Origin of the sequence: Alcanivorax sediminis, from assembly GCF_009601165.1 — a bacterium.
GTDB classification, from domain to species: Bacteria; Pseudomonadota; Gammaproteobacteria; order Pseudomonadales; family Alcanivoracaceae; genus Alcanivorax; species Alcanivorax sediminis.
This window is the reverse complement of the sequence record NZ_WIRE01000002.1, coordinates 1-57,671: the sequence shown is the minus strand read 5'-3', so window position 1 is coordinate 57,671 and position 57,671 is coordinate 1. Positions and strand designations below refer to the sequence as shown.

General features: G+C 57.8%; 49 protein-coding genes (1 of these 49 running past the window's edge). 21 read left to right on the top strand and 28 right to left on the bottom strand.

The genetic code is table 11. From position 1 onward, the window contains the following. The 3 genes from GFN93_RS14730 to GFN93_RS14720 all read right to left on the bottom strand — a co-directional run. A protein-coding gene (locus GFN93_RS14730) for a hypothetical protein (RefSeq protein WP_153502085.1) crosses the window boundary here: on the bottom strand, positions 1-123 show its beginning. It extends 753 nt beyond the left edge of the window; the window shows 123 of its 876 coding nt (coding positions 1-123); its start codon is at positions 121-123; the stop codon falls past the left edge of the window. Between the two features lie 67 nt (positions 124-190). Then, the gene (locus GFN93_RS14725) at positions 191-739 is read right to left on the bottom strand and encodes a hypothetical protein (protein WP_153502084.1); all 549 of its coding nucleotides are present in this window, start codon (positions 737-739) and stop codon (positions 191-193) included. A 172-nt stretch (positions 740-911) separates the two neighbouring features. After that, a complete protein-coding gene (locus GFN93_RS14720) occupies positions 912-1,499 on the bottom strand; it encodes a superoxide dismutase (protein WP_153502083.1) in 588 nt (195 codons plus the stop codon). A gap of 305 nt (positions 1,500-1,804) precedes the next feature. Between GFN93_RS14720 and GFN93_RS14715 the strand changes: the two genes are divergently transcribed. Both GFN93_RS14715 and GFN93_RS14710 read left to right on the top strand, forming a co-directional pair. Next, positions 1,805-2,986, top strand: coding sequence for an acetyl-CoA C-acyltransferase (locus GFN93_RS14715; RefSeq protein ID WP_153502082.1), 1,182 nt, complete (start codon positions 1,805-1,807; stop codon positions 2,984-2,986). A gap of 266 nt (positions 2,987-3,252) precedes the next feature. Then, entirely contained in the window at positions 3,253-5,064 is a 1,812-nt protein-coding gene (locus tag GFN93_RS14710; RefSeq protein ID WP_153502081.1) for a beta-ketoacyl synthase, read from the top strand. Between the two features lie 83 nt (positions 5,065-5,147). Here the strand turns inward: GFN93_RS14710 and GFN93_RS14705 are convergent, their stop codons facing one another. After that, entirely contained in the window at positions 5,148-7,772 is a 2,625-nt protein-coding gene (locus tag GFN93_RS14705; protein ID WP_153502080.1) for a DUF6351 family protein, read from the bottom strand. 200 nt (positions 7,773-7,972) lie between these two features. Here GFN93_RS14705 and GFN93_RS14700 point away from each other — a divergent pair, with 200 nt between their 5' ends. After that, positions 7,973-9,397, top strand: coding sequence for a phospholipase D-like domain-containing protein (locus tag GFN93_RS14700; protein WP_153502079.1), 1,425 nt, complete (start codon positions 7,973-7,975; stop codon positions 9,395-9,397). A gap of 89 nt (positions 9,398-9,486) precedes the next feature. Here GFN93_RS14700 and GFN93_RS14695 read toward each other — a convergent pair whose 3' ends face one another. The 5 genes from GFN93_RS14695 to GFN93_RS14675 form a co-directional block, all read right to left on the bottom strand. Continuing rightward, positions 9,487-9,840 (bottom strand): hypothetical protein, encoded by a 354-nt coding sequence (locus GFN93_RS14695; protein WP_328594743.1) that lies wholly within the window; start codon positions 9,838-9,840, stop codon positions 9,487-9,489. 12 nt (positions 9,841-9,852) lie between these two features. Then, on the bottom strand, positions 9,853-12,030 hold the full coding sequence (locus tag GFN93_RS14690) for a putative bifunctional diguanylate cyclase/phosphodiesterase (RefSeq protein ID WP_235902088.1): 2,178 nt from the start codon (positions 12,028-12,030) through the stop codon (positions 9,853-9,855). A 245-nt stretch (positions 12,031-12,275) separates the two neighbouring features. Then, positions 12,276-12,656 (bottom strand): MmcQ/YjbR family DNA-binding protein, encoded by a 381-nt coding sequence (locus GFN93_RS14685; RefSeq protein ID WP_153502077.1) that lies wholly within the window; start codon positions 12,654-12,656, stop codon positions 12,276-12,278. 232 nt (positions 12,657-12,888) lie between these two features. Beyond that, positions 12,889-14,469 carry a peptide chain release factor 3 gene (gene prfC / locus GFN93_RS14680; protein ID WP_153502076.1) on the bottom strand — a complete coding sequence of 527 codons (1,581 nt, stop codon included), beginning with the start codon at positions 14,467-14,469 and terminating at the stop codon, positions 12,889-12,891. A 75-nt stretch (positions 14,470-14,544) separates the two neighbouring features. Next, positions 14,545-14,880 (bottom strand): DUF2834 domain-containing protein, encoded by a 336-nt coding sequence (locus tag GFN93_RS14675; RefSeq protein ID WP_153502075.1) that lies wholly within the window; start codon positions 14,878-14,880, stop codon positions 14,545-14,547. Between the two features lie 159 nt (positions 14,881-15,039). Here GFN93_RS14675 and GFN93_RS14670 point away from each other — a divergent pair, with 159 nt between their 5' ends. After that, on the top strand, positions 15,040-15,456 hold the full coding sequence (locus GFN93_RS14670) for a hypothetical protein (protein WP_153502074.1): 417 nt from the start codon (positions 15,040-15,042) through the stop codon (positions 15,454-15,456). Positions 15,457-15,557: 101 nt separating this feature from the next. Here GFN93_RS14670 and rimI read toward each other — a convergent pair whose 3' ends face one another. The 8 genes from rimI to GFN93_RS14630 all read right to left on the bottom strand — a co-directional run bounded on the left by rimI (position 15,558) and on the right by GFN93_RS14630 (position 24,241). After that, a complete protein-coding gene (rimI, locus tag GFN93_RS14665; protein ID WP_328594795.1) occupies positions 15,558-16,040 on the bottom strand; it encodes a ribosomal protein S18-alanine N-acetyltransferase in 483 nt (160 codons plus the stop codon). Continuing rightward, complete coding sequence (locus tag GFN93_RS14660) at positions 16,033-16,821, bottom strand: hypothetical protein (RefSeq protein ID WP_153502073.1); 789 nt, start codon at positions 16,819-16,821, stop codon at positions 16,033-16,035. The genes rimI and GFN93_RS14660 overlap by 8 nt, the downstream gene beginning before the upstream one ends. A gap of 94 nt (positions 16,822-16,915) precedes the next feature. Beyond that, positions 16,916-18,466: a 2-isopropylmalate synthase gene (locus tag GFN93_RS14655; protein WP_153502072.1), complete on the bottom strand. Its 1,551-nt coding sequence runs from the start codon at positions 18,464-18,466 to the stop codon at positions 16,916-16,918. Positions 18,467-18,537: 71 nt separating this feature from the next. Continuing rightward, the gene (locus GFN93_RS14650) at positions 18,538-20,262 is read right to left on the bottom strand and encodes a DUF3592 domain-containing protein (RefSeq protein ID WP_153502071.1); all 1,725 of its coding nucleotides are present in this window, start codon (positions 20,260-20,262) and stop codon (positions 18,538-18,540) included. Continuing rightward, positions 20,234-20,836, bottom strand: coding sequence for a rhombosortase (gene rrtA, locus GFN93_RS14645; RefSeq protein WP_153502070.1), 603 nt, complete (start codon positions 20,834-20,836; stop codon positions 20,234-20,236). Before rrtA ends, GFN93_RS14650 begins: the two co-directional genes overlap by 29 nt. A gap of 259 nt (positions 20,837-21,095) precedes the next feature. Further along, positions 21,096-22,739 carry a chaperonin GroEL gene (gene groL / locus GFN93_RS14640; protein ID WP_153502069.1) on the bottom strand — a complete coding sequence of 548 codons (1,644 nt, stop codon included), beginning with the start codon at positions 22,737-22,739 and terminating at the stop codon, positions 21,096-21,098. A 91-nt stretch (positions 22,740-22,830) separates the two neighbouring features. Continuing rightward, the gene (gene groES, locus GFN93_RS14635) at positions 22,831-23,121 is read right to left on the bottom strand and encodes a co-chaperone GroES (RefSeq protein WP_153502068.1); all 291 of its coding nucleotides are present in this window, start codon (positions 23,119-23,121) and stop codon (positions 22,831-22,833) included. A gap of 442 nt (positions 23,122-23,563) precedes the next feature. Further along, a complete protein-coding gene (locus GFN93_RS14630) occupies positions 23,564-24,241 on the bottom strand; it encodes a HugZ family pyridoxamine 5'-phosphate oxidase (protein WP_153502067.1) in 678 nt (225 codons plus the stop codon). Positions 24,242-24,378: 137 nt separating this feature from the next. Between GFN93_RS14630 and GFN93_RS14625 the strand changes: the two genes are divergently transcribed. The 9 genes from GFN93_RS14625 (at position 24,379) to GFN93_RS14585 (ending at position 34,329) form a co-directional block, all read left to right on the top strand. Further along, positions 24,379-25,140: an SDR family oxidoreductase gene (locus GFN93_RS14625; RefSeq protein ID WP_153502066.1), complete on the top strand. Its 762-nt coding sequence runs from the start codon at positions 24,379-24,381 to the stop codon at positions 25,138-25,140. A gap of 171 nt (positions 25,141-25,311) precedes the next feature. Further along, positions 25,312-25,620: an MGMT family protein gene (locus GFN93_RS14620; protein ID WP_153502065.1), complete on the top strand. Its 309-nt coding sequence runs from the start codon at positions 25,312-25,314 to the stop codon at positions 25,618-25,620. Between the two features lie 74 nt (positions 25,621-25,694). Further along, complete coding sequence (locus GFN93_RS14615) at positions 25,695-27,239, top strand: AmpG family muropeptide MFS transporter (protein WP_153502064.1); 1,545 nt, start codon at positions 25,695-25,697, stop codon at positions 27,237-27,239. Between the two features lie 82 nt (positions 27,240-27,321). After that, entirely contained in the window at positions 27,322-28,272 is a 951-nt protein-coding gene (locus GFN93_RS14610; RefSeq protein WP_153502063.1) for a GGDEF domain-containing response regulator, read from the top strand. A gap of 94 nt (positions 28,273-28,366) precedes the next feature. Then, entirely contained in the window at positions 28,367-29,242 is an 876-nt protein-coding gene (locus GFN93_RS14605) for a ketopantoate reductase family protein (RefSeq protein ID WP_153502062.1), read from the top strand. A 204-nt stretch (positions 29,243-29,446) separates the two neighbouring features. Further along, the gene (locus GFN93_RS14600) at positions 29,447-31,351 is read left to right on the top strand and encodes a TonB-dependent receptor plug domain-containing protein (protein WP_153502061.1); all 1,905 of its coding nucleotides are present in this window, start codon (positions 29,447-29,449) and stop codon (positions 31,349-31,351) included. Positions 31,352-31,575: 224 nt separating this feature from the next. Next, entirely contained in the window at positions 31,576-32,133 is a 558-nt protein-coding gene (locus tag GFN93_RS14595) for a cob(I)yrinic acid a,c-diamide adenosyltransferase (RefSeq protein ID WP_153502060.1), read from the top strand. A gap of 175 nt (positions 32,134-32,308) precedes the next feature. After that, positions 32,309-33,661, top strand: coding sequence for an ATP-binding protein (locus GFN93_RS14590; RefSeq protein ID WP_153502059.1), 1,353 nt, complete (start codon positions 32,309-32,311; stop codon positions 33,659-33,661). Further along, complete coding sequence (locus GFN93_RS14585) at positions 33,658-34,329, top strand: response regulator (protein WP_153502058.1); 672 nt, start codon at positions 33,658-33,660, stop codon at positions 34,327-34,329. The genes GFN93_RS14590 and GFN93_RS14585 overlap by 4 nt, the downstream gene beginning before the upstream one ends. Positions 34,330-34,336: 7 nt before the next feature. On the opposite strand, the gene GFN93_RS14580 is transcribed toward GFN93_RS14585, so the two are convergent. Further along, positions 34,337-34,621, bottom strand: coding sequence for a hypothetical protein (locus tag GFN93_RS14580; RefSeq protein ID WP_153502057.1), 285 nt, complete (start codon positions 34,619-34,621; stop codon positions 34,337-34,339). Here GFN93_RS14580 and GFN93_RS14575 point away from each other — a divergent pair. Next, positions 34,602-34,934: a Spy/CpxP family protein refolding chaperone gene (locus GFN93_RS14575; RefSeq protein ID WP_153502056.1), complete on the top strand. Its 333-nt coding sequence runs from the start codon at positions 34,602-34,604 to the stop codon at positions 34,932-34,934. The two genes, GFN93_RS14580 and GFN93_RS14575, sit on opposite strands and share 20 nt — an antisense overlap. Before the next feature lie 68 nt (positions 34,935-35,002). Here the strand turns inward: GFN93_RS14575 and aceF are convergent, their stop codons facing one another. The 5 genes from aceF to GFN93_RS14550 form a co-directional block, all read right to left on the bottom strand. Continuing rightward, positions 35,003-36,622 carry a dihydrolipoyllysine-residue acetyltransferase gene (gene aceF, locus GFN93_RS14570; RefSeq protein ID WP_328594740.1) on the bottom strand — a complete coding sequence of 540 codons (1,620 nt, stop codon included), beginning with the start codon at positions 36,620-36,622 and terminating at the stop codon, positions 35,003-35,005. A 37-nt stretch (positions 36,623-36,659) separates the two neighbouring features. After that, a complete protein-coding gene (aceE, locus tag GFN93_RS14565) occupies positions 36,660-39,332 on the bottom strand; it encodes a pyruvate dehydrogenase (acetyl-transferring), homodimeric type (protein ID WP_153502055.1) in 2,673 nt (890 codons plus the stop codon). Positions 39,333-39,728: 396 nt separating this feature from the next. Then, positions 39,729-40,562 (bottom strand): regulatory signaling modulator protein AmpE, encoded by an 834-nt coding sequence (gene ampE / locus GFN93_RS14560; protein ID WP_153502054.1) that lies wholly within the window; start codon positions 40,560-40,562, stop codon positions 39,729-39,731. Next, positions 40,559-41,125 carry a 1,6-anhydro-N-acetylmuramyl-L-alanine amidase AmpD gene (gene ampD, locus GFN93_RS14555; protein ID WP_328594739.1) on the bottom strand — a complete coding sequence of 189 codons (567 nt, stop codon included), beginning with the start codon at positions 41,123-41,125 and terminating at the stop codon, positions 40,559-40,561. Before ampD ends, ampE begins: the two co-directional genes overlap by 4 nt. 46 nt (positions 41,126-41,171) lie before the next feature. Beyond that, positions 41,172-43,421 (bottom strand): DUF1631 domain-containing protein, encoded by a 2,250-nt coding sequence (locus tag GFN93_RS14550; RefSeq protein WP_153502053.1) that lies wholly within the window; start codon positions 43,419-43,421, stop codon positions 41,172-41,174. Between the two features lie 209 nt (positions 43,422-43,630). Here GFN93_RS14550 and GFN93_RS14545 point away from each other — a divergent pair, with 209 nt between their 5' ends. Together GFN93_RS14545 and nadC are read left to right on the top strand one after the other, a co-directional pair. Beyond that, the gene (locus tag GFN93_RS14545; protein WP_153502052.1) at positions 43,631-44,971 is read left to right on the top strand and encodes an alanine/glycine:cation symporter family protein; all 1,341 of its coding nucleotides are present in this window, start codon (positions 43,631-43,633) and stop codon (positions 44,969-44,971) included. A gap of 99 nt (positions 44,972-45,070) precedes the next feature. Continuing rightward, positions 45,071-45,910, top strand: coding sequence for a carboxylating nicotinate-nucleotide diphosphorylase (gene nadC, locus GFN93_RS14540; RefSeq protein ID WP_153502051.1), 840 nt, complete (start codon positions 45,071-45,073; stop codon positions 45,908-45,910). A 44-nt stretch (positions 45,911-45,954) separates the two neighbouring features. Here the strand turns inward: nadC and tfpZ are convergent, their stop codons facing one another. Both tfpZ and GFN93_RS14530 read right to left on the bottom strand, forming a co-directional pair. Continuing rightward, positions 45,955-46,731 (bottom strand): TfpX/TfpZ family type IV pilin accessory protein, encoded by a 777-nt coding sequence (tfpZ, locus tag GFN93_RS14535; RefSeq protein WP_153502050.1) that lies wholly within the window; start codon positions 46,729-46,731, stop codon positions 45,955-45,957. 70 nt (positions 46,732-46,801) lie between these two features. Continuing rightward, positions 46,802-47,311 (bottom strand): pilin, encoded by a 510-nt coding sequence (locus tag GFN93_RS14530; protein ID WP_153502049.1) that lies wholly within the window; start codon positions 47,309-47,311, stop codon positions 46,802-46,804. Between the two features lie 405 nt (positions 47,312-47,716). Between GFN93_RS14530 and pilB the strand changes: the two genes are divergently transcribed. The 5 genes from pilB to GFN93_RS14505 all read left to right on the top strand — a co-directional run bounded on the left by pilB (position 47,717) and on the right by GFN93_RS14505 (position 52,474). Beyond that, the gene (pilB, locus tag GFN93_RS14525; RefSeq protein WP_153502048.1) at positions 47,717-49,423 is read left to right on the top strand and encodes a type IV-A pilus assembly ATPase PilB; all 1,707 of its coding nucleotides are present in this window, start codon (positions 47,717-47,719) and stop codon (positions 49,421-49,423) included. A gap of 2 nt (positions 49,424-49,425) precedes the next feature. After that, on the top strand, positions 49,426-50,649 hold the full coding sequence (locus GFN93_RS14520; protein WP_153502047.1) for a type II secretion system F family protein: 1,224 nt from the start codon (positions 49,426-49,428) through the stop codon (positions 50,647-50,649). A gap of 7 nt (positions 50,650-50,656) precedes the next feature. Next, on the top strand, positions 50,657-51,520 hold the full coding sequence (locus GFN93_RS14515; RefSeq protein WP_153502046.1) for a prepilin peptidase: 864 nt from the start codon (positions 50,657-50,659) through the stop codon (positions 51,518-51,520). Between the two features lie 90 nt (positions 51,521-51,610). Then, on the top strand, positions 51,611-52,213 hold the full coding sequence (coaE, locus tag GFN93_RS14510; RefSeq protein ID WP_153502045.1) for a dephospho-CoA kinase: 603 nt from the start codon (positions 51,611-51,613) through the stop codon (positions 52,211-52,213). Between the two features lie 75 nt (positions 52,214-52,288). Continuing rightward, positions 52,289-52,474, top strand: coding sequence for a DNA gyrase inhibitor YacG (locus GFN93_RS14505; RefSeq protein WP_153502044.1), 186 nt, complete (start codon positions 52,289-52,291; stop codon positions 52,472-52,474). Between the two features lie 227 nt (positions 52,475-52,701). Here the strand turns inward: GFN93_RS14505 and GFN93_RS14500 are convergent, their stop codons facing one another. The 3 genes from GFN93_RS14500 to secA all read right to left on the bottom strand — a co-directional run. Next, positions 52,702-53,655: a Nudix family hydrolase gene (locus GFN93_RS14500; protein WP_153502043.1), complete on the bottom strand. Its 954-nt coding sequence runs from the start codon at positions 53,653-53,655 to the stop codon at positions 52,702-52,704. Positions 53,656-53,882: 227 nt separating this feature from the next. Continuing rightward, positions 53,883-55,085 (bottom strand): bifunctional glutamate N-acetyltransferase/amino-acid acetyltransferase ArgJ, encoded by a 1,203-nt coding sequence (gene argJ / locus GFN93_RS14495; protein ID WP_153502042.1) that lies wholly within the window; start codon positions 55,083-55,085, stop codon positions 53,883-53,885. Positions 55,086-55,211: 126 nt separating this feature from the next. Further along, a partial coding sequence (secA, locus tag GFN93_RS14490; RefSeq protein WP_153502041.1) for a preprotein translocase subunit SecA occupies positions 55,212-57,671 on the bottom strand: 2,460 nt, incomplete at its 5' end.

Genomic DNA, 57,671 nt, shown 5'->3' with positions numbered 1-57,671 from the left:
TGCCGGTTTGGCCGGTGCCGGTTTCCGTGCTCCTGCCTGAGCGCCCCGGGGGGGTGTTTTGCGGTGATCATCCACCGACACTTCGTCCAGATCCCCCAGATTGACTTCACGATCTCTTGTCATTACTGCAGCCTTACCTGTGTGCAAACGCCAATACTACCGGAAATCACAATGCCAAGACCGTGATTTCCTACTCCTGTTCGCCCTTCTCCGGCGCGAACAGTGGTTGCTCGGTGGCATAGTAGATCGGCTCACCGACCTCATGTTTGCCTTCGGCATTCTTGATGAACGGGAGGAAAATCACCCAGGGGCGTACAGCCCGATGATCCACTTGTGCCCAGACACCGACCACCTTTTCTCCGGCATCGTTGGTGATTGTGTGCAACCGATATAGGGAAAGCATCTCCACGTCGGGCTGCTCTTCACCGATCTGGCGTAATTTCATGAACAGCGCCTTGGCCCAGTCCTCTTCTGACGGCGCCTTGTCGCGATCCCCAGAATAGCCCACGGCCTTTACTTCGCCATCCACGGTGAACAAGCCGAACGGATACAGACCGCCGGACTTGGCAACGGCCTCCAGAGCCTGCCGGATGCCCGCCTGGGCCAGCACATCCATGTTCTTCTGTTCTTCTGTTTTTTCTGACTGACTGTCTGCCTGTTCCTGGGCCTTGGGGACTTCAGCCAGAACCGGCTGAAAAACACCCGCAAGCAGCACCAGAATCATTGCCGGGAACCGCATATCTCACCTTTATTGTTGTGTTCTGCCTGTCCTGTGGACAACCAGATGGGCATTTATATCCCGAACGGCACGCTACCAGAGTTACCAGAATGCCGCCATAACACCACAAAAAAGGCCGCAAAGCGGCCTTTTTTGTGGTCTGAACGGCTTCCCTCAAGCAGGGAGGACGCTCTTACGCTGCAAAGTTGGCAGCAGCGAAATCCCAGTTGATCAGGTTCCAGATGGATTCCAGATACTTGGGACGGGCATTGCGGTAGTCCACGTAGTAGGCGTGCTCCCACACATCTACGGTGAACAGCGGGGTCTGGCCCTTGCCGTGTGCAATCGGGGTATCCGCATCGTCAGTGTTGACGATTTCCAGGGAGCCGTCGCTGTTCTTCACCAGCCAGGTCCAGCCGGAACCGAAGTTGCCGGTCGCCTTGGCGTTAAACTGGTTCTTGAACTCTTCGAAGGAACCGAAGGCGCTATCGATGGCTGCCGCCAGGTCACCGGAAGGCGCACCGGCACCGTTCGGGGTCAGGCTGTTCCAATAGAAGGTGTGGTTCCATACCTGAGCTGCCTGGTTGAACAGACCGCCTTCAGCGCTGGCAATGATCTCTTCCAGAGACTTGCTCTCGTTCTCGGTGCCTGCGGTCAGTTCGTTCAGCTTGGTCACGTAGGCGTTGTGGTGCTTGCCGTGGTGGAATTCCAGGGTTTCCGCAGAAATATGCGGTTCCAGAGCGTTCTTTTCGTACGGAAGCGGCGGTAGTTCGAAAGCCATAGTCATTTCCCCTGACATTGTTTGCCCTGCTGCTTGGGCAGCAGGTAAGAATTTCTCCGTCGAGAGCGCATGGCAACGCTTGACGGTTCACGATGATAACAAGCTCCCGGTAATAATCTCCACTGTCCTCAGGCTTTCAGCACAATAGCAGTACGCTATGAAAAAGCCTGAGTGTGACCGGCAGGTCCAAGTGACATGGGGCACCCTACCCTTGTTTCAAGTACAATGCGCCCCAATTTTATGATTCACGTTTTCATGATTGTCATGATTGTCATGAAGTCAGTTAACTTCGGCAGGAGAAAAACATGTCTGATGATGCCATCGTCATTGTAAACGGCGCCCGTACCGCCATGGGCGGCTTTCAGGGTTCACTGTCTGGCGCTACCGCCCCTGAGCTGGGCGCAGCGTCCATCCGTGAAGCGGTGGCCCGTGCCGGCCTGAAGCCGGAAGACGTGCAGGAAGTCATCATGGGCTGTGTACTGCCCGCCGGCCTCAAGCAGGGCCCTGCCCGCCAGGCCATGCGCAAGGCTGGCCTGCCCGACAACGTGGGCGCCACCACCATCAACAAGCTGTGTGGCTCAGGCATGAAAGCCACCATGTTTGCCTATGATTCCATCAAGGCTGGCACCAACGACATCGTGGTGTCCGGCGGCATGGAATCCATGACCAACGCGCCCTACGTATTGGACAAGGCCCGTGGCGGCATGCGCATGGGCCACGGTCAGGTGTATGACCACATGTTCCTGGACGGCCTGGAAGATGCCGAAACCGGTCGTCTGATGGGCTCCTTCGCCCAGGAAGTGGCTGACAAGCGCAGCATCACTCGCGAAGACATGGACAATTACGCCATCGAGTCCCTGAAGCGCGCCCAGGCGGCCATCGAAAATGGCTGGTTCAAGGACGAAATCGTTCCTGTCACCGTGAAAACCCGCAAGGGCGAGGTGGTGGTTGATACCGACGAGCAGCCCGGTAACGCCAACATCGACAAGATCCCGACCCTGCGTCCCGCCTTTGCCAAAGATGGTACCGTGACAGCCGCCAACGCCAGCTCCATCTCCGATGGTGCCTCTGCCCTGGTACTGGCCCGTGAATCCGTAGCCAGCGAGCGTGGCCTGCAGCCTTTGGCGCGCATCCTGGCGCACGCCACCAACAGCCTGCACCCGGGCGAGTTCACCCTGGCGCCCATCGGTGCCACTGAAGCGGTACTGAAGAAAGTGGGCTGGAGCGTGGACGACGTGGATCTGTTCGAGATCAACGAAGCCTTCGCCATGGTTGCCATGATGCCGATGATTGATCTGGGAATTCCCCACGAGAAGGTGAACATTCACGGCGGCGCCTGTGCCCTGGGTCACCCAGTGGGCTCCACCGGTTCACGCATCATCCTCACCCTGATCCACGCGCTGAAGCGCACTGGCGGCAAGCGCGGTGTGGCCAGCCTGTGTATCGGTGGCGGCGAAGCCACTGCTGTGGCCATCGAGCTGGTGTAACTCACCAGACGCTGGACGCTAGATGCCAGACGAAAACGGGGCCTTCGGGCCCCGTTTTTTGTGGGCGCTCTTCCCTGCTGCCTGCCCGGCAAAAGCGCCTTCTTATCGACACGCCCTCTCAAGCCCCCGAAACATCTGCTTTCACTTTCAAACTCTGTTGCACTTTATCCGCTGAATTGGACGTAAGGCGTATACGAAAAGCCGCCGCTCCCCTGTACTCTGACCGGCTAGTCACCGATTTGGGTTGAACCACTCCCGGGAGCACCATGACAGCATTACCCGTTATCACCGCCATGGGCGGCATCAATGCAGCAGGCCGTAGTGCCCTGCATTTCGGTTTTCAGCGTCTGATTTTCGACGCTCTCCCGGAGCTTCAGCGTCAGACCACCCTGCGTGCCCTCGCGCAATTGACTGGCCGGGCGGAAGACTCCCTTCTCGACGGCACCCTGATTCGTGCTCTGCCTGCAGAGCACCGCCTGCATGCCGCCATCAGTGGCACCAGCGACATTCCCGTCACCCTGGAAATGCGCAACATGGACCTGCCTGAACCGCTACCCGCGGGCTGGCAGGTCACCCCCATCGACAAGCGTCGCAGCCGCGTCACCCTGCCCGCCGGGCTGGGCATCAATGTGCCGCTGGACGCGCCGCGCCGGGTCAGTGCCGCCGGTCAATTGCCGGACGGATTCGACCCGGGCGAACTGTATGCCTCGCGCAACCATCCCCGCGCTCTGCAGATGGCCATCTTTGCCATCAGTGATGCGCTGGGCGACCTGGGCATGGACTGGGCCCAGGTCGCCCGCAAGGTGCGGCCGGACCAGGTTGCGGTTTACGCCAGCAATGCCATGTCCCAACTGGATGATCATGGTTTGGGCGGCGTCATGCGCTTCCCGCCCAATGGGCACCGCATCACCTCCAAGCAGGTACCGCTGGGGCTGGGCGAGATGACGGCCGACTTCCTCAACGCCTATGTGCTGCATTCCGTGGGCACCACCGGCGGCATGCTGGGGGCCTGCGCTACCTTCCTCTACAACCTGGAGAAAGGGGTTCAGGCCATTCGCAGCGGCAAGGTTCGGGTGGCCATTGTCGGCACCAGTGAAGCGCCATTGATTGCGGAAGTCATGGAGGGCTACCGGGCCATGGGCGCCCTGGCGGAAGATCAGGAACTGGCGGCGCTGGACGACAGCCCACACCCGGATGTACGTCGCGCCTGCCGCCCATTTTCAGATAACTGCGGGTTTACCATGGCCGAGTCGGCCCAGTTCACCATCCTCATGGATGATGCTCTGGCACTGGAGTTGGGTGCGGATATTCTCGGCGCGGTACCGGATGTATTCATTCACGCTGACGGAGCCAAGAAGTCCATCTCGGCCCCTGGCGTGGGCAACTACCTGACCATGGGCAAGGCGGCGGCCCTGACCCGGCAGTTGATCGGCGCCAAAGGCTTGCAGCAGCACAGCTTTGTTCATGCCCATGGCACCGGCACCCCGCAGAACCGGGTGACCGAGTCCATCATTCTCAATCGTGTCGCGCAGGCCTTTGGCATTGAGGCCTGGCCAGTGGTCGGCATCAAGTCCTATGTGGGGCACTCCCTTGGCAGCGCCGGGGGGGATCAGCTGGCGGCCACGCTGGGCAGCTTTGCCCAGAGCACTCTGCCGGGGATCCGCACCATTGATCACATCGCCGACGATGTGCACCGCGACAACCTGAATATCTGTCTGCAGCACCAACAGCACGATGACTTGCAGGCCAGCCTGATCAATTCAAAGGGGTTTGGTGGCAACAATGCGACCGCCGTAGCACTGTCCGCCAGCATTACCGAAGCCATGCTGCGTCAGCGCCATGGCGGAAAAGCCATGACGGCCTGGCAACAGGCCCGCGAAACCACTCTGGCCAGCAAAGCTCGCTTCGCCGATCACTGCATCAGTGAACCACCCAAACCGGTGTATCGTTTCAATGAAGGAGTGCTGGGTGACGAGCATGTGGTCCTGAGCGGGAAGTCCGTGAGCCTCAACGGCGGCACAGAGATGCCCTTCGACGATGACACTACCTTGAACGAATTCCAGCTCAATCGGGATTGACACAAACGCGTTGCAAGACCCCATGCCTGCCTGACGATCGTTTCCCGGTGATCGTCGGGCGAGCATGGTTTTTCTGCACAGGGCTACTGCACGCCCACTTCGAACGCCGGCGATGCCCACCCCTGTCGTGACTGGCGGGCATCCGTGCTGATGACATCTCCACCGTAGATCACGGTTTCGTCATCGCCATATTGCAACCAGGTCTCGGTAGCGGCAACGCCCTGCCCCGGTTGACTGTAGTCGCAGACACCCTGCGGGAAGATCTCCGCCACCTGCGCGGCAAAGGCCTCTGCATCCAGCGCCAGCGGATAGTCCGCCGGGTCCACCGGCTTCAGCTGGCACTTGTTGGTGAGGGTACGAATATCGTCCCCGGCCACCGTTCTTGGCGTGCCAAAGCGGGTCTGGATCAATAGCTGTTGCAGCTCCACCAACGGATCAGTGAGCGGGGACAGCAAATCGCCCACCGTACCCAGCAGATCACCAACCAGCGGCAACTCTGACACCACCGGCAACTCACTCACATCCAGACCACAGGCTTGGCCCGTGACCGCGTCTACCACGATACCGGCTTCCGCCGGAGGGGGCGGCAGCAACGACAGGTCCAGCCCGGGAATGATCGGGTCCGGATACAACAGATTGCCGGTGAGCGGCACGATGGGGCCGGACGGATCAAAGATGGAAGACACGGACAGGCATCGATCACGGGCATACAACGGCTTGTGCGCAATTACCTTCTCTTGCACGCTCAAATCACTGCTGTCTGCTTCCATTTCAGACAACCAAAGGTCCATGGCCAGCAACGCTTCCGTGGTGTAAACCGTGTCGCCAATCAGGGGAATCGGCCCGTACCAGATCACATGGTTGTCGGCGTGCCCCTGAGTCGCTTCCAGTCGCGCGCGCATCTGCCAGGAGTGGTAGGCATCGTGGGCAATACCTGGGTCTGGTCCGCGCAGGTCAATGATCGGCACATTGGCCAGATGCTCTGCCGTGTTGATGGCACCGGTGCGGTAAGCGTTCTTCAGGGCCTGGGTATCTGCCACCGTGCGCTCGGCCTGGTAGTCAATGTCTACCGACAAGCCACCGATTTCACGGTTCACCTTGAGGAACTGGTCACCAGTAATCAGGCCGCTTTGCAGGGATTGGAGCCCGTACTGCACGCCCACATTATCCAGCGGAATGCCACCAAAGCCTTCGCCCAGTAGTTGTTCGTTGGGGCTCCATACTTCCACCGCGCGCGGCCCGAACTGGCTCTTCATGTAATCCAGCAGGCCACATCGCAAGCCATCCGGGCGCTCCTGTGCATCATATACCGGCACCCCTTCAGCCAGGCCCGGACAGCTCTCCTGGTCCGGGTAGGCGGAGGGGAAGAAGGCCAGATCTGAAATCAGCGGATTAAGTGGCAGGTGCCCGTAGAATGCAGACCACTGCACCACCGGGATCACTTCGGCGCTGAGCAAGCTGGCGAAAACCTCCTGGAACCCCTCTTCATCCATGGCCAGCTGATTACCGAAATAGTGGCTCAGCAAATTGTAGTCGGCGAACTGGGTAGCCGTGGTCCACACGTCCGGGTAGGAGCACTGCACAATCATGCCCTGATAAATCCCCGGATAGGCGTTAGCCACGTGCTGTTGGGTAATGGAGCCCCCCGAGCAACCGGTGCCAATGGTGTAACGAATCTCCCCGTACTGCTCGACGATACGCTCCTTGGCCATCATCAGGGATTCCGCGGCTGTGACCAGATTGGCGTTGTGTCCCAGGTTGGCCTGGGCGGTGGAAAGCGTCATGAAGCCCCGGCCCAGCGCGGTGGTAATGCTGTCACCAATCAGCAGACCAGCAGTGCCTGTGCCACCGCCAGAGAGGTCGCCCACCGGTGGGTTACCCATGCCATAACTCACACCCACATTGCCGCCATGATGGATCAGCAACTTGTGGTTCCACTGCGGCTGGGGATTGAAGGTGTCCCAGGGCTGGTCAGGTTGATACAGCGTCATGATCAGGTAGCGATCACGATTCTGCACCCCCTCCTCAAGGCGAATAATGAACGGGACGTCCACCCCTTGGTCCGTCGTCACCCGGGCGATCTCTTCGTCAGCGGGCGGGTTGGCAGGGTCATAGGGCAGCACGCTGTCGGGCAACCCCGGGTTTTGCGGATCGAAGCTGGTGATCAGGGTTTGTAGCTTGTCGGCGGGCACATACTTGAAGGAGTACTCGGCCGGCTGATTGCATTGCTCATCCACCGCGGCTGCATTAGTGCAGTTCCACGGCTGGATCTGCGGCCCGGAGATCACCGGCCCACCATTGGGATGATTGATGATCTCGCGATCCAGTACCGTCCCGTTGCCAAGAAAAGCACGCAGCGTGTTGCGGCCCAGCGCCAGCCCGTTCACCAGCGCCCTTCGCGTGCCAGCCTCGGTGGCCACCAGATCCATCTCCAGGGGCTGGCCATTGAGGGACAGTCGGGCCTCCTTCAGCTGCTCAGGATCCGCCGCCACGATTTCCACCAGGGCATCACCATCGCTGATCAGATCCGCGCGGTTGGACAATACGCGGATTTCCCCTTCACCCTGACGGGGAACTTCAGGGATATTGGGTACAGGTTTGGAGGGGCCCGCATTATCAGCTACTGGCGCCGGAGAGGAAGAGCCTCCCCCACCACAAGCCGCCAGAACGGCGCCGAGCGTGAGAACGCTCAAAGTACGTAAAGTCATTGCAGGCTCCCTGGCAATCAACAGATTGCATCGTTGTTGTTTTGATACCTGCAGCGATTTTCATTGTCGGAAGACCATGAGACAGTTGGCTCCCCGTTGTGGCTTGGTTACGCGAGCCCACAGTTTGTTGTACTTTCGTACCACATAGAAATGCCGAATCACCGAATCGGCTAGCAAGCCTTAACTGATAAACTACAGCCATGACCCGACTGAAACTCACTCTCCTCCTGTTGCTGGCTGTCATTCTCGCCACTGCGCTCTGGCATCGCTATAAACCGCTACCCAAGGGCCTTGCTGTCCACTCCCCCGCCTACCCCGCGACGAACCTGGCGTTACTGGTAGACGACACCTGGGAAACTGCCGAGGGCACAAGAGGTATTCGACAAACAATTTTCAACGAAGTCTTTCGTTTGATCGACCAGGCACAACAGCAGGTTGTGGTGGACATGTTTCTGTTCAATGACTTTCTGGGGGCGGGAAGTGAGGTCTATCGCCCGCTGGCAGAACAGCTCACCAACGCCCTGATAGCCAAGCGCACCCAGTCCCCCCCGGTATCAGTGGTGCTGATCACCGACCCCATTAATACCCTTTATGGTGGACTGGAGAGCAGGCATCTGACGCAGCTACGCCAGGCTGGCGTCACCGTTGTCACCACTCCATTACCGGCCCTTCGCGACTCCAACCCTGGCTGGTCCGGCTTTTGGCGACTGTGCTGTTCGTGGGCGGGGAACAACGCCGAGGGCGGCTGGCTCCCCAACCCCATGGGCCCAGGCAAAGTGACCCTGCGCAGCTATCTCACACTGCTCAACTTCAAGGCCAATCATCGCAAGACACTGGTCGTGGATGAGGGTAATCAATGGACCGGCTTGGTGACCAGTGCCAACCCCCACGATGGCAGCAGTGCCCACAGCAATATTGGCTTGCGCTTCAGCGGGCCGGCGGCAGAGGCACTGCTGGACTCCGAGCTGGCCGTATTGAATATGGCAGAAGAGAAACGCCCGTCATTACCCCTACTGGAATCACCGCAGGAAGCGGATGATGAGTCGTCGTTGGAGATCCTGACGGAGGCAGGCATACGGGATGCGCTGCTGGATACCGTTAACCGGGGCATGACAGGTGACCAGCTTTACGTGTCGGTATTCTACCTTTCCCACCGTCCTCTGATTCAGGCGATCAAAAGAGCCCGGCAGCGAGGCGTGAGCGTTAAGGTATTGCTGGACCCCAATAAAGATGCCTTTGGGCGAGAAAAGAATGGGGTCCCCAATCGTCAGGTCGGCAGTGAATTTCACGACAACGACATCGACGTTCGCTGGTGCAACACCCAAGGTGAGCAGTGCCATACCAAGATGCTGATGATGACCCACGGCAACCAATCTGAGCTGATTCTCGGCTCAGCCAACTTTACTCGCCGGAATCTGGACAACCTGAACCTGGAAACCAGTGTGCGACTGATGGCACCCGCTAACCATCCGGTGATGCAGGAGGCAGCTGAAACATTTCTGCACCGCTGGGAAAACCGCAGAGGGGAAAAACACAGTCTGGATTACCCGGCCTATGCGGATGACTCCGCCTGGAAAAAAGCACTGTATCGGGCAATGGAGTTCAGTGGCTGGAGTAGTTTTTAGCTACGAGCTATGGGTTTCGAGTTGCGAAAAGCCAAACCTTTACCGATTAGCGGAACCGGGTATTTTTGACTTTCGCTTCTCGCCACTCGCTACTGCTCTGCTTGCGGCACTTCCTTTGGCGGACGATGCTGGTACCAGTACCCTGCGCCAACCCCGCCATTGATCAGCCACGCCGCAGCAATCAGTCCTCCGGTCAGGGGCCAATGCCAGCCCTCCGCCAACAGATCAGAACCCGGGATCGCCAGGAGGAACAGCACCGTTTCCAACACCGCTAACAATAGCGGCGCAATGATTCGGGCCAGGTAATGCAGCTCAATACCAAGCCAGCGCAGCAGCGCTGCTGACATGCTCAAACCAAGCCAGACCACGATCAAACCACCAATGATCACTGCCATCTTGTCCACTCCCTCAACGTCATCGGCATGGTAGGCAGCTCTGGCCACAAAGGCCAGTGCTCAAGCGCGTTCCTGATCTGGCGAGAAGCTGAATATCTGTTCACGCAGGGCCATAAACTCTGATACCTCCACGGGACGGGAGAAAACATAGCCCTGCGCCCTGTCACAGTTCAGTCCCTGCAGGGCCTGCACGGTTTGCCAGTCTTCCGGCCCCTCTGCCACCACTGTCAGTTTGAGTTCGTGGCAAAGCGCGATGACCGCACTAACGATGGCGTGGTGTGCCTCCTGTGTCAGCATGTCATAAACAAAGCTGCGATCAATTTTCACCTCACTGATGGCAAACTGGCGCAGGTGAGACATGGAAGAGTAACCCATGCCGAAATCGTCAATACTGCACGTCACTCCCATTGAAGCCAGCTGAGCAATCACCATGCTGACCCGCTCTGGCTCACTGATCATGGACGTTTCGGTCATTTCCAGACGCAGATCGCGGGCGTCACCACCAAAGGAGGCCAAGGCCCAATCCACCTTCGCGCACAGATCCGTTTCCAGCAGATCCACGGCGGATATATTTACGCTCAGACAAGTAGGCATTCCCTGACGGCGGAAGTCCGCCGCAAGGCGCACCGCTTCGAACAGCACAAACTCTGTCAGGGTTACCACCAGGCCGGCCTGCTCCAGCAACGGCACGAAATGGGCAGGGGAAAGCTCGCCCAACTCCGGGTGACGCCAGCGTACCAGCACCTCTGCTCCGACCACCCGGCCAGTGATCAGCTCCACCTGCGGCTGCAGCATCACCCGCAACCCCTCACGCCCGGAGCGACGAAAATCCCGGATGATGAAGAGGTTTTGTGGATCGGGGTCCATACTTTGCTTGTATTCCATCCAGCTACGCCCGGAGCGGCTGGCAAAGGCCATGGCCGTTTCCGCCTGTCGCAGCATCTCTCCCACATCTCCCCCCGTGGGCGGGCAGTGTGCCAGCCCGATGGTGAAGCGGGGTTCCAGCTCAAGTCCATCAAAGACCAAGGCGTTCTGGTCCAGCAAGCCATCCACCAGCGCGGTCTTGTCCTGGGCCAGCAGCGCAAACACTCCCCGGCCCATGTAGCAGAGGGCAGCAAACCCTTTGCGCTTTAAACGCCTGGCCACCTCAGAAACCAACATCTCACCCGTGCCGAAGCCCAGCGAGCAGATAAAGTCATCAATCTCCGCCAGCTTTGCCACCATCAGCACATGTGAAGACCCCTTGCGCTCCGCTCTCAGCAGATGTGCCCGCACCCGGGAGACAAACTCAGGGCGGGTTGGCAGGCCGGTCAGGCGATCGTGATACTCCCAGTGGAGCATTTCCTTTTCCGCATGAGACTTACGCACACGCGCATTTTCAAGCTGCCAGGAAAGCCGTCGCACCACGGCCCGCAATCGCCAGGAGTAGGCGTAGATCATCAATAACAGCAAGCCCACCAGGGCCGCGCCGAGGATCAGCCAACCCGCGTACTGCTGCCAGTATCCGGGCCGGTTCCACTCAATCTCCTCGCGCCATCGATGATAGATGTCATAGTACTGGCCAGTGGAGACCACCAGCCCCAGCTGCTGCTGCAGCCAGGAATGCAGCTCAGGCTGCTGACGTGACACGGCAAACACGTAGGGGCGGGGCCAGAGCGGTGGGCCAAGCACTTGTATGGGCAAGGACTCACGACTGATTGTACGGTTGCTCACCGGCTGCGGCAGCAGGGCAACATCTGCCTGCTGGTCGATAACAGCCTGAAGTGCTGCGCGGTAGTCCTCACGAATCACGGGCACCACATCGATGTTGTTGGCCAGCAAGGTATCAGCGGCATAGCCGCCATCCTCCAGAGCAACACGACGTCCCTGCAAGGCCGCCAGATCAGGAATGCCATCGCTCCCTTGCAGGCCATAAATGCCATGGGTGACAAAATAGAATGGGGTCGTAAAGAGAAAGTCCTGCGCTCTGGCCGGGGATGCAAACATGGCTACCACATCTACCTCACCGCTGCGCAGTCCTGCCAATGCCGCCGGCCAGTCCATCTGCAAATTGCGCGCTTCTCGCCCGCCCTGTGCCGCCATGGCCCTTCCCAGATCCACAACAAACCCCTTGGCATGGCCGTTTTCGTCAAGCCACTCAAAAGGAGGATAGTTATCGTCTCCAGCAAAACTGAGAGGTGCACTCCGGCCCTCCTGTGCTCCGCAATCCCCACACAGCAGGAGCACAAGGGCCAGCATTACCCCATTAAGGGGCTTCTTTCTTATATTTCTTTCCGCCACTTCGTGTCTCCGCCAACCCTGGCCTGACGCTATCTCGCGGTAAACAGGAGCCTGCTAACCAACTCCCACAGGCAACGTCACCAGACAAAGGGCGCCAACCCGCCGGAAACGATGCGCTTTCTTGTATATGGGTTATACCTCCGTGACCGTCAAGTCAAGAAAGCACTCATCATTACTGGAGAAGATAGCCTGGGGGATGGGGTTCAAGAAGCCACGATGCTGCGCCCGTGCCGAAGCAACATTCCTTCGCGCACAGCCCTGGGCAGCCCACGAACAACCAGCGCATAGGAATGATCAATCATGCGCTGCAGTTCGCCCTCAGGGACACTGCCATTCAGGCAGACCGTATTCCAGTGCTTCTTGTTCATGTGATAGCCGGGTTGAACAGCAGGGAAGATATCCCGAAGGGCAAGCGCTTGATCCGGGTCGCATTTGAGGTTCATGCGCCCCTCCCCGCCCGTCTCTGACAGGGTGGCAAACATCTTCCCCTTCACTTTGAACACGGCCACATCGGGGCCAAAGGGGAAGTCTTCAATGGCTTCGGGTTTACCGAGCAGATAGGCACGAGCGGTATCGACATCCATGTCTACCTCCAATACGAATGCATGCCCAAGGCACGAGTTTCGAGTTTCGAGTTTCGAGTTTCGAGTTTCGAGTTTCGAGTTTCGAGTTTCGAAGAGCAAAACCGACACCCGTCACAGGGACAAGGTGTTTTTGATTTTCGCTCCTCGAAACGCGTAACTCGCAACTGACATCACCGCCATGCGAGTGGGCGTCTGGCAGGACCGATTTTCACTATTAACTATTAACTGCCGGTCAGATTTCCCGCGTCTCCCGGAACTGAATATCCGGATGACGTTCCTGTGCCAGCTGCAGGTTGACCCGGGTGGGCGCCAGGTAGGTCAGGTGTCCGGCCCCGTCACGGGCCAGATTATCGTGGGCCTTGCGCTCAAAGGCGGCCATCTCACGATCATCCTTTGCCTCGACCCAGCGAGCCGTGGCAACACTCACCGGTTCGTAGCGACAGTCCACACCGTACTCGCCTTTGAGTCGCGCGGCGACCACATCAAACTGCAGGGTACCCACCGCACCCAGAATCACATCGTTGTTGCGCAGCGGGAAGAACACCTGGGTAGCGCCCTCTTCCGCCAGCTGAGTCAGCCCCTTGTGCAGCTGCTTGCTTTTAAGCGGGTCATTAAGCACCACGCGCTGGAACAGTTCCGGGGCGAAGTGGGGAATGCCGGTAAAGTTCAGCTCTTCCCCTTCCGTAAAGGTGTCACCAATCTGGATGGTGCCGTGATTGTGCAAACCGATGATGTCACCGGAAAACGCCTCTTCCACATTGTCACGCTCACCGGCCAGGAAGGTCAGGGCATCGGCAATGCGCACATCCTTGCCCGTGCGCACCTGCTTGAGCTTGATACCCTTCTGGTACTTGCCGGAACAGATGCGCATAAAGGCCACCCGGTCGCGATGCTTGGGATCCATGTTGGCCTGGATCTTGAACACGAAGCCGGTCATCTTGGGCTCGTTCGCCGCCACAATACGTGACGTGGCATCACGGGGCTGCGGTGCTGGTGCCCACTCCACCAGACCATCCAGCATGTGGTCCACACCGAAGTTACCCAGTGCGGTACCGAAGAACACCGGCGTCAACTTGCCAGCCAGGAAACGCTCAAGATCGAACTCATGGCTGGCGCCCTGCACCAGCTCCAGGGTGTCACGCAGCTCCTGTGCGTAGTCCGCCCCTACGGCTTCATCCAGTTCAGGGTTATTGAGCCCCTTGATCTCACGGACGTCTTGTACCGTATGGCCTTGACCGGTCTTGTAGAGCACGGTGGTATCACGCAACAGGTTGTAGACCCCCTTGAAGGTCTTGCCCATACCAATGGGCCACGTAATCGGGGCACATTCGATATTGAGCACGTCCTCGATTTCATCGAGCACCTCAATACCATCACGGACATCCCGGTCGAGCTTGTTGATGAACGTCAGAATGGGGGTATCACGCAGCCGACAGACCTCCATCAGCTTGACGGTCCGCTCCTCTACCCCTTTGGCCGCATCAATCACCATCAACGCGGAGTCCACTGCAGTGAGAGTACGGTAGGTATCTTCAGAGAAATCAGCGTGGCCGGGGGTGTCCAACAGGTTGACGGTGGCGCCCTTGTAAGGGAACTGCATCACCGAGGTGGTCACCGAGATGCCCCGCTCCTTCTCCATCTCCATCCAGTCAGAGGTGGCGTGCTTGCCGGACTTCTTGCCTTTCACAGTACCTGCGCTCTGGATCAGGTTTCCGTACAGCAGCAGTTTTTCGGTAATGGTGGTCTTACCGGCATCCGGGTGCGAAATAATCGCAAAAGTGCGGCGCTTGGCCACCTGATCTTGCAGACTCATGAAACAGCTACTCTGACTGGAGATTTCGAGGGCGCGAGTATACCAGTGTTGGCGGTGGCTTTGACCCCTCCCCGGTCAGACCAGCCCGGAGCCCTTGAGCTGGCGCTGGCGCATCAACAGATACAGGGCAAAACCCACCGCAACACCGGGGAACAGCCCCAGCAACAGGGCCAACCAGCCGCCACGGATGCGATACTGCTGGCGCTCGAACATCACCCAAATGGCCAGGATCACCCAACACAGGATCACGTCGGTGGAATAACCAGCCGCATAGGGGTTGGCAAAGCCTGCGGCAAAGGCGCCGAGGATGTCCGGGTTCTCCAGCAACGGTGGCCCGGCCAGCACAGCCAGAGCAACACAGAAAATGAGTGCCACCAGCACCAGTAAGCGGCGAAACAAGGATTCAGACATGCCGGTCTCCATCGGTCATTCCATTGAGAGCCCTATGGTTGGAAATTTGCAGGGGAGTGTCCAGCTTTTACGCACCATTAACAAAGGATGCCAAAACGGCATTGGGCGCATCTGTTCACGGTGATAGAGTGAAAGCTCTTTTACCGACGGATATCTCCCATGGTCCAGTTTGCTCGCATTACCTCCCTCCTTATCATCAGCCTGTTCATGGTGGCCTGCAGCCAGGCCCCGGGGGAAAGGGATGCCCGCAAGGTGCTTCAGGCAGAACTGGAGAATGCGCATCTGGCCGAGCTGCTGAACATCAACAGCGTGGAAAAACTCAATGGTTATCAGGACAACGATGGGCGCTACACCATCGAAGTAAGCTACCAGCTCAAAGCCACCGCCTCGCTCTCCGACTACGCGGCACAGGTCAAAGGGGACGAGAACCTGTCCGGCATGGATCGCTTCGCCATGATCATGACGCTGAGTGCCCTGCGGGTGGAATATGGCAACTTCGACAAGGGTGACACGTTTGATGAGCAGCGCGTACTGACTTTCCGGGACTCTGAACAGGGCTGGATGCCGGTGGAATAGATAGTCGCGAGTCGCGAAAGGCAAAAAATAGCACTGTTCTGTTTTCGAAACTCGCTACTCGCTACTCGCTACTCGATACTCGTAACTCGTAACTCGAAACTCTATTTATGCCCGCCGGACAGCAGGCACTGCATCAATACCGCATTCTCGTGCCCATCGCCCTTGCGATAATAATTCTTTCGCACGCCACACACTTCAAAACCTAGCTGCCGGTACAGTGTCTGGGCACCGGCATTGCTTTCCCGCACTTCCAGATACATCACCGTCATGGCGTCCTGGCGGGCGTCATCCATGGCTTTTACCAACATCATCCGGGCAATGCCGCGGCGCTGCCGGGCGGGCGCGACAGCCACGTTGAGCACATGGGTTTCATCCAGAATGCGGGAGAGAATCAGGAAGGCAACGGGTTCATCATCATGACCAACGACAACCTGGCACAGGTAGTTGGCATTGTTGAGGCAGTCACGGAAGTGGCTGGTGCTCCAGGGGGTAAGCTGGGCCGCATCTTCAATGGCCTGCACCGCGTCCAGGTCTTCCAGTTCCATGGCCCGAATGGATTCAGGCCCGAACACGGTCTCAGACACCGTCAAAGCCGTGTTCCTGCATGGCCTGCCAGCTGGCTTTCTTGTGAGTTGCCGGGTCTGCCAGCATCTCACTCAGCGCGCTGATCACCAGCGCGCGTTGCCCTCCGATGTCAAAACTCTGGTAGCGAGGCTGATTGAATAGCGCCTCATTGAGGGACTCCGGCAGGGCCAGCAACACCCGCTCGCCACCGGTCTGGTCACACAATCCAGCGATAAAGGCAGAGAGCGCCTGAGCCGCCTCTTGCGCTTGCATGGGCTGATCGGTCAGCGGACAGAAGAAACGCCGTGGCCGCCCCGGACGCCCTTGAAACACGGCCAGCAGGCTGGCCATGAGCGGCGCTTCGAAACGCCCCAGTCCCGGGGCCTGGGTATCTTCCTGGGCACACAACAGCCAGGTGCCATTACCCTGATGTGCTTCCAGCGTAAAGGTCACGCTGTTACCGTTCGCCGCCACTGACTCAGGGGGTTGGGGGGCAGGTTGCATACCCGTTTCAGCTGAAGTTTCGACCGGTTCAGTCCGTTGCACAGGCGCCGGTTTCGGTGCCTCCAGGCTGTCCTTGAGAGAAACCGCAGGCGAACTGCCCTCAGCGCGAGTTTGTTCCGCAGCCGGGACAGAACCGACAGGCTCCCCGGCACTCACATGAGCCTGCGCAACGGGAGGATCCTGCTCCTCTTCCCAGTCCAGCCATGGCGAAGGAGCGGCTCCGGGCAAGGGCGCACGGGCAACCCAGGGCGTCAGGCCCAAAGCCTTGAGGTAACTTTGCCGACTGGCTTCATTCATCAGCCGCTCCGCAGCAGCCAGCGGGCATCACGCCACATGCCTGCGCGCCATTCTCGATTCTGTGCTGCCGGGCTGTCACCAACATCCATGGTCATCAGACTCCGTCAGCCGCCTGCGGATGGGCCTTTTCCAGGCCCGCCGCAAAGTGGTTCAAGGCATTCAGATAAGCCTTGGCGGAGGCGGTAATGATATCAGTATCCGCACCGTGACCATTGACGATACGCCCCCCTTTCTCCAGCCGAACCGTCACTTCGCCCTGGCTGTCAGTGCCCGCCGTGATCGCGTTCACCGAGTACAGCAGCAGCGTGCTGTTGCTGGTTGCCATGGATTCAATCGCCTTGAAGGCCGCGTCCACAGGACCAGCACCGGTCGCTTTTGCTTCCTGCTCCTTGCCATCAATGGTCAGCACAATGCGCGCTTCCGGAGTTTCACCGGTGCGTGCAGTGGCTTCCAGCAATACCAGCTTGAAACGCTCGTCTTCAGCCGCCTTCTTGGTATCGCTGACCAATGCCTGCAGGTCTTCATCAAACACTTCGTGCTTCTTGTCCGCCAGATCCTTGAAGCGCTGGAAGGCCTCGTTCATGGCCGCTTCAGAGGCGAAAGTAACGCCGAGTTCATCCAGACGGGCGCGGAAAGCGGCACGGCCGGAGTGCTTGCCCAGCACCATGCGGTTGGTATGCCAGCCCACATCTTCGGCGGACATGATCTCGTAGGTTTCGCGATGCTTGAGCACCCCGTCCTGATGAATGCCGGACTCATGGGCAAAGGCATTGGCACCCACGATGGCCTTGTTGGGCTGCACCGGGAATCCGGTGATCTGCGACACCATTTTGGATGTCGGCACGATTTCCAGCGCGTTGATACCGGTGTCCACATTGAACAGATCCTGACGGGTGCGAACCGCCATGACGATCTCTTCCAGAGAGGCATTGCCCGCCCGTTCACCCAGACCATTGATGGTACATTCCACCTGACGGGCACCAGACTGCACCGCTGCCAGGGAGTTGGCCACCGCCAACCCCAGGTCGTTGTGACAGTGCACAGAAAAGACGGCCTTGTCCGCATTGGGAATGCGGGTCAGCAACTGGGCGATGGTGTCGCCAAACTGCTCGGGAATGGCGTAACCCACGGTGTCAGGAATATTGATGGTCCGCGCACCGGCATCAATCACGGCCTCGATGATGCGACACAGAAAGTCGATCTCGGAGCGGCCGGCATCCTCACAGGAAAACTCCACATCCCCCATGTGATTACGGGCGTGCTTCACTGCCGCCACGGCGTGCTCAATGACCTGATCCGGCTCCAGGCGCAGCTTGTGCTGCATATGGATGGGGCTGGTGGCAATAAAGGTATGGATTCGTCCGGATTCCGCTCCCGCCAGGGCTTCTGCGGCCCGGTCGATATCACCCGCCTTGGCCCGGGCCAGAGAACAGATGGTGGATTCCCTGATCGTATCGGCGATGGCCTTTACCGAGAGGAAATCGCCCTGGCTGGCGATAGCAAAGCCGGCTTCGATGACATCCACCTTCATACGCTCAAGGGCCTTGGCGATGCGCAGTTTTTCGTCCTGGTCCATGGTCGCACCGGGGCTCTGCTCACCATCACGAAGGGTGGTATCAAAAATAATCAGGCGTTCTTTGCTCATTGGTGTCTCTCGCAATATCTGGGCCATCCGGCCGGGGCGCACATCATGTCCGCCAAAGGGTTGTGGAAATTCTACACCAGTCGCAGGGCTCGCAGCACGGCCTCACGCAATGCTTCGCCCACTTCACGGCCCTTGATGCCTTCTGCCAGGCGCAGGGTTTTACCCTCCGCCTCCACCTGCAGGGTCATATACTCGGTCTGCCGGCCATTGCTGGTGCTGCTCATTCCTGATTTCAGCACCAACTGCTCCGCCCTCAGCAGTCGCCCTTCCCTGCGATAGAGAGGAATCCCAAGCCAACGGCGCACCACCCGGATCTCACTGCCGCGGATCCACACCTGCAGCCCGCGGGCCAGGGTGTAGACGGAGCTGAAGACAATCAAGTAACCAATCAGTCCGAAAATACTCCCCATGAAATAGAGCATCACCCCTTCGGAAGCGGCAGCGATAAACAAGCCGGTACCGACACCGGCGAAGATGCCCCCAAACAGCAGCATCCCCAGTTTCATGCCCAGATTCCTGCCGGGGCGACTCTCCAGATACAGTCCTTGCCCGGTCTGCTCGACGCGAATTTGTTCACTGGCCGATTCCACGGCTTGCAACTCTCGCTCGCGACGATCCGCCATCGAATGGGACTCGGGCAATTGGTAACGGCTGGCGCCACTGCCAGCCACCACCGGGATCTCCCAGCTGCGCTTCAACTCCCGTCCTTCCAACTGCCCTTCCAGCGACACCCGCCAGCGGATCCAGTCTTGCCGACCGGAGAGACTTCGCTCACGTTCGCGTGTGGCAGGCTGATCCGCCGGCGCATCGAAGCAGAACTGGATATCCGTGCCCGCCTGACGCGGTACACAGTAGGCGCGCTGCTCCGTTTGCCAGAGAATACTTTCGCGGGTCTTGCGGTCCTTTCCTGAGCCGCTGTAGTAAAAGCGAACACAACTGAGCCAAACGCTCAGCGATGCGTCGTCTGGCACAGGCCTGCCCAGATGGATCTGCCCGCCGACTTGACCACCCGCCTGCCCTGGCTCCGGGTCCATCTTGAGCGGGGTCGGCCCGAAGAACCGGTAGTTCTGGCGCATTTTCCAACCCGCAAAAGCGATCCCCGCGCCCACCAGCGGAAACAGCAGCACCAACAGGATGGCAAAGTCACCCCGACTGACTTCTTTCCAGATCTCCAGATAGGCAGGCGATGGCAACAGGATAAAAATGGCGCCAAAGCCCACCAAAAACCAATGGCCTGACTTCTCCTGACTGGAATAAAAGCCGGTCTCGGAAACCAGCGCCGCGTCTTTACTGCCACGTCGCATCAACAACATGACACCACCGCCCACCAGGGCAAACACGCCACCAAAGGTGAAACCGAAGATCACCGAGCCCCAGCGAAAGGTGCGGTCCAGATAAGCCTCATGGGGCGCATCCGGATTCACCCAGGCGCTCACCGTACGGTTGTTTCTACGGGCTGTATCAATACGACCATAGAGCTGCTGCCAGTAGTCGCCGAAGTTGTCGGAACCACTGTACTGACTCACCTGGCTACTCGTGTAATCCACACCACGATATCGATAGCGGTAGGTGCCGCTCACGCTATAAGTGGTGGAACCATCTGAGCGATGGGAATGGAGGTTGCTGCTGAGCACCGTGGCCGGCACGCGATCCCAGCTACCGGAATCGATATATTTGGCAATCGGGATCACCGCCACAAACAACATGACAGCCAGACCGGCCGCCAGAAAAATACCACCAAACAGGTAACCGCCAATCCCGCCTTTCTTATTCTGTTTGCTCTCGTTGACCGACAAACCATTCTCCCCCTTTGATAAATCCCCAAAGGGCCACACCACTAATGGCCCCGTAAAGATGGGCATTTACATATACACGCCCGTTAATCCAGTTTTGCAGATAGTCCACGTCATAGCCGGGCAAGTGTTCACTGATCATGCGCCCTACAATCACCGCCAGCACCACCGAGTGCAGCACCGGGTTGCCCCGCCATCCCAGCAGCAGGCATAGAATCAGCAGGCCATGCAGAATCCCGGACAGCCCCACATAGTGCATCAACTGGCCATCGATAAAATACAGCGCAAGCCCAGACGTGAGTCCGCAGAAAATCAGCCATGCCCAGAAACGAAATCGATCGAGTAGATCTTCAAAAAAATAACCGCACAGCACCAAACCGGACAAATTGAGTAGCAGATGCCAGCTATTGAGGTGGACCAGGTGGCAAGTAAAAACCCGCCACACCTGCCCCGCTTCGATAGCCGCCCGATCAAACGCCAGCCACGGGTTCAAAAACTGATGCTCAATACCCAGCACCGCCAGCACCACAGCAAAGGCAATAAATTGGGGACGCAGTTTTTTGTCTCTGGGTTGCATGGGGAGTCCGATACGAATGAGTCGGTCATTATGGGGAGGGAGTACCCGGACAGGCAACCAGGACAGTTCAAAGTTGCAAGTGCAAAGCTAAAAAGCATGGGGCCAGCAACAACACTGCTCCTCTTCGCTCCCACAGCTCCTTTCTTGTAGGGCCTCTAGCGTGTTGCATGTTGCGTGATGCGTCCAGCAGCCGCGGAGCGGCCAACAAAAAAGCCCCGCACAAGGCGGGGCTTTTCGAAGGGTCGAATGACCGGCTGATTTACATCATGCCGCCCATACCGCCCATGCCACCCATGCCGCCCATATCTGGAGCGCCACCGGCGTTTTCTTCCGGCTTGTCAGCCACCATGGCTTCGGTGGTGATCATCAGGCCGGCGATGGAAGCCGCAGCCTGCAGCGCAGTACGGGTTACCTTGGCGGGATCCAGGATACCCATTTCCAGCATGTCGCCGTACTCACCAGTGGCCGCGTTGTAACCGTAGTTACCGGAACCGTTGCGAACTTCCTGCACGATAACAGACGCTTCAGCGCCCGCGTTGAAGGCGATCTGGCGCAGCGGCGCCTGCAGGGCGCGGATCGCGATGGCGATACCCGCGTTCTGCTCTTCGTTGTCACCCTGCAGGTCACCCATGTTGGCCAGCGCACGAACCAGCGCCACACCACCACCCGGTACCACACCCTCTTCTACCGCAGCACGGGTTGCGTGCAGGGCATCGTCGACGCGGGCTTTCTTCTCTTTCATTTCCACTTCGGTGGCAGCACCGATCTTGATTACGGCAACACCGCCAGCCAGCTTGGCCACACGCTCTTGCAGCTTCTCTTTGTCGTAATCAGAAGAGGAGTTTTCAATTTCACGACGAATCTGCTCAACGCGGCCGTCGATATCAGCCTGCTGGCCAGCGCCATCAACAATGGTGGTATTTTCCTTGTCGATGTTCACTTTCTTGGCCGTACCCAGGTCTTCCAGGGATACGTTTTCCAGGCTCAGACCCACTTCTTCACTGATCACGGTACCACCGGTCAGGATAGCGATATCCTGCAGCATGGCCTTGCGACGATCACCAAAGCCCGGCGCCTTCACCGCAGCACACTTGATAATGCCACGCATGTTGTTCACGACCAGAGTGGCAAGCGCTTCGCCTTCGATGTCTTCAGCGATGATCAGCAGAGGCTTGCCCTGCTTGGCCACGTTCTCGAGAACCGGCAGCAGTTCGCGAATGTTGGAGATCTTCTTGTCCACCAGCAGGATGTAGGGAGATTCCAGCTCAACCTGCATCTTTTCCTGGTTGTTGATGAAGTAAGGGCTCAGGTAGCCACGATCGAACTGCATCCCTTCAACCACTTCCAGCTCGTTCTGCAGGGACTGGCCTTCTTCAACGGTGATCACACCTTCCTGGCCCACTTTTTCCATGGCCTGGGCGATGATTTCACCGACGGACTTGTCAGAGTTGGCGGAGATGGTGCCAACCTGCTCGATGCTCTTGGTGCTGTCGCACGGGGTGGACAGCTTCTTCAGCTCTTCCACCACGGCAGTTACTGCCTTGTCGATACCGCGCTTCAGATCCATGGGGTTCATGCCAGCGGCAACAGACTTGAGGCCTTCATTCACGATGGCCTGGGCCAGCACGGTGGCCGTGGTGGTACCGTCACCCGCTTCGTCGTTCGCCTTGGACGCCACTTCTTTTACCATCTGGGCGCCCATGTTTTCGAACTTGTCTTCCAGCTCGATTTCCTTCGCCACAGACACACCATCTTTGGTGATGTTGGGCGCACCAAAGGATTTCTCCAGCACCACGTTGCGGCCTTTCGGACCCAGGGTGACTTTAACCGCGTCAGCCAGGATGTTTACGCCTTTGGCCATACGGGCACGGGCTTCATCACGAAACAGTACTTCTTTAGCCATTGTTCTTTACCTCTGCGAAATCTTTTACATCCCCGTTACCGGGTGATTGTGGTGTTCTTGATCCAGCGATCAGGTTCTTAGCCTTCAGCCCTTAACCTTCGATGACGGCCAGGATCTCGGATTCGCTCATGATCAGCAGTTCTTCGCCTTCCACCTTCACGGTGTTGCCGGCGTACTGACCGAAGATCACCTTGTCGCCCTTCTTCACGTCCAGCGGACGCACATCACCGTTTTCGGTGATCTTGCCGTTACCGGCGGCGATCACTTCACCACGGGACGGCTTCTCGGTGGCAGAACCGGGCAGCACAATACCGCCAGCGGACTTGGTTTCTTCTTCTTCACGGCGAACCAGCACGCGATCATGCAAAGGACGGATGTTCATTTTCCTTAAACTCCCAGTTTAGTTCTGATGACATCCGAGCCCACCACTCTGGCAAGGCTCGGCAGTCCGAATTAGCACTCTAATGAGTCGAGTGCTAATCATAGTAATGATGACAGCGCAGTCAACAGCCAAGTCGTGCTTCGCTTTGACTGTCTGCGGGCTCAGGAATGGGGCTTGCCGGTGAGGATTCAAGGGGGGCGGGGGCAAAAAATCGCTGGGCAGGCATATCAGTGGGCGCGCGCAGGCACCCCTGACAGAGCAGCGAGGTACGAGTTTCGAGTTTCGAAAATCTAAATCAAAACCCGTGTTTTGCTCTTCGCAACTCGAAACTCGTACCTCGCTTCTCACCATGGAAGGCCTTTCTGTGGGAGCGTGCCTGCACCCGAAAAGCCTGGCAAAGACTTCGCTGGCAGGCCGGCTCCCACCGTAAATCAGGCCCTGCCTAAACGGGGGTACGCGCCAGAGCAACCAGCGCTTCACGGACCTGAACGGCATCCTCGGCACGGTTGGCGAAAGGCAGGCGGTGCAGGTTGCCTTCATGCAACAGCCAGCTCCCCCAGGGATCCACCGCCAGCATCACCGCCCCTTCACCGGGGCAACCCAGCAGGCTCAGGTAGTGATCACAGGCATCACTGTGGTCCGCATTCATATGTTCCACCATGCCCTGCTCGCGGGCCAGATCCCAGCCATGTGCCGGCAGCAGCGCTGCCCCCTCCAGCCACGCGGCCTTGCCGAACCCTGGGATCCAGCGCACTTTTAAGGGCCTTAAGGCATAGAAGTGGAAGTCCAGCTGCAGGTAGTCACGCATGTGTGGGAATACCTGCAGAAACCGCTCACCAGCTTCCACGGGTACCTGCTCAAGCTCTCCGGTCACGGAGAGTCGCTGTGCTGCCTGCCAGTCGCTGTGTGCCTCCTCGACCCACATCAGGGAGACCGCAGGGTGATGACGGATATTAACGGTATGCTCGGCCAGATCGCTCATCAGCATGAGCAGGCTCCCCTGTCCATCCGGCACCACATTCACTGCAGTGGCGAGGGGCTGCCCCTTGCTATCCACGGTGGCCAGTGCCGCATGACTGTGCTGATAGACAAAGGCCCGGGCCTGCGCAATCTGATCCATTATCGATTCCTTGCTGGTTCTGCTTTCCTGACGTTTTTCCCCGCTTTCCCGGGGGCCTGAGCAATCCGGTCATTGGTCTGGCCGGGGTCGACCACCATAATCGCCCTCATCGAGAACCGACAGTGTAAGGAATCACCATGGATCTGAACCAGAAAGTGATTGTAGTGACCGGTGCGGGTCGTGGCCTGGGCCGCGGTATTGCCACCTACTTCGCCGGCAAGGGTGCGCGCATCGCCTGTGTAGACCTGAACCAGGAAGACCTCGACGCCACCGTCGCCGCGTGCAAGGAAGCCGGTGGCGACGCCCGTGCCTACATCGCCAACGTTGCGAAAGAAGAAGACGTTGAAGCCCTGTTTAACAACGTGGGCAACGATTTCGGCGCTCTGCACGGTCTGGTGAACAATGCCGGTATCACCCGTGACGGCCTGCTGGTGAAGTTCAAGGACGGTGAAGTAGTGAGCAAGATGAGCCTGCAGCAATGGCAAGCCGTGATCGACGTGAACCTGACCGGGGTATTCCTGTGTGGCCGTGAAGCCGCCGCCAAAATGCTGGAGCTGGGCACCGAAGAAGGCGTGATCGTCAACATTTCTTCCCTGGCCCGTCACGGCAGTTTCGGCCAGAGCAACTACTCTGCCGCCAAGTCCGCCGTTGCAGCCATGGCTGAGGTGTGGGCGAAGGAACTGGCCCGTTACAACATCCGCACCGGCGCCGTGGCCCCGGGTACCATCAACACCGACATGCTGGCCGCCATGAAGCCGGAAGCCCGCGAGCGTCTGGTGCAGGCGGTCCCGCTGCGTCGTCTGGGTGAAGCCGAGCACATCGCGCGCTCCGTGGCCTTCATCTTCGAGACCGACTACTTCACCGGTCGATGCATCGATATGGATGGCGGCCTGCGTTAAACGCTGCATGCGCCATGCGTGACGCAACACGCAACACGCAACACGCAACACGCCTGCATGATCAGCTGGCGACAATAAAGGGCAAGCCTTCGGGCCTGCCCTTTTTTTGCGTCAGGCGGCATCAGGCATTTCCCCTTGCAGCTTGACGCTTGTGGCGTAAAGCTTTCCCTTATGAACGATGAATTCCGAGACGCCGTCTACCAGATCGTTGCCGCCATCCCGGCAGGCAAGGTCAGCAGCTATGGTGCGGTGGCCAGACAGGCCGGCTTTCCGCGCCATGCCCGCTTCGTCGGCCGGCTGATGAGTCAGCTGCCGACGGGCAGCCGTCTTCCCTGGCACCGGGTGCTCCGCGGGGACGGGCACATCGCCCTGGCCGGCACTCCGACAGGTGAAGTGCAAATTCAGCGACTACTGGATGAAAATGTCCCGGTCACCGGCGGCCGAGTGGCCAAAGCCTATTTTGTGACGTGGAACGACTGAACCCTCATCGCTCCCCGGAGACAAAGTGTCTATGATGATTCCTTCGCCCACCGGAAGAGCCTGTTAATCCATCCATGCCCTCACAAACCTCCAGCTGGCAGCAGTCGTTGAAAGCCTTCCTGCACCCCCGTGTCGTCACCATGTTTTTTTACGGGTTTTCTGCCGGGATTCCGTTACTGCTGATTTTTTCCTCACTTTCTCTCTGGCTGCGTGAAGCCGGTGTGGACCGCTCCACCGTCACCTACTTTAGCTGGGCCGCGCTGGCCTATTCGTTCAAGTTCCTCTGGGCACCGCTGATTGATCGACTTCCGGTTCCGGGCCTGACCCGCTTGCTGGGCCGGCGCCGAGCCTGGCTGTTGGTGTCGCAACTGGCCGTCGCACTATCGATCTTCACCATTGCCCAGGTCGATCCTACCCAGCCCGGCGCCCTCAACCTGATGGCACTCACCGTAGTGATGCTGGGCTTCACCGCGGCTACCCAGGATATTGTGATTGATGCCTACCGTATCGAGTCCGCCGGGGTAGAGCTCCAGGCCCTGATGTCTTCGTCCTACATCGCCGGGTACCGGATAGGCATGCTTACCTCCGGGGCCGGATCACTGGTACTGGCCAGCCAACTGGGCTCCACCAGCGAGGCCTACAGCTACAGCGCCTGGCAAACCACCTACGCCTTGATGGCCCTGACCATGCTGGTGGGGGCTATCACCACGCTGATTATTCGCGAACCGGAAAACCCCAGACCATCATCCAGTCAGTACAACAGCCGGCAATACCTGCGCTTCCTGAGCATCTTTGTGGTCGGCATAACGACTTTCGTGGCCATGTACATTGTGACTGGGCCAGAGGCTGCAGCGTTACGGAGTGCACTCAACGATATCGTCCACAACTCGCCCCTGTCAGGCCTCATCGTCGAGTCTTGCCGATTGGCTCTTGCCATCGCGGTGGTCCTCATGGTCGTGAAACTGATGGCACTGACTCCACTCTATGAACAGCAGCTGGTGGAAGAGAGCTACATCGAACCCGTGCGGGACTTCTTTCGCCGTTACGGCACCCGGCTGGCGCTGGTGATACTGCTTTTTGTGGGGTTTTACCGGATCTCAGACATTGTTCTTGGCGTGATTTCCAATGTGTTCTTTGAGGACATGGGCTTTACCAAGACCGAGATTGCCGCCGTGGTCAAAACCTTCGGCCTGTTCATGACCATCGCTGGCGGCTTCCTTGGCGGCCTGCTGGCTGTTCGCCATGGCGTGATCAAGGTGCTGTATCTTGGTGCGATCCTGACCGTCGCCACCAACCTGCTGTTCCTGTGGCTGGCCCAGGCCGGCCACGATATCCGCATCCTCTATGTGGTGATCTCGGCCGACAACCTCAGCGCAGGATTGGCCAGCGCCGCCTTTGTGGCATTCCTGTCCCAGCTAACCAATGTGTCCTTCACCGCTGTGCAATACGCCATCTTCAGCTCACTGATGACCCTGCTGCCGAAAACCATCGGTGGCTACTCCGGCAGCATGGTGGATAACCTGGGTTATCCTGGCTTCTTCCTGCTGGCCAGCCTGATGGGGGTGCCCGTGCTGGGACTGATTTATCTGATCCAGCGCAAAGGGGCCTTTAAAGAATGATTCCCACTTCGTATTAGGCTAATTTTCAATCAACAAAAAACCGGCTATAGTTCACAGATTACAAAAAACAACAAGAACGCCAATGAACTCTGCCGAAATGGAAATTCTGGTCGTCGATGACGCCCGCTTCTCAGCGGCGGTGGTCAATCGTACCCTGGCTGCCGCCGGTTACACCCACATTCGTCATGCCAACAGTGCTCAGGACGCGCTGGGTCAACTGGCCCAGCAACCTGCAGATCTGGTGGTGGCCGACTGGCTCATGCCAGGCATGGACGGGCTGGAATTGACCCGTCGCATTCGCCAAAACGACGAAGCCAGTAACCGCTACACCTATGTGCTGCTGCTCACGGCCCGGGAAGGGGTGGATGCCCTGCAGCAAGCCTTCGATCAAGGTGTCGATGACTTCGTCTCAAAGTCTTCCATGACCGAGCAACTGCAGCATCGCGTCATGGCCGCCGACCGAATCATCCAGCGCCATAACCGGGTTCAGGCCGACTACCAGCGCATGCTGACCTTCAACCGTCAGCTCAAGAAACAGGCCCTGGTGGACCCTCTCACCGGCTTTGGCAACCGTCAGGACAGCAACCGTTCACTGCAAAACGCCCTCAAGCAAGCAGAGAAACGCGGCGGCGCCGCCTGCCTGATCCTGTTGCGTCTGGAAGAATTCGAGTCCTTGCAGCAACAACGTGGCCAGAAGGTCATGCAGCAAGGGGTGCTGGCTTTCAGCCGGCGACTGCGCCAGTCAGTGCGCCCCATGGACACCCTGTGCCGAATCCAGCCGGATCTGTTCTGCCTGATTACCTGGCAGCCAGACCTTCAACATTGCGATCCCGGCAGCTTCCGGCGTCTGTATGAAACCCTAAACCACCGTGCTTACCAGACCGCTGCCGGCTTCATCAGCCTGCAGGTCAGCATGGCACTAACCTGTTCCGAGGGCGCCATCGAGCCTGAAAAGCTGTTTGAAAAAGCCAACGCTGAGCTGACGTTATCCGTTTCTGAGAAACGTATTGTGGCTGCCGTGGCCAACGGCTGACCCGGGACATCACTGCGGCCTTGTACGCGTCAGACCCCGGCCAGCCGCTGACCCAACGGCAGACTTTCAAGATCCGCTGTCATACCATGCAGTCATGACACCCCCACTCCCCCACTGGTATTTACTGGGCGCCGGCAACATGGGCACCCTGGCCGCCTGGCACCTGCTGCAGGCGGGGCACTCGGTAACCGTTATCAAGTCGGGGAACGGCGTGTCCCTGACAAAAATCCTGCAACTGCCGGATGGGCATAGCACGACCTTCACACTCCCGGTCCTGGCCCCGGAGGCCCTGACCGGCCCCATCGACCACTTGCTCGTCGCGGTGAAAACGCCCTATAGCCAATTTGCCCTTTCGCCCATTACCCACCGAATCCACCCAGACAGTCTGGTGGTTCGTTTCCAGAACGGCCTCGGCGCGCTGGATGGGCTCCTGCCAATGGGGGTGGCCATTGTGGATGCTGTCTCCACCAGCGCGGTAAAGGGCCAACACCCACATCACCAGATCGTTGCGGAAAACACCACCTGGCTGGGCGGTCCGATTGACGAACCTGGCTGGTTCAGAGAGCTACAGTCCCACTGGCCCAACTTGCAGTGGTGCGAAAATATCCATACGCCGCAATGGAAAAAACTGGTGGCCAACGTGGTGATCAATCCCCTGACTGCGCTGCATGATGTGCCCAATGGTCACATCGTGGACAACCCCGCTCTGCGGCAGTTGGCCGAACAGCTTTGTGCGGAGGCTGATGCCGTTCTTCAGGCCCTTGACCCCAGCTGGCCCGGCCACTCACTGAACAGCGTGCTGGCAGTGGCTAGCGCTACCGCAGGCAATACCTCTTCCATGCGCGCGGACTGGCAGCATGGCGCCATTACCGAAATCGAGGCAATCAATGGTTGGTTGGTAAAACAGGCTGGCAGGCTGGGGATCCCCGCTCCGCATAACCGCAGAATAGTGGCGCTACTGACAAAATAACGCCGCCATCAGAGATGGCGTCCTGGTTCCGGGCCCTGCTCAGGCACCGCTAACCAGGCTTCCCTCCCCACCAGTTACCTCTCAACGCTCACCTTTCACTTCGTCCTTTCCCCTTATATTTGTCATGGATTTACCGCTATGCACTGGAATTGCTGAGCGTTTTTCGCCATCGTAGCGGGCATTAATCAATGTTGTGGAACACCGATGCAACGTAATCTTGTTTTGGCAGCCAGCCTGCTCATCAGTGGCCAGATCGTGGCCAGCAACGACATTCAGGCCGTGAAGGTCAGTGGCGCCGCCGGCCTGCAGCTGGCCAGCGAGCTGCCCACCGGCACGATTGTGATTGATCGACAGATGATCGACAGCCTGCCCGCCAGCGACCTCACCGAAGTACTGGACTCCGTCGCCGGGCTGCAAAGCAGCCAGCTTTACGGTATCAACGGGGCCGGCGCCAGTGTGGACCTGCTGGGCTTTGGCGGCACGGGTAACCAGAACACCCTGATTCTGCTCAACGGCCGCCGCCTGACCGGTATTGACCTTGGCGCTCCGGAACTCACGGGCATTCCTTTGGCCGCCATCGAGCGCATCGACATCTTGCCCGGCGCCGGTGCCGCGCTTTACGGGAATGGCGCCACCGGCGGCACTATCAACATCATCACTCGCCAGCGCTACCAGAACAGCGCGGGCGTGGAAGCCAGCACCGGCAGTTTCAATACCGAGGGCGGCCAGCTGTATGCCACCGCAGGCCGCGAGAACCTGAGCGGCGCACTGGCGGGCCAGTCGCTGAGCAGTGATGGCTACCGGGAGAACAATCGCACCCGTAACAAGAATCTGTTCGCGGATCTGCGCTATCAGGGCGAAGGCTTCCAGGCTTATTTCACCGCCACTGGGCAAGAGCAATACACCGGGCTACCTGGTGGACGCAGTGTCACTGCCACGGAGAATCAATTCCGAAACGATCCCGAAGGCACCGACAACCCCGATGACAATGTGGATCAGAACAGCTACTGGTTGATGCCCGGGTTACGCATCAACGTCTCCGACCGCACTGCGTTGACACTGGACGCCGCGCGCCGCCGCCAGCATCAGGAGTTCGATTTTGTTTCCGGCAGCTATACCAGCGATACGGTGATTGATACCTTCAGCCTGACCCCAAAACTGGAAGGACAGCTCACCACTGGCGGCGCGGTACACAACTGGACGCTGGGCTTTGACCTCTACAAGTATGACTACGTCAGTGACACCAGCTTTGGCAACCGGGACCTGGAACAGGATCAGCGAGCCTGGTACCTGCACAATCTGGTCAGTGTGACGCCCAAGCTGTCCGTCAGTGCCGGTGCCCGCCGCCTGGAAAGTACCCTGAGCGGAGAAGGCGATAACAAGGAGCAGGACGGCGAAATGTATGAGGGTGGCCTGCGCTATACCTTCACGGGCAACCTGGCCCTGTTTGCCGGTGCCCAGCGCAGCGTTCGAATTGCCAATCTGGACGAGTTGACCCCGTTCAATCCACCTATTGATCCGCAAACCGGGCGCACCTATACCCTGGGCGCCAGCTGGTCAGAAGGCATTCAGCACTCCACCCTGACCCTGTGGCGCGCCGAGATCGAGAATGAAATCCTCTTTGATCCCGCCAGCTTCACCAACCGCAACCTGGATGATCCCACCGTTCACAAGGGCATCAGCATCAATTCCCGTTGGCGCCTGGACAAGGACCTGACCCTGACGGCCAACGCCAGCGCTCAACAGGCCCGTTTCGATGGTGGCCAGTACAGCGGCAATGATGTGCCCCTGGTGCCAGAGCACACCATGAGTGTGAGCGCCGACTGGCAGGCGCTACCCTGGCTGTCTGCCCAGCTGAGCCATCGTTATCTCGGTGATCGTCACTATGACAGCGACCTGGCCAACGAATACACCAAACTGGATCATTACCGCAGCACCGACCTGCAGCTGACCGCCCGCTACCGCGGCGCCTACCTGCGCGCCGGTGGTTACAACCTGGAAAACCATCTGGTGGCGGACTACGGCGTTTACAGTGCAGGGACCGGTGGCACGACACTCTATCCGTTGCCAGAGCGGCATTACCGCGTTGCCATCGGCTACGAGTTTTAATTAACCGATTACGGGTACGCGGCCCGACGCACATACACATGCAAAATTGTTTCGAGTGACGAGAAGCGAGTTTCGAAAAGCAAAAGCGAAAACCCGGACAGAAGTTTTTTGCCCTGGCTTTTCGCAACTCGAAACTCGTGACTCGCGTTTATCCCGTCCTGCTTGCTTTACTACCATCGCTTGCAGGCAAGCTCCTGCAGCAAGATGCCCTGAAGGATCTATTCATGACCGACAAAACGCGCATCAACCGCGTCATCACCCGCACTGGCGACAAGGGCGATACCGGCCTGGCGGACGGCTCCCGTGTCAGCAAGAACCATCCCCGCATTATCGCGCTGGGCGAACTGGATGAGCTGAACAGTATGCTCGGGGTCCTGCGCACCCACCGCCTTGAAGGAGATCTTGATTCGCTACTGGGGCTGCTTCAGCAACGCCTTTTTGATATCGGCGGCGAACTGGCCATTCCTGGTCGGGTGGTGATTGATGATCACGATCTGGTGGAGGTGGAAGCCCAGGCCGATACGCTGAATGCAGAGCTGCCTCCGCTGAAGGAGTTTGTCCTGCCCGGCGGCCACGCCGCCGCCGCCTGGTGCCACCATTGCCGAACTGTTGCGCGTCGGGTAGAGCGCCAAATGGTGACCCTGCACAGCGAGGACGATGACGCGGTAAACCCGGTCAGCCTGGCGCTGGTCAATCGCCTTTCCGATCTGCTGTTCATCATGGCCCGATTGATCAACCAGCGTAATGAGCACCCGGAAACGCTGTGGAAACCGAAAAACTGACCGAGAGCGAGTTACGAAGATCAACAGCCAAGCGGCCACTTTCGGTTATCATTTTTTGCCTGTCGACACTCGCGTCTCGTCACTCGACACTCAGTCTTTATGAAAACATTGTGCAAATACTCCCCCTCCTCTGGCGGCAAGGTACACTGGGGTACCTAACAGCTGACGCGTCGCCATGGGCATCCGCAACAAACTCTTTCTGATCTTTCTGGGCACCTTTCTGGTCCTCACGGTGGCGGCCAGCGGCTTTTACTATCTTTCCTTTATCCGCAGCCTCGACACCTATCTGGATGAACGTCAGCAAGAGCAGGTAGAGCGACTGGCCGAACACCTTGGGAGCATGTATCAACAGGGCAACAGCTGGGACTTCCTGCTGAATGATCCGCGTCGACTAGGCAGGCTGTACCGATTAGCCGGAGACGGGGACGCTGGCCGGGGGCAACGTGGCGAAATGCGGCACCTGCAACTGCTGGATCACAACAAGCAGGTTCTGCTGGGCCCGCCAGCCCCACCTAAACTGCGCACCGAGATAGCGATTGAAGCGGACGGGCGGATCGTTGGCTATCTGACCCATCCCAATCAGGATGCCATACGCGACAAGCTGTCCGACCGTTTCAGGGATCGCCAGCAGGGCTTTGTCGCCTGGATGTTGGCGGTGGGCGTCGGCCTGTCATTACTGGTTTCCTGGCTATTGGCACGGCATCTGGTGGCTCCGATCCTCGCCCTCACACAACATGCCCAAACGCTGCAGGAAGGCGATTACGTCAGCCGGCTGGAGGATCACCGCAGAGACGAGCTTGGCACCCTGAGCCGCCAACTAGACCTGCTCTCGGAACGACTGGAACAGGGCCAGCAGGCACGGCAACGCTGGTTATCCGATATCGCCCATGAGCTGCGCACGCCAGTGGCCATTCTCAAGGGCGAACTGGAAGCGCTCGTCGACGGTATTCGTCCGCTGCACCTTGAGGCCATCAAGGCGCTGGAAAGTGAAACCACTCAGCTGGCTCACCTGATCGATGACCTTCGTGACCTGGCCCTGGCTGATGGCGGCAACCTGCGCTACCAGTTCCAGCAACAGGATCTGGCACGACTTGTCACGGATGTACTGGAAAGCTACCAGCACGCTCTGGCGCAACACCATCTCACGGTCACGGCAGACCTCCCCGATGAGGCCATCGCCTCAATTGACCCGGTGCGTATTCGTCAGTTACTGGACAACCTGCTGCAGAACACCGTGAAGTACACCCACGATGAGGGTCAGGTGCTAATCCAGCTGAAACCGCAGGGCAACCAGTGGCAACTGACCCTGGAGGACAGTGCACCCGGGGTGCCCGATACCGCCCTGCCGCTGCTGTTTGATCATCTCTACCGGGTGGAAAGCTCTCGCAACCGTCGCACCGGTGGCGCAGGGCTCGGGCTGGCCATTTGCCTGCGCATCGCCGAGGCCCATGGCGGCACACTGAAGGCCGAGCACAGCCCGTTGGGAGGCGTTCGTATTACCCTGACCTTGCCGGGAGAGTTCGCATGAGCCGCATTCTGATTGTCGAAGACGAGCCCCGTCTCTCCCAGCTGGTAGCGGACTACCTTGCCCACGCACACTTCGAAACCGAACAGACCGACAGCGCCAAGGCCGCCATCACCCTCGCAGAAAGTGGCCGCTTCGATGCCATGCTGCTGGATCTGATGCTTCCTGACGGCGATGGCATGGAGGTGTGCAAGTCAATTCGCAAACACAGCAACTTGCCGATCCTGATGATCACCGCCAGAGTGGATGAAGTGGACAGGCTACTGGGACTGGAACTGGGCGCCGATGACTACATTTGCAAGCCGTTCAGTCCGCGGGAAGTGGTGGCCCGCGTCAAGGCAGTGCTACGCAGGGCACACCCGGAGCCCGCACCAGCAGGGCAAATCCTGGAGCTGGACCCGGAGCGCTACGAGGCCCGAATCGGCAGCCAGCATATCAGCCTGACCGCCATCGAATTCGCCCTGATGCAAACCCTGGCCAGGCACCCAGGCCGGATCTGGTCGCGCGACCAATTGATGGATGAAATTTACCAGGACCACCGCGTGGTTTCCGACCGCACCATCGACAGCCACATACGCAAACTGCGCAAGAAACTCACTGAACACAGCGACGATGCCCATGACTGGATCGGCAGTGTCTACGGGGTGGGCTACCGGCTGGAAACGCCATAAAGGCGAGTTACGAAAACCTGTAGAACATGACGTTTTGCCTTTCGAAACTCGCTTCTCGTAACTCGAAACTTGGTCTTTTAGCTAACTCACAGCCACCTACAGCCGTATCAGACGTTGCGCTGGTTTTGATTTTCCTCGCAGCTGAAAGCTCGAAGCTCGCTCCTGCTCTTCTTTTCCACATTCCCTGCATATTCCTTGCACTCTTTGCGGCAATACTGGTCACATCAAAGACAGGGGCCGCAGCCCCACGGATATCCCCCAAGGAGAGCATCATGAAAAAAGTCATCGTCATTCTTCTCGCCGTGTTCGCCACTTCCGCCTTTGCCTTCGGCCCCGGCGGTGATCATAAAGGCGGTGAGCGCATGGTCGAGCACATGGCCCAGAAACTGGATCTGAGCGAAGAGCAAAGCGAACAGATGAAGGCTATCTTTACCGAGCAGGGCGAAAAAATGAAAGCGCTGCATGATGAAACCCAGGGCAAGATCAACGCCATCCTGACGCCGGAGCAGCAGAAGAAAATGGCCGAAATGAAAGAAAAACGCAAAGAGCGCAGGGAAGAGCGCAAGGAAAAACGGAAAGAGAAAATGAAGGAAGAAAACGAATAACGTCCCTCGCCATACTCACAAAAAAGCCGGCTCATGCCGGCCTTCTTGTGTCCAGTATCCGCTCTGGGCTACAGCAAGACCCGTCGCATATCTGACAGCAACTGGCTCAGGTAAGTGGTAAAGCGGGCAGCTTCGGCGCCATCAATCACACGGTGGTCATAGGACAGGCTCAGCGGCAGGGTCAGACGCGGCACGAACTGCTTGCCATCCCACACCGGCTGCATGTCCGAACGGCTCACCCCGAGAATGGCCACTTCCGGCCAGTTCACAATCGGCGTAAATGCCGTACCGCCAATGCCACCCAGTGACGAGATACTAAAAGTACCGCCCTTCATGTCCGCCGGGGTCAGCTTGCGATTACGTGCTTTCTCCGCCAGCTCGCCCATTTCCCGGGCAATCTCTTTCAGGCTTTTCTTGTCCGCATCCTTGATCACAGGCACCACCAGGCCATTGGGAGTATCCACCGCAATGCCGATGTTGATGTAGTGCTTGTGGATCAGGGCTTCTCCGCTGTTCTCCAGGGAGCAATTGAAACGCGGAAACTCCTTCAGCGCCTTGGCACAGGCCGCCACCAGAAACGCCAGCATCGTAAGCTTGATTCCCTCACGCTCCAACGCCTTGTTTTGCTGCTTGCGGAAGGCTTCCAGATCGGTAATGTCAGCATTGTCATGCTGGGTCACGTGGGGAATGGTCAACCAGGAGCGGTGCAGGTTCTGGGCAGACACCTTACGCAGCTTGTTCAGCTCTTCGCGCTCGATATCGCCAAACTGGCTGTAATCGATATCCGGAAGATCCAGCGACAGACCACCTCCTCCGCCCCCCGCAGCAGGCTGCACCTCCAGACGCTGCTTGACCCAGGCATGCACATCCTCCTTGAGAATCCGATCTTTCGGGCCAGTCCCGGAGACCTGAGCCAGGTCCACCCCCATTTCCCGGGCGAGCTTGCGCACCGCAGGGCCGGCGTGTACCGACTTGCCTGGCGAACTCACTGCTGCCGGGGCCGGTGTCGCTTCAGGCTCGGGCTTGCTGGCCGCCGCTTCAGCCCTGGCTGGAGCAGGCTTATCCTGCGCAGCGGGTGCATGGGCGGCATCACCGCCAGACACTTTCAAGGTCAACAGAGCATCGCCGGTGCTAACCTTGTCGCCGGCCTTGATGATCACCGTCTCCACGATGCCCGCCATGGGTGCCGGAATTTCCAGCGAGGCCTTGTCTGATTCCAGAACGGCAATTACCTGCTCGGCTTCCAGCACATCACCGGGGGCCACGCTGACTTCGATGATCTCGGCGCCTTCGATGTCACCCAGATCCGGCACAGAGACGGTTTCCGTACGGGCACCTTCGCTGCTGGCTGACACGGCAGGAGCCGCCTCGATCTTTGGCTCGGATGCCGCTTCCGTAACCGCCGAAACGTCAGTTTTCTCTTCAGCTACCGGAGCGCTATCCGTGGCACCGGCATCGCCCTCAACCTCCAGAAGGTCATCGCCTTCTTTTACGCGATCGCCCACCTTCACATTGATGGCAGTGACCTTGCCCGCTTTCGGCGCCGGCACTTCCACGGTGGCCTTGTCCGATTCCAGCACCACAATGGTGTCTTCCGCGGCGATGGTGTCGCCGACCTTTACGCTGATCTCGATGACGTCAACAGGATCACTGCTGCCCACATCGGGAACCTGAATCTTCTCACTCACACCAGTCTCCTTTTAGTGAGATTCTCTTGAGGTGCGATCAATGCATCACCGGATAGGGTTTATCCGTATCGATGCCGTATTTCTCGATGGCCTGCTTAACGGTCGCTGCATCCACCTTACCTTCCTTGCGGAGCGCATTCAGCGACGCCAGCACCACAAAGTATCGATCCACTTCAAAGAAGTGGCGCAACTTCTGACGGGAATCACTGCGACCAAAGCCGTCAGTGCCCAGTACCAAGTAAGGCGCCTTGATCCAGGGACGGATCTGGTCGGCAAAGCTGCGCATGTAATCGGTGGATGCAATCACCGGCCCCTCGCGATCAGCCAGACATTTCTCTACCCAGTTCTGTTCGCGCTCACTGTCCGGGTGGAGCAGCTCGTCACGGTCTTTCCTGATGCCTTCGCGACGCAGTTCGTTGAAGCTGGTGACGCTCCATACATCCGCAGCGATACCAAAGTCATCGCGCAATAATTCTGCTGCTGCCTCCACTTCGCGGAGAATGGTGCCACTGCCCAGCAGCTGAACTCGCAGTGTTTTTTTGTTTTTTCCCTTGCCTTCGCGCAACAGGTACATGCCGCGACGGATGCCTTCCTCGGCACCTTCCGGCATGGCGCCGTGCCGATAGTTCTCGTTCATCAGCGTCAGGTAGTAGAAAACTTTTTCGTTGTTTTCGTACATGCGCTTGAGGCCATCGTGCAGGATCACCGCCAACTCATAGCTGTAGGTGGGGTCGTAGGTGACACAGTTGGGAATAGTGCCAGCCAATATATGGCTGTGTCCGTCCTGGTGCTGCAGGCCCTCTCCATTAAGCGTGGTGCGCCCGGCTGTCGCCCCCAGCAGGAAACCGCGGGCCTGACTGTCGCCTGCCGCCCAGGCAAGGTCACCAATACGCTGAAAACCGAACATGGAGTAATAGATGTAGAACGGGATCAAGGCGAAGTTATGCACGCTGTAACTGGTGGCAGCCGCCAGCCAGCCGGACATGGCGCCCGCTTCGTTGATGCCCTCTTCCAGGATGCGGCCCTTCTTGTCTTCCCGGTAGTACATCACCTGACCGGCATCTTCCGGTTCGTATTTCTGGCCACCGGAGGAATAAATTCCCAGCTGACGGAACAGCCCTTCCATACCAAAAGTACGGGCTTCATCGGGCACGATCGGCACCACACGCTCGCCGATCTGCTTGTCCTTGATCAGTGCACTCATCATGCGCACGAAGGCCATGGTCGTGGAAATCTCCCGATCGCCACTGCCCTCCAGAAAACTGGCAAACACATCCAGCCCGGGTATTGTTAGCGGCTCGCTCGCCTGCTGACGACGTACCGGCATAAAGCCACCGAGCTTGTTGCGCTGCTCATTCATGTAGCGCAGCTCAGGAGAGTCCGACTCGGGGCGGTAATAAGGGACGTCCTTCAGCTGTTCGTCGGTGAACGGCATATCGAAGCGGTCACGGAATTCCTTGAGACTTTCCAGATCCAGCTTCTTCATCTGGTGAGTCTTGTTGACTGCTTCACCCGCTCCAGTGGCATAGCCTTTCACGGTTTTGGCCAGAATCACGGTAGGACGACCGGTGTGCCTGGTGGCTTCGTGGTAGGCCGCATAGACCTTGAAGGGATCGTGGCCCCCGCGATTGAGACGATAGATGTCCTCATCGGACATATGCGCTACCAGTTCCTTCAGCTCCGGGTATTCACCAAAGAAATGCTCACGGGTATAAGCGCCGCCGTTCTTCTTGTACGCCTGATATTCGCCATCCACGCACTCTTCCATACGACGACGCAGCAGGCCCTGGCTGTCCTTCTCCAGCAGCGGGTCCCATAGCCGACCCCAGACCACCTTGATGACATTCCAGCCGGCGCCACGGAACACACCCTCCAGTTCCTGAATGATCTTGCCGTTACCACGCACCGGGCCATCCAGACGCTGCAGGTTACAGTTAACCACGAATACCAGGTTATCCAGCTTCTCCCGGCCAGCCAGCGCCAGCGCGCCAAGGGATTCCGGCTCGTCCATCTCCCCATCACCCATGAACGCCCAGACCTTGCGGTCGTCCTTCTCGATCAGTTCACGATTCTGCAGGTACTTCATGATGTGGGCCTGGTAGATGGCCTGAATCGGCCCCAGCCCCATGGACACCGTAGGAAACTGCCAGAAATCCGGCATCAGCCATGGGTGCGGGTAGGAGGAGAGGCCTTGCCCGTCCACTTCCCGACGGAAATTATCCAGTTGCTCTTCGCTGATACGGCCTTCCAGGTAGGCCCGCGCATATACGCCCGGCGCCGAATGCCCCTGAAAGAACACCAGGTCCCCTTCATTTTTATCACTGGGGGCCCGGAAGAAATGGTTGAAGCCGACATCGTAGAGAGTGGCGGATGAGGCAAAGGAGGCAATGTGGCCACCCAGCTCGTCATCGTTGTTCATGTTGGCCCTCATCACCATGGCCAGGGCATTCCAGCGCACCAGGGAACGAATACGACGCTCCATGAACACGTCACCGGGAATGGGGGCTTCGTCTTGTGGAGAAATGGTATTGAGGTAGGGGGTGTTGAGATGGGTGCGATGAATGCCCTGCTCCTGGGCTTCGTTGGCAATGACATCGAGGAGCCAGGCTGCCCGTTCCGGGCCCTCCCGCTCGACCACCGATTCCAGTGCGTCAAGCCACTCCCGTGTTTCAGCGGGATCCATATCATCGAAGAAACTGCGTTTTTGCATGGGCGTGCGTCCTTTTTCGCGTAGCCGAACGGTACGTCAGGATCACTGTCATACCGCAAACATACCCGGGGGTGTCCGGGCGAGGCGAACCTCGTTGCTCTCCGGCCTGCGCCGGATACCTGCATTCATACTAGCGATGATGACCGGCCGGTCAAATGACAAAAACCCTCAAAAACAATTATTTGGGCACTATTTCATTACCAGTCGTTACCAGCTTGCGCCCAGCCTGGCAGCGTTTCCATAAGACGAATAGCGAATAAAGTGCTGTCTTGATGAAACCAGCAGACCCTCCAGAACAACACGCCAGTGGGAAAGCGCGCTCTGGCCGTCTTCGCGCCGGGGCCCCGCTCCCACAAGGGCAACCGTTTCACTCTTTCCGACTCTGGCCCGGCGCGCTCAGCTCAACATCACCCACAGCGCCGCCATGATCAGCCACACGGCCATGCAGCGCAGCAGCAGGCCCTGCAGGGACTCCAGCGGTGCAATCATTTGATAGAAAGGGGAGCCCACTTCCTGCTCAGGCACATCCATGGCAACTCTTGCGGCGATAGCCGCATGTTTTTCTGCCCCCTGCAGTTTCAGCCAGTGACCGCGCATGTAATCCAGCACCGCTGCAAAATCGCCCACCAGCGCCATGCTGAAGATCATCAGGCGCTGCGCAGGCCAGCTCAACCAATGATCAAGCGTGGTTGCCCAACGGGTATTTTCCCGCTCGGCCCGCTGCGACCAGGAATGGTTAAGAACCACAACAAGCGCCGCAGGCAGGCCAAAGACGACCAGCCAGAAAATGGCCACAAACAGCTGCTGCTCACGACCCAGAATCCGCTCAGCCAGCGCTTGCTGCACGGCAGGTTCCGTCGGATCGCCCTGCACGCCAAATTCATCTTCCGCCAAAGCAGCAAAGCCTTCAGGGTCATTCATGCGGCCGCGCACCAGCAGTTCATCTACCTGCCGAAATTCGCTGTGGCCGCCCAGCAACCAGAGCAGCACCACGCTGCCAAGCAAGAGCCACAGCCACTGCCCCCAGAACCCTTGCAGCCAGCACTCAATGAGGCCTAACAGCACCGCCGGGATGGCAATGGCCAGACACCACAGCAGCAGGCCGTTGCCAAAGCGGCTGGCCAGAATCTGCAACCAGGCATGGTGCCGTTGCCCATTAATCATCCAGTGCGGCCAGTCACTTTCGAGACGACGCAGACCAAGCACCAGTATCAACATCAGAAAGGTCATGCCAGATTCTCCTTGAATGCCGCCAGACTCTTGAAATAGCTGTCCCACTGAAACGCCGGGCCCGGGTCGGTCTTGCGACCCGGGGCGATCTGTTCATGCCCGGTGATTCGCTCTCGGGTAATGGCCGGATAATGCCGTTGCAGCAGCGCCGTCAGCGCTACCAGGGTACGGTACTGGGCACATTCGTAAGGCAGTTGATCGGTGCCTTCCAGCTCTACGCCGATAGAGTAGTCGTTGCAGTTCTCCCTTCCGGCAAAGGCGGAAACGCCGGCATGCCAGGCACGCCGGTCACAGGGGACGAACTGCATCAGCTGGCCGTCGCGCCGGATCAGAAAGTGCGAGGAAACAGTGAGCTGATGCACTTCCTGAAAATAGGGGTGCTTGTCTGGATCGAGACGATTGCAGAACAGGTCTTCGATATAGGGGCCGCCAAACTGACCCGGCGGGAGACTGATGTTATGAATGACCAGAAGGGAAATATCGTCAGGGTCAGGGCGTTCGTTATGATTGGGCGAGGGGCACCATTGCGCCTGCTTCACCCGATGATCTGAGAGGGTCAGCACCCATGCACTCCTTGCAGGATCAGATACAGGGACAGGATTCAGGCTATTAAGGAGAGCCTGCCTGCATACGCCGCAAATCACCAATTACGGCTTCCAGAGCCCGATCAAACAGAGCCCCTTCTTCAATGAGTTTAACAGTCCCCTTGTGAAGGGCAACGGCCAGGCTGTATGCGGAAAATTCCACTACCTTGATACCCCTGCGGTTGGTAAAGACCAACTTGACGCCACTGCGAATATTGGCAGCCAGCTTCGCTCTTCGGCTCTCGTCACCGTCCAGCAATTCCACCCACTGCCCTGCAGACATCTGCGCCGCCTTGCGGACAAGATAATGATCTTCCGGCAACTCAGGATCCTGTTCAGCCACATTCGGCGCCTCCTGCTGCGGCGCCACTTCAACCCGCGCGGTCTCCAGCCCCTTGAGTAATTGCTGATGCACCTCCGCCAACCCGCGCAACAGTTCACCACTTTCATTTTCATCGTAATGAATCTGCGCAAGTCCGGACTGTACGGAATTCAACAGCTTCGGACTGAGCAACTTGAGCTTTTCCAACGCGCCCTGGCTGCTATGCTCCAGCGCACTCCAGACCACCGCATCCACCACCTTCAATCGCTTTTGCCAGGCCAGGCTCTCAGCGCCATCCTTTAGCCAGGTCAGATACATCACCTCGCTCCAGCCCTGGCGTAACAGCTGCACTACCGTCTCCGGCAATCGACGCCCGGCAACACGCTCATCCAGCGCGGTGGTAACAGCCTGGCGCGCCTGCTGGGCGCGCACCTTGCCCTCCTCTGCCTCCCTGACACGTTGCTCCACACGGTCGGAGCGGGAAGACTGGCCGGCCAGGTACTCTTCGAACTCCAACAGCAGGCGGTGAAACAGGCTGGCATCCTCTTCGAAGTCATCAATGATGCGATGCACCGCCTGATTGATGCGTTGATAGAGCTCATCCTGTATCCCTTGCTGTGGATCCCACTGCCCGCCCGCTCTTGCCAGCGTATTCAGCAACAAGCGGGCATCATGGCTCTCATTACTGAAGAAGCTCTTGTCGGTAATCGCCACCTTGAGAAGCGGTATCTGCAAGCGGCCAATCAACGCCTTGATCTCGGATGCCAACCCCTCGTCGTCGAGAATAAAATCAAACAGCATGGTGACCAGATTGATGACGTCATCATCCCCCTGATCCAGGGCATGGATGGCCTGGCCGTGTTCGCTGTCCAGCAAGTCCGAGAGATCCGATTTCAACGAGCCCGTCTGCTCCTCTGCAGGGTTCAGACTTTGCTCAACGCGCTGCAGCCGATTGAGCACCGCCAGCAGGTCATCCGAGCTGACCGGGCGTACCCCGACCGGGTTGGCGATGGGCGCACCATTCATGTGTGGCACGCCGTTATGCATGACCGCCATGGGGGTGTCGTTCTGCCCGGCGGATGGCGCCTCACCGGAACCGCCCTGCAAACCCCGCATGGTCACCAGCAGCTCCTGCAGAAGGCCGAACATCTGGTCATTGCCCTCTGACTGCGCCGGGTGAGGAGTTGCAGCAGGCGAGGCGGGGCCTGTAACAGGGGAAGCGCTGGAACGGGAAAGAGAGCGGCTACCCGGTCTCCTGACCGGCGCTATGGGCGCAGTTTTCATGTCGGGAAGCACTCCCGCCTTGATCAATACGGCATTGGCCTCACTGACCAGAAAACCGGTTTCCGCCATGACTTCCCGCTCGAATAACTTGAGGACGACCAGTCGTGCCTTGATATCCAGAGCGAGTTTGCCAAGCACATCACTGAAGGCCGTCACCAGCTGGCGCGGCTCCAGCGGACTGTTCTTTTCACCCAGCTCGGTGTCGTTCTTGAGCAGGAATTGAAGACGATGATTGAGGACGCGCAGCTGCTCATCACAGCCGTTGCGGGCTCTGCGCGCCATATTATCCAGCGCCACCGAGGTTTCCACCTCGTCCTCATTGACCAGTGTCAGTGAATCCAGATCCACAGCCACATGAGTGGAGGGGCTCGATAACCGGCTCGGACTTGCCAGATTCTGGAACAGGCTTTCCAGCGACTGACGAAACCCGGTCATGATGTCCTGCCTCTGCACCCGAAGTGCACGCATGGCCTCGAAATAGCCATCACGTTCGCTGTCTGTCGCCTTTTCAATAAGGGCATACAGGGCGTCATCCGCACCATCGAGCATGTCGCTGAGATAGTCCACACACAGGGCGACGTGCCGGGAGCGCACCTTCTCAATGGCCTGCGGCAAACGGGCAATGTCTTTTGTTGGGGAGTCGGAGTGCAAATGAGCGACCCTGGACATGACGACACCTGCAGGATTGGCCGTGCAGCTTGTCGCGGCACGGCTCCAGTCTTCTAATGAAAACGACTGTATCATGTATACATGTGTACTGATTTTGAACTAGTTGGCAGTTACACCAAAGAATGAATACGTTTCAGTCGGTACAGCGCCCTTTTCCTGCGCGGCCATTTCCCCTAGCCTAAGTCTTTTCGGGGTGTTGGACGGTGAACATGGAAGCAGCAGTAGCAATTCTTAATCAAATCAGCGGATTTCTGTGGGGCTGGCCAGCCCTGATCCTGATCGCCGGCACCGGCATCTATCTGACCCTGATCCTGCGCTTCCTCCCGCTGCGACAACTGGGTTTTGGTTTCCGTCAGATGTTTGGCCCACAAACCGGCGTGGGCACCATTGGCGCGGGTGCGGCTCTGGCCACATCACTGTCTGCCACCATCGGCACCGGCAACATTGTGGGTGTCGCCACGGCCATCCACTCTGGTGGGCCCGGCGCCCTGGTCTGGATGTGGCTGATCGCGCTGGTGGGCATGGCCACCAAGTACGCCGAAGCCGTACTGGCGGTTCACTACCGTGAGAAAGACCATCTGGGCCAGTATGTCGGTGGCCCCATGTACTACATCCGCAACGGTCTGGGCAAAAACTGGGCCTGGATGGCTATTGTTTTTGCTTTTTTCGGCATGTTTGCCGGCTTCGGCATTGGCAACACCGTGCAGGCCAACTCCGTGGCCCACGGCCTCAATGACAGCTTTGGCCTGCCAACCTGGATTACCGGTGTCGTACTGGCCGTTCTGGTGGGCATGGTCGTACTCGGAGGCATGAAGCGAATCGCCCATGTGGCCACCTTCGTGGTGCCGTTCATGGCGCTGGCCTATCTGCTGGCCGGGCTCGTGGTTCTGGTGGATCACGCCAGCGCTATTCCCGGCGCCCTGGCCCTGTGTTTTGAGAGTGCCTTCACCGGCACCGCTGCCGCAGGTGGTTTTGCTGGTGCTCTGGTCAAGGAAGCCATCCGCTTCGGGGTCGCGCGCGGCATCTTCTCCAATGAAGCCGGCCTTGGCAGCGCACCGATTGCCCATGCTTCTGCCAACACCGATCACCCGGCCAGACAGGGCTCCATCGCCATGCTGGGCACCTTCATTGATACCATCATTGTCTGCTCTATCACCGGGCTGGCGATTGTCTCTACTGGCGTCTGGACCAGCGGCGCCGAAGGGGCCCCACTGTCATCCATGGCTTTTGCCGCCACCTTCGGCGATTTCGGCGATGTCATCGTGGTTTGCGGCCTGGCGATATTTGCTTTCACGACACTGCTGGGCTGGAGCCTGTATAGCGAGCGCTGCACGCAGTTCCTGTTTGGTGAAAAGGCCATCGTGCCATTCAGGATCATCTGGGTTATTGCCATCCCGGTAGGCTCCTACGTGAGCCTGGATTTTGTCTGGGCCATGGCCGACATCATGAACATCCTGATGGCGGTACCCAACCTGATCGCCCTCCTGTTGCTATCCCCCATTGTGGTGATGCTGAGCCGGGAATTCTTCGCCAAACAGAAAGCGGATTAACAGCCGGTACAACCACTGGTATCCTCACGGCCCGCCTCTACAGCAGTAAAGGCGGGCCGTATCGTATCTACCGTCGCAGAATCAGAGAGATAGCACACCATGAGCCAGCCTATGCCCGATTACATCCGTGATGACATCGCCCGGAACGTGGCCTTTGCGCTGGAAGAGGATATCCGCGACGGCGACATCACCGCTCAGCTGATCGACGCCGACAGCACCAGTAGCGCCACCATCATTACCCGCGAGGATGCGGTGATGTGCGGCATCGCCTGGGCTGACGAAGTCTTCCGGCAACTGGGCGATGTGAAACTGGAATGGCACGTGGCCGATGGTGACCGTCTGACCGCGGACACTACCCTCTGCACCCTCAGCGGCAACACCCGACAGATCCTGACCGGTGAGCGAACCGCGCTGAACTTCCTGCAGACCCTCATGGGCACTGCCACCACCGCTCGCCGCTATGCTGATGCAGTCGCCGGCAGCCGAGTCACCATTCTCGACACCCGCAAAACGCTCCCCGGCCTGCGCGCCGGCCAGAAGTATGCCGTCCTCTGCGGCGGCTGCCAGAACCACCGCATCGGACTCTACGATGCCTTCCTGATCAAGGAAAACCATGTGGCGGCGTGTGGTGGCATTACTGCGGCGATTGAGCGAGCACGCGCACTGGCACCGGAGAAGAAGATTATTGTGGAGGTCGAAACGCTGGAGGAGCTGCAGGAAGCAGCCGGGCTAAAGCCGGATCAGATTATGCTGGATAATTTCAGTACGGAAGAGCTGGCAACAGCAGCGGAAATGGAGATTGCTTCCGCGCTGGAGGTATCAGGCAACCTGACCATGGAGAATGCGGCCAGCCTTCCCGGCAACCGGGAATGGTTTTTGTCTTCAGGCGCGCTCACCAAGCACGTTCAGGCCGTGGACCTCTCCCTCAGGATAACATGAAGCCAGCCACCCTGAAGGGAGAAAAGCCCCCCCTCCGAGCGGCTTTACTTCTCGCCCCAACCATCGATGGGGGCGTAGCCTACAGGCAAGCCATCCTCCAAAGAAACAAGGACGATCCAAGTATCTGTCCAACGCGATACGAGAGGCAAATAACCCACCTCCTCCGACCGTAACCCTTGTCCAGAAAACATCTCCTCCAGGTTCTCCCACTCCCTGGTTGTCAATACATCTCGAAGCAACGTGACGGGATGAGCCTCACGTAGAAGATCATCTATTTGAGCCCCATATTCTACCCAGCGGTCTGGACGCAAGGACGGGTGCAGCCCCCTCATAGCCAGACGAATACTCTGCATATACTCAGGATCACTGCCGTCAAGCAGTCTTACTCCCAATAACCGTGGCCCGGCTACACTCAACGTTCGGAGTTCCTCAGGTGCTTTATCAATTTCCTGGTAATCGATTTCAGCGGCGGTTACCACCCGAAACCTGTCGCCCTCATACGCGAGATAAACAGGTCGAGCCTCAAAGACACTGCTCAGTCCGAAGAGCAAGGCAGCACACTGCAAAACCGCAATGACGGTGATATCCCGGACCAGTTCGGCCCTGGGTTTTACCGGATTAAATACAACAAGAGTGAGAAGAGGACCGCAAACAACATCCACCGCAACAAGCAGCAAAAAAAGCTCAGAGCCGCCTGTGATAGTGCTGTAAGGGAAGGGATACCAAAGCCCAAAAACAAGAGCGGCAGCCAGCAAAGCGAGGATTACGCTGACACCAAGATGAAGCATGCCTGCCCGCCCAGCCTGGCGAATACGAGACATTAAAACCATAATCATTATCCAAAAACACAAAAGGGGCGCCGAAGCGCCCCTTTATGCCAAGCCTTTAAGCTTACTTACACTCGGACGGAGCGAAACGGGACAGCAGACCACCGTTTGCAAAGTTAGCGAAGCCGCTACCGTTCACAGAATCAGCAGTGGTACAACGCCATGCTACAGAGGCTGCCGGCGGAACGAAGGAACCTGCAGAAGCGTCAGGCAGCGCGGTACCAATCGGAGCATTCGGAATAAACAACACAGTACCGCCACCAGCGTTGGCAGTGGTGGTTACAGTAATGACGCCGGTTGCGGCATCAATTGCAACGTTATTGACGTTAGCAGTTGCAACAAAAGCGGGGAAACCAGCAGAATAACCATTGGCATCAGCCTGCGGGTTACCACCGGCCAGAACGTCAGCAACTTGAATCTTGGCAGCAGAGGCAGCAGCCAGACCTTCGGCAACACGGGCACGCACGGTGTAATCCTGGTAAGCCGGGATCGCAACAGCTGCCAGAATACCGATGATGGCAACCACGATCATCAGTTCGATAAGGGTGAAACCCTGTTGAATTTGCTTTCTCATTGTGTCTCTCCAAATTTGGCAAATCTTTATAGTGAGCTCACCCCCGGCGAGCAACTGTACGTTACAATGCACACACCGGGCCAACTTTGCTTACAGAGCGAGACCCCAGCATTTTCGGCCTTTGCATGGCTTTCAGTATCACGCCCATCAAGGACAACAGCCTTCACGGTGGCCCCAGACCGTCACCTGGTGACACTCCTTGTCACCCAGCCTCACCCTGATGCGCCCCGAGTGTCAGCATGTGCGTGAATGTTTAAAAAAACACTTCTGTCAAAACACACAAAGAATCTGCGGCAACGCCCTGATTTTTGGATATTCGGGCTTCCCTGATCAGGATGTAATCGGTATGTTACGAATAAAGTGCTGAATCGAGAGCACATACTAATTATAAACAAGCAGAGAGACATGACTGACCGCACCCCCTCTTTCAGTGGCTTGCCGCACCGATTGATCCAGAAAGGCCTGATCAGCCCTGAAGATGCTCAAAAAGCCCTTCAGGAGGCCCGCGCGGAGAAAACCAGTCTGGTTCATCAGCTGGTTGCCCGAAACTCTATTTCGGCCCAGGCGCTTGCGCTGACCGTGGCAGAGGAGTTCGGCGACCCTATTCTGGATCTCAATACCTTCCAGCGGGACAGCCTGATCAGGGATCTGGTCGACCCCAAACTGATCACCAAACATCATGTTCTTCCCCTGTTTCGTCGCGGCAGCCGGCTTTTTGTTGCTGTATCTGACCCAACTAACCTGCCCGCACTGGAAGAGATTCGCTTTAACACAGGCCTGAATATCGAAACGGTCATTGTTGAAGAGGACAAACTGACTCGCTGGATAGACAACCTTGAGTCCGAATCCGATGACAGCGCCTTCGATGACCTGGATGATGGTCTCGAGAATTTGCAGACCAGCGATGGCAGTGAAGCCAAGGAAGAAACGTCTGCAGGCTCCGATGATGCTCCCATTGTCCGCTTTGTAAATAAGTTACTGCTTGATGCCATCAAGGGCGGCGCCTCTGATTTGCATTTTGAGCCCTATGAGAAAACTTACCGGGTTCGTTTTCGTCAGGACGGCATACTACAAACCGTCTCCAAACCCCCGGTGAATACGGCCAGCAAGATTTCCGCCCGCATCAAGGTCATGGCACGGCTGGACATTTCCGAGCGGCGCGTTCCCCAGGATGGCCGGATCAAGCTGAAAATATCCAAGACCCGGGCCATCGATTTCCGGGTCAATACTTGCCCCACCCTGTTTGGCGAAAAAATCGTACTGCGTATCCTTGATCCCGAATCTGCCAAGATGGGCATTGATGCGCTTGGCTATGAGGACGAGCAAAAGCAGCTTTATATGGAGGCTCTGCACAGGCCTCAGGGAATGATTTTGGTAACAGGCCCTACGGGATCAGGCAAAACCGTATCGCTTTACACCGGGGTGAATATTCTCAATACGCCTGAACGGAACATTTCCACGGCGGAAGACCCTGTTGAAATTAACCTTGAAGGGATCAACCAGGTTAACGTAAACCCCAAACAGGGCATGGACTTTTCAGCTGCACTGAGAGCCTTCCTCCGTCAGGATCCTGATATTATTCTCGTCGGGGAAATTCGGGACCTGGAAACCGCCAATATCGCCATCAAGGCCGCCCAGACCGGGCACTTGGTACTATCCACACTGCACACCAACAGCGCGCCAGAGACTCTTACTCGTCTGCGTAACATGGGAGTCCCCTCGTTTAACATTGCAACTTCGGTACTCCTGATCATTGCTCAACGATTAGCTCGCCGACTTTGTGAGCACTGCAAAACTCCTGTGGATGTCCCCAATCAGTCTCTGCTTGAGATGGGATTCACGGAAGAAGACATACAGTCAGGTTTTACTGTTTATGGGCCTGAGGGCTGCGACAAGTGCAAAAACGGTTATAAAGGTCGCTTGGGCGTTTACGAAGTCGTCAAGATTACAGACGGAATTGCCAGAATCATCATGGAAGAAGGCAACTCCATTCAGATTGGTGACCAGTGCAGAAAGGAAGGATTCAATGACCTTCATCGTTCAGGCTTGGTAAAAGTCATGCAAGGCCTCACCAGCCTGGAAGAAGTTAACCGTGTTACCAGCGGACATTAATTATGGCTACAAAAGCAGCAGAACAAAAAACCGTCACCTTTATTTATGAAGGGGTGGACCGCAAGGGGGCCAAAGTCAAAGGGGAGGCAACTGGAAAAGCGCCATCCATCGTGAAGGCTGAGCTCCGAAAACAAGGCATCAACGCCAAAAAGGTGGTTCGAAAACGAGAAATCAATATTGGCGGCAAGAAAAAAATTAAGCCAATGGATATTGCCATCTTCACTAGACAGATGGCCACCATGATGAAAGCCGGCGTTCCTCTTGTTCAGTCCTTTGAAATTGTTGCCGATGGCCTAGAAAATCCTACCATGAAGGAGCTGATTCTTAATATCAAAACGGAAGTGGAAGGGGGTAACAATTTTGCTGGAGCTCTTAGTAAGCATCCTTTGTACTTTGACGACCTCTACTGCAGCCTGATTGACGCAGGTGAGCAATCGGGCTCACTGGAAACCATGTTAGACAGGGTGGCTCTGTACAAAGAAAAAAGTGAAGCCTTGAAGCAAAAAATTCGAAAAGCACTCAAATACCCGCTAACCGTTATCTTTGTTGCCATTATTGTTACAGCCATCCTGCTAGTAAAAGTAGTGCCTACATTTCAGGAACTGTTTGAAGGTTTTGGTGCTGAACTACCAGCGTTTACCCAGTTTGTGATCAATCTATCCGAGGCCTTACAAGCTAATTTCTTAACGATAGTCCTAGCAATTATTGGTATCTCTATTGGCTTTAGCGAGACACGAAAACGCTCTCAGGCATTTAGAAACGCTATTGATCGTATTCTGTTAAAACTCCCCATCGTCGGAGACATCACATTCAAAGCCACAGTGGCACGCTATGCCCGAACCCTGTCAACCACCTTTTCTGCGGGTGTCCCGTTAATCGATGCCCTTGATGCCTGCGCAGGAGCTACCGGCAATATTGTTTACAGAACCGCTGTTCTGCAGGTTAAAGAAGACGTGTCTACAGGGCAGCAGCTCCAGTTTGCCATGAGATCTACAGGAGTATTCCCAGCCATGGCTCTCCAAATGACCGCCATTGGTGAAGAGTCTGGCGCACTGGATGCTATGCTGGAAAAAGTCGCTATCTATTACGAGGATGAGGTAGATGCCTCGGTTGATGGCCTCACCAGCATGATGGAGCCCCTCATCATGGCTGTTCTGGGTGTACTCATTGGCGGCCTGATTGTCGCCATGTACCTACCCATCTTCCAACTCGGCCAGGTCGTATAAAGCAATAATGACGTTTCTACTTTCCACAAACCCAACCTTTTTGGTTGGGTTTTGCATTTTTCTGGGCCTGCTTGTAGGCAGCTTTCTGAATGTAGTGATCTACCGGCTGCCGGAAATGATGCAGCGAGAGTGGCGTGCGGAGGCCCGTGAAATTCTTGAGTTACCGGAAGAAGCCGCTCAACCGGTCTTCAATCTGGTCACACCACGCTCCCGCTGCCCCAAGTGCGGCCATGCCATTGCCTGGTACGAGAATGTGCCGGTGATTAGCTGGCTGGTGCTGGGCGGCAAGTGCAAGGACTGCAAGACACCGATCAGCAAGCGCTACCCTTTGATTGAAATCCTCAGCGGTGTGCTGGCCGGCATTTGCGCCTGGCACTTTGGCTATGGCGGCTGGCTGGTGTTTACCCTGTTTGCCACCTGGCTGCTGCTGGCTGCTGCCATGATTGATGCCGATACCACGCTCCTTCCGGACTCCATGACGTTACTGCTGCTCTGGGCCGGCCTGTTGGCGGCTCTGCTCGGCGTATCACCCGTATCACTACAGGATGCAGTGATCGGTGCCATGGCAGGCTATATATCGCTCTGGAGCGTGTATTGGCTGTTCAAGCTGATGACCGGCAAGGAAGGTATGGGCTTTGGTGATTTCAAGCTGCTGGCCGCACTGGGGGCCTTTGTCGGCTGGCAATACCTGCCACTGATCATCCTGCTCTCTTCGGTGGTTGGGCTGGTATTCGCGGTGGGCGGCATGCTGTTTGGCGGAGAAAAACGCGTACAGATCCCCTTCGGCCCCTACCTGGCCACCGCCGGGTGGATCGCGCTACTGTGGGGCGACACCATCGTCACGTCGTACCTGGGAATGTACAAACTCTAATTCACACTGACATTGCTTCAGAAATAACGCGGGTATTTCAGAACCCACCGCGTGCTGCATGATGCGTGTTGGTTGCAAGCGGGATTCATCATGTTTGTTGTAGGACTAACTGGCGGTATTGGAAGTGGCAAGACTGCAGCCACTGATTATCTGGCTCGGCTCGGCATCACCATTGTGGATGCCGATCTAGCCTCCCGCGTGGTGGTAGAACCAGGCAAGCCCGCCCTGAAGGCCATTGCTGAGCGTTTTGGCGACCATGTGATTGCCGAAGACGGTACGCTCGACCGCCGCGCGCTCCGGGAAATCGTATTTGCCGACCCCGCTGCCCTCAAGGAATTGGAGGGCATCACACACCCGGCCATCGGTCAGGAGTTACGCACGCAAATCGCCGCCAGCCAGTCGCCCTATACCGTACTGGTCTCCCCCCTGCTGTTTGAAACCAGTCAGAAAGAGCTGGTGAATCGCACCCTGGTGATTGACGCTCCCGCTGAGCTGCAGGTGAAGCGCACCATGGCCCGGGATCATGTCCCCGAGGAACAGGTCGCCGCGATAATGAAAGCGCAGCTGGAGCGCTCCAGACGTCTGGATCAGGCCGATGACGTGGTAGAAAATCACGGCTCACTGGACAAGCTTCATGAAAAGCTGGATATGCTTCACAGGTACTACCTGGAGCTGGCAGACAATCATGCCTAGTGACGTCTGACGTCTGACTTCAAAAACGGTAAGATCTCGCTCAAGCCGTCTTTCTTTAACTATCCACTGAGCCCAATGACCGACAACACCACTCAAACCTACCCCTGCCCACAATGCAAAAGCCTGACTCGCTGGGACAACAATCCCTGGCGGCCGTTTTGCTGTGAGCGCTGCAAATTGATTGATCTGGGCGACTGGGCAGCAGAACGCCATGCGATTCCCGGCGATCCGGAAGCACCGGGCGTGGACTTCGAGGAATAGGCTCTGCTCTCTCACCACTCGCCCCTCCGCAGGAACCTGCTTGCAGAGGCGAACCGGGCCTAAGCGAGGCTCTGTAGGAGAGCCAGCCAAATTGTTGGCCGAATGGGGCCTGGACCGTTCTGCAGAGGCAGTGCCAACCTCACAGCCCTTCGGTCAGCAAGTGGGCTTATTCGCGGCGCTCACCCCTTCGGGGCCGCACTCCGTGCGTTACTCCGCTGCGCTACGTTCTACGGAGAAAGGAGTGGCCAAAAGGCGCGAATGCCTGCCACACCCACCGCACCATGCTCCCGGGCACGACCAATGTCCTCCGGCCCCACCCCTCCCAGCATGTAACAGGTCAATGGCAAACCCGTAGCCCACTGACCGGCTTTTTCCCAGCCGAGCGGAGCCTGATCCGGATGGGTGGCGGTGGGGTTTACCGGGGACAACAGTGCGCTCTCCAGGCCCAGCGACACGGCTTTATCCAGTGCCTGTTGATCATGGCAGGCCGCGCTAACCACACCGGCGAAATCCGGACGAGTATCACAGTCCAGCAGTACCGTCTCGGGAAGATGCAACCCGAACACGCCAGCGGGAATCCCTCCAGCCACCCCCTGCGGAGAGTCCGCCCGCAGCCAGACTTTAAGACCCTGGGCCGCACAGGCCTCAAGCAGAGCGTCTCTGGCTGGGTGATGACTCCAGCTACGCAGGTACAGACCTGTTCTGATCGGATCCAGCCGCTTGATGCCGTCCAGCAATTGCTCCAGCGAAAAGGCATCAGGAGCAATGGCCAGCAAGGGAGGCAGCGTAATCGCCGTCACTACAGGTTGATTGGCAGCAGGAAACGTCAGGCCCGGCAGCTCATCAATGGTGAACCAGCTTACCTGTTGTCCTTCACGGCCTGCCGGCACGCCTCGCCATGCGGTGACATCACGAAAATGCAGGGTGACATGCAGGTCGGGATACTGGTGCGCGATGGTCATGAAAGGAGAGGACACAGAGTCCTCCATGCCCAGCTCTTCATGAAGTTCACGGGTCAGTGCGTCAGCAAGTCGCTCCCCACCTTCCACCTTGCCGCCAGGAAACTCCCAACGCCCGCCCTGATGCTTGTTGTCCGGCCGCTTGCTGAGACAGATGCGTCCGTCTTCCCCGCGTATGATGGCGGCGACAACGGTAATGGCGGGGGTGGATTCGGTAGTCATGGGAGGCCTTGCTCTATATTGGTTCTGCTTTGACAGTTACCCACCGCAGCGGACGGCGAGGAAAGCCACAGGTTTCGAGTTTCGAGTTTCGAGTTTCGAAAAGCAGAACCCGCTTTTGCCTTTCGACACTCGCAACTCGCCACTCATTTTGCCTTGCCTCATCCGGAATCTCTTGCAGGCAGGCTCCTACAGCATTGGGCGTCAAGCTTCTGGCGTCAGGCGTGAGCTTACGTCCTGTATTCCGCGTTGATCTTCACATAGTCGTAGCTGAAGTCGCAGGTCCATACCGTGCACTCACCATCACCGCAAGCGAGATCAGCACGAATGGTGATTTCGGACTCGGCCATCACTGCGGCGCCGGCGGCTTCCCGATAGCTCTCGGCCACGCCACCCTGCTCCACCAGCAGCACATCGCCCAGCCACAGGCTCACCTTGTCCACATCCAGCTCAGCAATGGGCGCGCGGCCAATGGCGCCCAGGATTCGACCCCAGTTAGGGTCCGACGCAAACAGTGCGGTTTTCACCAAAGGAGAGTGTGCAATGGTTTCCGCAACGACACGGGCATCCGCATCGGAAGCGGCACCAGTAATGGCGATTTCTACAAACTTGGTGGCACCTTCACCATCACGCACCAGCGCCTGAGCCAGCTCTACGAACACCGCTTTCAGGGCGTCGTACAGAACCTGACTCTGCTCATCCAAGGCAGTAATTTCTGCCATCTGAGCCTGAGCCGTGCTGATCAACATGCAGGCATCATTGGTAGAGGTATCACCATCCACTGTGACACGGTTGAAAGACAGATCTGCCAACGATTTCACCCACTGATCCAGCAATGGCTTGGCGATTGGCGCATCGGTAGCGATGTAACCCAGCATGGTGGCCATATTCGGCTTGATCATGCCCGAGCCCTTGGACATGCCGGTAATCGTCACCGGCACCCCACCCATTTCCACACGACGACTTGCCAGCTTCGGATAGGTATCGGTGGTCATGATCCCTTCCGATGCCCGCCCCCAGTGATGCTCATCCAGCTCCCCCAACGCGACGGGGATACCTTTTGCAAAGGCCTCAAGTGGAAACTGCTCGCCAATAACACCAGTGGAATAAGGCAGGATTTCCTCTTCGCGACAGCCGGTCGCTTCCGCCAGCATCTTGCAGCTGGCAAGGCAATTTTCCAGGCCTTTCTTACCGGTGCCCGCATTGGCATAACCGGTGTTGATCATCAGGTATTTCGGGGTAGCTTTCGCCAGCCGCGCCTTGGCCACCTGGACCGGGGCGGCGCAGAAACGGTTCAGCGTAAACACGCCGCTGACACGAGCCTCATCAGCCAGCTCCAGTATCACCAGATCCTTACGATTGGCTTTCTTGATACCCGCTTCCACGGCGGCGAGCCGGAGTCCGGGAACAGGCAACCACTCTGTTTGCGTCATAACCATTTCCTTGAAAAATCAGCTACAAGCCTCAAGCCGCAAGCTACAAGCCCAAACAAAGAAAGCACCGGCTCAGCCGGTGCTCTGATTTTCCTTGCTGCTTGTAGCTTGTAGCTTGGGACTGGTTTATTCAATCTTGCCGTGGCACTGCTTGTACTTTTTCCCTGAACCACACGGGCAGGGCTCGTTACGGCCCACCTTGCGGCCTTCACGAACCACCGTTCCAGACTGCTGGGCTCCGCCCTCTTGTCCTGTAGCAGATTCGGTACCGGGCTCGGCGGCCGCCTGCATCTTCATTTTCTCAGCCTGACGACGAGCTTCTTCCTGGCGCTGCTGCTCGAGGCGCTCCAGTTCATCGTCACGACGCACCTGGAAACTATGCAACACCCGGATCAGTTCATGCTGGATCTGATTGAGCAGGGTCTGGAAAAGCTCGAAAGCTTCCTTCTTGTATTCCTGCTTCGGATTCTTTTGCGCGTAACCGCGCAAATGAATCCCCTGACGGAGATGATCCATGCTGGCCAGGTGCTCTTTCCAGTGGCGATCCAGGATCTGCAGCATCAAATGCTTCTCGATTCGGCGAAGATCTTCAGCACCGATCTCGGCTTCCTTGCGCTGGTATTCCTCTTCCATGTGCTCAACCAGCTTTTCAACCACGCCATCGATATGCAGCTGACTGTCTTCATTCAGCCACTGGCCAACGGCCGCCTTGCACTGGAATTCGGCATCCAAGGTTTTCTCCAGCCCCGGCACGTCCCACTGGTCTTCCACGGAGCCCGGAGCCATGTAGCTGTGGACCACTTCCTGGATGACATCAAAGCGGATGCCCTTCACCGAATTGGTCAGGTCATCGGTTTCCAGAATCTGGTCACGCTGATTGTAGATGACCTGTCGTTGGTCATTGGCCACATCATCGTATTCCAGCAAATTCTTGCGGATATCAAAGTTGCGACCTTCCACTTTGCGCTGGGCATTTTCAATGGCGCGCGTTACCCAGCGGTGCTCAATGGCCTCTCCGTCTTCGAGCCCGAGGGAGCGCATCATGTTACGAATCCGGTCGGAGGCGAAGATGCGCATCAGGTCATCTTCCATGGACAGGAAGAAGCGGGTGTAACCCGGGTCCCCCTGACGACCCGCTCGACCACGCAGCTGATTGTCGATGCGGCGGGATTCATGGCGCTCACTACCGATAATGTGCAAGCCGCCAGCTTCCATCACCTTGTCATGGTTGGCCTGCCATTCCGCGCGAATCTTTTCCGCCTCGGCCTCGGATGGCTCATCCATGTGCTTGATCTGCTCTTCCGGATTACCACCCAACATGATGTCAGTACCACGGCCCGCCATGTTGGTGGCAATGGTCACTGCACCGGGACGACCCGCCTGGGCAATAATCTGTGCTTCACGCTGGTGGAACTTGGCATTAAGTACTTCGTGATGGATCTTGTCCTGCTTGAGACGCTTGGACAGATATTCAGACGCTTCAATGGTCGCCGTACCCACCAGAACCGGCGCGCCCTTTTCTACCGCTGCCTTGACCTCTTCAACAATGGCATCGAATTTTTCCTGCAGGCTCAGATAGACCAGATCGTTGGCGTCGACCCGCACCATGGGGCGGTTGGTGGGGATCACCACCACATCCATGCCATAGATCTGGCGGAATTCCATTGCCTCGGTGTCCGCGGTCCCGGTCATGCCAGACAGCTTGTTGTAAAGGCGGAAGTAGTTTTGGAACGTGGTGGATGCCAGGGTCTGGTTTTCCTGCTGGATGTTTACCCCTTCCTTGGCTTCGATGGCCTGGTGAATCCCCTCGGACCAGCGACGCCCCGGCATGGTACGACCAGTGTGTTCGTCCACGATCACAATCTGACCGCCCTGAACGATGTAATCACGATCGACGTGGAAAAGCGCGTGCGCCTTGAGCGCCGCATGCACGTGATGGAGCAACGTCAGGTTGTGGGCGGCATACAGGCTCTCGCCTTCATCAAGAATGCCATTGCTGACCAGCAGGCCTTCAATTTTCTGGTGACCTCCTTCCGTGAGTTCAACCTGGCGCTGCTTTTCATCTACAAAGAAGTCACCTTCTTCATCGCTTTCCTCTACCTGTTTCTTGAGGTTGGGCATCAGTTTGTTGATGGCCATGTACAACTCAGAGGAATCCGCAGCCGGGCCGGAGATGATCAACGGGGTACGAGCTTCATCGATGAGAATGGAATCCACCTCATCGACCACCGCGTAATTAAGGCCACGCTGTACCCGGTCTTCCAGGCGGAAGGCCATGTTGTCGCGCAGGTAATCAAAACCGTATTCGTTGTTGGTGCCGTAAGTAATGTCCGCAGCATAGGCGGCACGCTTCTGCTCTGACGGCTGCTGGGACAGGATGATGCCCACGCTCAGGCCGAGGAATTCGTACAGGGGGCGCATCCAGTTGGCATCACGCTCAGCCAGATAGTCGTTCACCGTCACCACATGCACCCCCTCACCGGACAGCGCATTGAGGTAAACAGGCAAGGTGGCGGTCAGGGTTTTACCCTCACCGGTACGCATCTCGGAAATACGGCCTTCATGGAGCGAAATACCGCCCATCAT

What these genes read in the sequence shown, in the direction of transcription:
- GFN93_RS14725 (WP_153502084.1), bottom strand. Translation starts at nt 739, where the DNA reads ATGCGGTTCCCGGCAATGATTCTGGTGCTGCTTGCGGGTGTTTTTCAG.
- GFN93_RS14720 (WP_153502083.1), bottom strand. Translation starts at nt 1,499, where the DNA reads ATGGCTTTCGAACTACCGCCGCTTCCGTACGAAAAGAACGCTCTGGAA.
- GFN93_RS14715 (WP_153502082.1), top strand. Translation starts at nt 1,805, where the DNA reads ATGTCTGATGATGCCATCGTCATTGTAAACGGCGCCCGTACCGCCATG.
- GFN93_RS14710 (WP_153502081.1), top strand. Translation starts at nt 3,253, where the DNA reads ATGACAGCATTACCCGTTATCACCGCCATGGGCGGCATCAATGCAGCA.
- GFN93_RS14705 (WP_153502080.1), bottom strand. Translation starts at nt 7,772, where the DNA reads ATGACTTTACGTACTTTGAGCGTTCTCACGCTCGGCGCCGTTCTGGCG.
- GFN93_RS14700 (WP_153502079.1), top strand. Translation starts at nt 7,973, where the DNA reads ATGACCCGACTGAAACTCACTCTCCTCCTGTTGCTGGCTGTCATTCTC.
- GFN93_RS14690 (WP_235902088.1), bottom strand. Translation starts at nt 12,030, where the DNA reads ATGCTGGCCCTTGTGCTCCTGCTGTGTGGGGATTGCGGAGCACAGGAG.
- GFN93_RS14685 (WP_153502077.1), bottom strand. Translation starts at nt 12,656, where the DNA reads ATGGATGTCGATACCGCTCGTGCCTATCTGCTCGGTAAACCCGAAGCC.
- prfC (WP_153502076.1), bottom strand. Translation starts at nt 14,469, where the DNA reads ATGAGTCTGCAAGATCAGGTGGCCAAGCGCCGCACTTTTGCGATTATT.
- GFN93_RS14675 (WP_153502075.1), bottom strand. Translation starts at nt 14,880, where the DNA reads ATGTCTGAATCCTTGTTTCGCCGCTTACTGGTGCTGGTGGCACTCATT.
- GFN93_RS14670 (WP_153502074.1), top strand. Translation starts at nt 15,040, where the DNA reads ATGGTCCAGTTTGCTCGCATTACCTCCCTCCTTATCATCAGCCTGTTC.
- GFN93_RS14660 (WP_153502073.1), bottom strand. Translation starts at nt 16,821, where the DNA reads ATGAATGAAGCCAGTCGGCAAAGTTACCTCAAGGCTTTGGGCCTGACG.
- GFN93_RS14655 (WP_153502072.1), bottom strand. Translation starts at nt 18,466, where the DNA reads ATGAGCAAAGAACGCCTGATTATTTTTGATACCACCCTTCGTGATGGT.
- rrtA (WP_153502070.1), bottom strand. Translation starts at nt 20,836, where the DNA reads ATGCAACCCAGAGACAAAAAACTGCGTCCCCAATTTATTGCCTTTGCT.
- groL (WP_153502069.1), bottom strand. Translation starts at nt 22,739, where the DNA reads ATGGCTAAAGAAGTACTGTTTCGTGATGAAGCCCGTGCCCGTATGGCC.
- groES (WP_153502068.1), bottom strand. Translation starts at nt 23,121, where the DNA reads ATGAACATCCGTCCTTTGCATGATCGCGTGCTGGTTCGCCGTGAAGAA.
- GFN93_RS14630 (WP_153502067.1), bottom strand. Translation starts at nt 24,241, where the DNA reads ATGGATCAGATTGCGCAGGCCCGGGCCTTTGTCTATCAGCACAGTCAT.
- GFN93_RS14625 (WP_153502066.1), top strand. Translation starts at nt 24,379, where the DNA reads ATGGATCTGAACCAGAAAGTGATTGTAGTGACCGGTGCGGGTCGTGGC.
- GFN93_RS14620 (WP_153502065.1), top strand. Translation starts at nt 25,312, where the DNA reads ATGAACGATGAATTCCGAGACGCCGTCTACCAGATCGTTGCCGCCATC.
- GFN93_RS14615 (WP_153502064.1), top strand. Translation starts at nt 25,695, where the DNA reads ATGCCCTCACAAACCTCCAGCTGGCAGCAGTCGTTGAAAGCCTTCCTG.
- GFN93_RS14610 (WP_153502063.1), top strand. Translation starts at nt 27,322, where the DNA reads ATGAACTCTGCCGAAATGGAAATTCTGGTCGTCGATGACGCCCGCTTC.
- GFN93_RS14605 (WP_153502062.1), top strand. Translation starts at nt 28,367, where the DNA reads ATGACACCCCCACTCCCCCACTGGTATTTACTGGGCGCCGGCAACATG.
- GFN93_RS14600 (WP_153502061.1), top strand. Translation starts at nt 29,447, where the DNA reads ATGCAACGTAATCTTGTTTTGGCAGCCAGCCTGCTCATCAGTGGCCAG.
- GFN93_RS14595 (WP_153502060.1), top strand. Translation starts at nt 31,576, where the DNA reads ATGACCGACAAAACGCGCATCAACCGCGTCATCACCCGCACTGGCGAC.
- GFN93_RS14590 (WP_153502059.1), top strand. Translation starts at nt 32,309, where the DNA reads ATGGGCATCCGCAACAAACTCTTTCTGATCTTTCTGGGCACCTTTCTG.
- GFN93_RS14585 (WP_153502058.1), top strand. Translation starts at nt 33,658, where the DNA reads ATGAGCCGCATTCTGATTGTCGAAGACGAGCCCCGTCTCTCCCAGCTG.
- GFN93_RS14575 (WP_153502056.1), top strand. Translation starts at nt 34,602, where the DNA reads ATGAAAAAAGTCATCGTCATTCTTCTCGCCGTGTTCGCCACTTCCGCC.
- GFN93_RS14580 (WP_153502057.1), bottom strand. Translation starts at nt 34,621, where the DNA reads ATGACGATGACTTTTTTCATGATGCTCTCCTTGGGGGATATCCGTGGG.
- aceE (WP_153502055.1), bottom strand. Translation starts at nt 39,332, where the DNA reads ATGCAAAAACGCAGTTTCTTCGATGATATGGATCCCGCTGAAACACGG.
- ampE (WP_153502054.1), bottom strand. Translation starts at nt 40,562, where the DNA reads ATGACCTTTCTGATGTTGATACTGGTGCTTGGTCTGCGTCGTCTCGAA.
- GFN93_RS14550 (WP_153502053.1), bottom strand. Translation starts at nt 43,421, where the DNA reads ATGTCCAGGGTCGCTCATTTGCACTCCGACTCCCCAACAAAAGACATT.
- GFN93_RS14545 (WP_153502052.1), top strand. Translation starts at nt 43,631, where the DNA reads ATGGAAGCAGCAGTAGCAATTCTTAATCAAATCAGCGGATTTCTGTGG.
- nadC (WP_153502051.1), top strand. Translation starts at nt 45,071, where the DNA reads ATGAGCCAGCCTATGCCCGATTACATCCGTGATGACATCGCCCGGAAC.
- tfpZ (WP_153502050.1), bottom strand. Translation starts at nt 46,731, where the DNA reads ATGTCTCGTATTCGCCAGGCTGGGCGGGCAGGCATGCTTCATCTTGGT.
- GFN93_RS14530 (WP_153502049.1), bottom strand. Translation starts at nt 47,311, where the DNA reads ATGAGAAAGCAAATTCAACAGGGTTTCACCCTTATCGAACTGATGATC.
- pilB (WP_153502048.1), top strand. Translation starts at nt 47,717, where the DNA reads ATGACTGACCGCACCCCCTCTTTCAGTGGCTTGCCGCACCGATTGATC.
- GFN93_RS14520 (WP_153502047.1), top strand. Translation starts at nt 49,426, where the DNA reads ATGGCTACAAAAGCAGCAGAACAAAAAACCGTCACCTTTATTTATGAA.
- GFN93_RS14515 (WP_153502046.1), top strand. Translation starts at nt 50,657, where the DNA reads ATGACGTTTCTACTTTCCACAAACCCAACCTTTTTGGTTGGGTTTTGC.
- coaE (WP_153502045.1), top strand. Translation starts at nt 51,611, where the DNA reads ATGTTTGTTGTAGGACTAACTGGCGGTATTGGAAGTGGCAAGACTGCA.
- GFN93_RS14505 (WP_153502044.1), top strand. Translation starts at nt 52,289, where the DNA reads ATGACCGACAACACCACTCAAACCTACCCCTGCCCACAATGCAAAAGC.
- GFN93_RS14500 (WP_153502043.1), bottom strand. Translation starts at nt 53,655, where the DNA reads ATGACTACCGAATCCACCCCCGCCATTACCGTTGTCGCCGCCATCATA.
- argJ (WP_153502042.1), bottom strand. Translation starts at nt 55,085, where the DNA reads ATGACGCAAACAGAGTGGTTGCCTGTTCCCGGACTCCGGCTCGCCGCC.